Origin of the sequence: Neobacillus niacini (genome assembly GCF_000759675.1) — a bacterium.
Classification (GTDB): domain Bacteria; phylum Bacillota; class Bacilli; order Bacillales; family Cytobacillaceae; genus Neobacillus; species Neobacillus niacini_A.
The window spans coordinates 1-57,671 of sequence record NZ_BAWM01000035.1 but is presented as its reverse complement, the minus strand read 5'-3'; the positions used below and the strand labels follow the sequence as shown (position 1 = coordinate 57,671).

Genomic DNA, 57,671 nt, shown 5'->3' with positions numbered 1-57,671 from the left:
TGTTTTGCTCGTTATATACCATGTAGCTGTCTGTACAGCTTTTTATAATCTAGATACATCGCAACCCGCCATGGAACAATCATACTAAATGCCAGCAGGAAGAACATACCGCTTAACTCACCATAATCAATCGTAGCACTTAATATCGATTTTAATCCAAGCCTAACCACTAATAGACCTACTAAAATGTAGATAAAAGCTTTCGATCTTTTTAAGTAAATGTCGTTCTCACGAATCTCAAATTTTGAGGTTTTAATAAGCAAAATCGAAAAAAGCATCCCCACAATGACTACCTCTATTATTTCCATACTGGTTAAACGAAATTGAGGTACCACATACATTAAGGCTCCGCTTGACATAAAGACTGGCGGCAGGATAATTTTCAAGGCATTTGTAGGTTTCTTTGCAGCCTTCACGCGGACCAACAAAGCAAATATCCCCATAAATACCGCTCCTATTGAAGAAACAATAAAGAAGTTCATAGGTTCCATCCCCTATTTCAAAAATAAAGCTCAAAATTCATATTTTTACTATTTATAATCTGTGGTTCATGATTAGAAACCAGTAAATCCACCAAACAATCCTGAGAAAATCGCAATAATTTTTGTCATCCAGTCAAAAAAGAGCACGATACCCATTACAATCATGATGTAACCGCCAAATTTCATAATCTTTCCACTGTTTTTACGAATCCATTTCATCCGACCGACGAAGAATGACAAGATTAAAAATGGAATGGCAAACCCAAGAGAATACGCAGTCATATATAATACACCTGAACCTGGATTTGTTGCAGCTAAGGCAATTACAGCCGAAAGAATTGGACCTGTACATGGTGTCCAGCCGGCAGCAAAGGCCATTCCAATAAGTGCTGAACCAATAAAGCCGGAAGGTCGATTTTTGAATTCTAATTTACGATCCTTCATCAAAAACTCAGGTTTAAATACACCGACAATTATTAGTCCAAAAAGTACGATAAATATTCCGCCTAACTGGCGAATGAGATCTTTGTACTCGAGGAAAAAGCTCCCTACAAAGGATGTACCAAAACCAATTGCAATGAAAATAGCCGAAAATCCTAAAAGGAAAAAGATTGTATGTAGAAGACTCCGCTTTTGAAGCATGGCATTTTCAGTTTTTAACTCCCCTACAGACATCCCAGTGATATACGATAAAAATGCAGGGTAAAGCGGTAAACAGCATGGTGAGATAAAACTTAAAAAGCCGGCACCTAAAGCTAAAAATATATTTACATCAGTCATATTAACACTCCCACTATAGTCGATACTATTTCATTTTAGCAAAACTTACCCCTAAAAGATAATGGTTAACATGAATATTTTGTGTCGCCAGGAGTTAATTAAAATTTCATTCAAAAATCTATTTATGTTTCTACTATTTTCCTACATAATATGGATATTCTTTTACAAATATCTTTGAATTTATTCCCATCTTAGGTTATACTAGTAAAACATTGGTAGAGAATTTCCTATCAATGTTTTCTATTATTGGAGTTTCTCCGGAAAGGACCTCGGCTGTGATAGAACAAGACCTAACTTCACTCATTGAAAAAAAGCGCGCTGAATTAATTCAAGTCGCGGTCACCAACGGCTTGACTTCCTCCATTGCTATTCGCTATAGTCAGGAATTAGACCATCTTTTAAACGAATATAATCGAAAGTATATAAAGAAAACTCGCCAAGTAGCGAGTCTCTAAAAGCAAAAATCCTGGCCATTAACCAGGATTTTTCTTTATTTAATGGATAACATCCTCTAAACGTTCCACTGCTCCATTTTGCAGAAGGAACATTTTATGATAAAGCCCGCCTAGTGCCAATAGCTCTTGATGAGTTCCTCTTTCAACTATTTCGCCTTGATGCAGGACAAGAATTAAATTGGCGTCTTGTATCGTAGATAACCGGTGGGCAATAGCAATGGTGGTGCGCCCTTTCCTCATTTTCTCCAGCGCTGTTTGAATTGCTTCCTCTGTCTCCGTATCAATATTAGCAGTTGCTTCATCGAGGACGAGAATCTTTGGATTGGCTGCAATCGTCCTAGCAAAAGCAATTAATTGCCGCTGTCCACTTGAAAAAGTAGACCCTCTTTCCACTACTTTATGATTATAGGAATCTTCTAGCTTTTCAATAAACGTGTGAGCTTGAACAAATTTAGCCGCTTCCTCCACTTGTTCATCTGTTAAATGATGATTATGCAAAGTAATATTGTCCCTTACCGTTCCGTAAAATAAAAACGGATCTTGGAGTACCAGCCCCATTTTATCTCGTAATTCATCCTTGGAAAAATGACGAATCGATTTTCCATCAATTAAGATATCACCTTTCTCATATTCATAAAATCTCATCAAAAGATTGATAATCGAACTTTTTCCGCTTCCAGTATGACCGACAAGTGCTACGGTTTCACCTGGATGTGCAGTAAAGGATATATTTTTCAACACATCCCTTTGCCCATCGTAAGAAAAGGTTAAATTCTTGAATTCAATTCTTCCCTCTTCAATGGATAGATTACTTTCTTCACTTTGTCCTGGTGCCAATTCTTTCTTATCGAGAATTCTAAAAACACGTGCTCCAGCCACAATTGCTTGCTGGTACAAAGATAATCTCATCATCATATTATTCACCGGTTCAAAGAAACGCTCCAGGTAATTTACAAACGCATATAACACACCAATTTCAATTGGACTGTCCAATGAAGTGATACCAAAATAATTTAAGACAATGATCAATCCCAAAATGAATATCAAATCAACAGCAGGCCGCAGCAATAATCCATCAATCTTAATATTCTTCATACCCGAATTATAGTGCTTTTCATTGATGTCTTCGAACTCTTTGCGAAGTCTCTTTTCCTGGCGAAATACCTGAATAATACTCATACCTTGCAAGGATTCACTTAGTTTTGCATTTAATTGGCTGAGTCTTTCCCGCATATCCAAATAATAACGGGAACTAAATTTACGATATAAATTCATCACTAGTAGAATCAATGGAATAAAAATAAGACAGAACAGCGCCAATTTTACATCCAAAATAAACATCGTAATGAAAATACCAGTAAGTAAAAACCCGCTTTGGATAAAGGTCGAAATTACAGTAACAAACATATCTTTAATGGCCTCGGTATCGTTTGTAACCCTTGAAACAATACTTCCTGCTGGTGTTTGATCAAAATATTTTAGACCTAGTGACTGAACCTTTGAAAAAATATCAACCCGAAGCTGTTGAATAATTTTCAAAGCAATTTCCTGAAACTTCACTAATTGAAAAAACATTAAAACTGATTTTACAATCTGTATTCCGAGATAGCTTGCCCCTAGGATAACGAGTGGCTGAAAGGCTAAATTCCCAGGTGTTAAGTAATCATCAATAAAGATTTTAACGAGAATCGGACCTGCTAACTCTCCCAATGTTGTTAAAATCAATAGACTGAAAGCTAGTATTAATGCCCTTTTATGTGGTTTTGTATAAGACAGCAAGCGAAATAAAACCGTTTTTTGTTCTTTTTCAGTCAGCTGTGCTGTTTCTTCCATCTTAATGTCCTCCATGCTCAACCAACTCCTCTAGCTGCTGACGTAAATACATTTCCTTATACCAACCACCGCTTGCCATTAGTTCTTCATGTGTTCCTCTTTCAATGACTTCTCCATTATCTAGGACTAAGATTAGATTTGCGTGTTGGATGGCACTTAAACGATGAGAGGTAATAATCGTGGTTTTCCCCTCACGATTCTTCCTTAATGAGGAGAGAATCGCCTCCTCTGTCTTTGCATCGACAGCTGATAGTGAATCATCCAGCACTAGCACTTCTGGATTCATCAGCAGTGCACGGGCAATCGAAATTCTTTGTTTCTGACCGCCTGATAAGGAAACTCCCCTTTCACCAACTACAGTTTGATACCCTTCGGTAAACTGAAGAATATCGTCATGTATGCTGGCTAGCTTTGCTGCACCATAGATTTCTTCTTTTGGTGCTTGGGGATTCGTAAAGGCAATATTCTCAGCAACACTCGCCGAAAACAAGAAATGATCCTGTGGAACATAGCCAATGGCTTCACGTAGTTTTTCCAGCTTATATTCTTGAAGTTTATGACCACCGAAGTTAATGTCTCCTTCATAGTCTTCAAATTCACGAATAAGAAGCTTTAACAATGTTGTCTTACCGGCGCCTGTTTTCCCTACAATTCCGAGTGTCTCTCCTCTTTTAAGGGTGAAAGAGATTTCCTTTAACATTGCTTCTTTTTCACCAGGGAACGTGAACTTCTCAATATCATACTGAATACCGCCGCTAGGTACTAACTCTAAAGCTTCATTTCGGTCTGTAATGTCTGACTTTTCACGAAGCAGAGATGCCACACGGTCATAAGAAGCACGACCGCGTTCAACGATATTAAACAACCAGCCGAATGCCAACATCGGCCATATTAAAAGTCCTAAATAGGTCGTAAAGGAAATTAACTCACCAATGGATAATTCCCCTGCTAACACATATTTTGAACCAAAGGTAATGGCTAAGAAAAACGATATGCCCACTATAATCGAAATAGTTGGATCATATAAGGAATCTATTTTTGCAACCACGATGTTCTTTTGAACTACATCTTCAGATTGCTTACTGAAATCCTCAATATCTTCTTTTTCTTGACCAAATGTTTTAATAACTTTGATCCCTGAAATACTTTCCTGTGTTTTATCATTCAAGTTCGAAAAGGCTTCTTGTGCTTTGTGAAAGGTTCGATGCAGCATTGTACCAAACCAACTGGTAAGAATGGCCATAAAAGGCATAGGGATTAAACAAATCAACGTTAATTTCCAGCTGATCGTAAACGCCATGGCCAGGATAACAAATCCACCTGTAGAAAGAGAATCCACTAAGGTTAGAACCCCAGCACCAGCAGTTTGTTGTATTGCCTGTAAGTCATTTGTCGCATGTGCCATTAAATCGCCAGTCCTACGTTTCTGATAAAACGATGGTGACATGTTCGTAAAGTGATGATACAAGCGATTTCTTAACTGTTTGCTAAGCTTAACTGCAGAACCAAATATCATAATTCGCCAAAAGTATCTCAAAACATACATTCCAAGTCCTGCACCTACTAAAATAGCCATCCACTCAAAGAGCAAGCCTTTTGTTAATGTACCGTCATTAATATGGTCGGCAATAACACCAATAACTTTTGGCGGCACAAGTTGAAGCAGAGCAACAAACAGTAAAATAACAATTCCTGATATATACGCTTTTTTCTCTTGTTTAAAAAACCACCCTAAATCTAAAAATACTCTCATAACGTTCCCCCGAAAAATGATTCAACATTTCATTTTATTATTTTTAAAAATCTTTTCACCCCACCCGAAGGTCTATTTTATCAAATATTTGTAAAATAATAAAGATTTTGACACACATTCAATCCATGAAAAAAGCACCCATTTTGATGAGTGCTTGTCCCTTATTATTTGGCGTGCAATTTAATTCATTTTTCCATTATTGAGCAGATTGTTTTGCTGCTTCTTCCACTTTTTCTTCGGCAACTTTTCTTAATCCTTCAACTTCATCTTTGATTTCATCAGGTACAAACTTAACTCTTTTTAAATAATTTACGATTACCTGATAATCAGTCTTCATAGCATTGGTGTCAGCTGGATCATATGTCTTTGTTTGAATTTCATTATTTTTAATAAAAGCGGATGCAATGTAATAGAAATCTTTTTGCGATTCACTCTTTAAAGATACTGTCTCTTTTACTACTGCTTCATAATCTTTATCTACTATTAACTTACTGAACTTTTCATCCTCAGCCGTAAGCTCTCTTGTATTTTGATTTTTAGTTGCGTTTGTACCCTCTTCTGTTTTATTTTCTTTTGGAGATGCTGTTTCTTCTTTTTCTTGCGTTCCACATGCTGTTAAAACTAAAAGTAGAATTAAAATAAGTGATAAAACTTTTTTCATGAGAAAATGCTCCTTTATCAATGTAGTTAATATTAGCGTAACTAGTATGGACCTTATTACCCCTTTTTTCAATAGGAAAACAAAATATAAGATTTTTCGAAAAACTTCTCTTTTCATATAAAAAAACCACATTCTTTTGATTATTTTCCAAAAGGTACGTGGTTTTTGTTAGATTTATTTGCCTTGTTGCTTATTCATAGCAGACATCATTTGGTTGATCTTCTTTTGAGAAGGCTTCATACCCATTTGCATCATCATCATTTTTAACATTTGTTCATTAATTGGTGGATTTTTCTTTAAGTAGCTCATCATGTATCTACGAGCAATGAAAAATCCTAGAGCTACACCAGCTACTAATGCTAGTACAACAACTAGAATCCATAAACCTGTACCCATTAAACTTCCTCCTTCATGTTGTCTACCATACAGTGTACTAAATAAAATGGGATTATACAATATTCTCTTTCAAAAGATTAGACATATTTTCTTTCTTTAATAGGCTTTAACCATCCGAAACGCTGATGTTCAAGATCTAAGGCCATAAAGGAAGATTCACATTTTCTAAGCACTTCAAAGAAAATCGTTTCAGCTTCATAACTGCCAGCAGCCTCGATTGTAATTAAATCTTGAAAAACCCTCAATTTAGCTTGACTTAGTTTTCCACTTAATTCAATTGAGTATGTACCATGTTCAGCTCTAAAACCCTTCTTTTTTCCAAGCTGTTTTTGAATTAACTGATGGAACTTCAAAACCTCTAACTGCTTTGTTATATAGGAAATTTGTTTATTCGTAATAAATTTAAGTTCACCTTCTGCTTTGTCGTGTTCCTGAAAAAGCTGAAAAAACATACGCTCTCTTCCGAAGTAATGGGCGGCAAATTCATCTTCTATCAAATAAAGCTGATAATTTCTCACCACGATCTCTCCTTCGTTGAATACCCTTTCTATCATTATAATTAAGCACTATCAAAACATTTGTCTTATACCGGCAAAAAAAATCACTATTATTGTCGAATTCATAAGATTCTTACAAATTTTATTATACTTTACTTATAATTGGAATGTCACGAATGGTTCAAATTATTCATCTATTGTTCATATATATATAGTAGAAATCCATAAAAAAGAGAACGACATTAAGTCGTTCCCTTTAAAATAATCTAGTTATTATTGAAGAAGTGCTTTAACACGTGCAACAACATTGCTTACACTAAAGCCATATTCTTCCATAATTTTTTCTCCAGGCGCAGAAGCCCCGAATGTATCAATTGCTAGGACGTCTCCTTCATCACCTGTGTATTTGTGCCAGCCAAATGAAGAACCAACTTCAATACCAAGACGTTTTTTCACATTTTTAGGTAGAACTGAGTTTTTGTATTCTTGTGTTTGTTGCTCAAAGCGGTCCCATGATGGCATGCTTACAACAGACACATGAATACCTTCACCAGCTAATTCCTTTTGTGCTTCAACCGCTAGACTTACCTCTGAACCAGTTGCAAGTAATAGAGCGTCAGGAGTCTCTCTTTCAGAAGGAGAAACAACATAAGCACCTTTTGATACTCCATCATATGCATTTTGATCTGTACCTTTAAGTGTTGGTAAATCTTGACGAGTTAACACTAAAGCAGTAGGTTTATTCGTTGACTCAACTGCGAGTTTCCATGCAGCAGCTGTCTCATTACCATCAGCTGGACGAATAATAGAAAGACCTGGCATTGCACGTAATGCTGCAAGTTGTTCAACAGGCTCATGTGTTGGTCCATCTTCCCCAACAGCAATACTATCATGAGTAAATACATACGTAACAGGTAATCCCATTAACGAAGCAAGGCGGATTGCTGGACGTAAATAGTCAGAGAACACGAAGAATGTTCCTCCAAAAATCTTCACACCACCATGTAAGGCAATACCATTCATCGCTGCACCCATTGCAAATTCACGTACACCGAACCAGATATTACGTCCTTCGTAGTTGCCTGGCGCATAATCCCCTGTTCCTTTGATCATTGTTTTATTCGAACCAGCAAGGTCAGCAGATCCTCCAATGAAGATAGGTAAATTTTTCGCGATACCGTTTAGGGCTTCACCTGATGATGCACGGCTTGCTAAGCTTTTGCCTTCGCTATAAACCGGAATATCTTTATCCCAGCCTTCAGGTAATTCATTTTTCAGTGCTTTTTCTAATTGATTTGCTAATTCAGGATATTCATTTTTATATTGTGCAAAGAGGTCGTTCCATTCTTTTTCCTTTTTTGCTCCATTTTCAACGATTAGGTTTTGGAAGTTTTCGTAAACTTCATTTGGCACATGGAAGTCTTCTTCAAAGGTCCATTTATAAGCTTCTTTTGTAAGTTTTAACTCATCTGCTCCAAGAGGAGAGCCATGTACACCTGAAGTTCCAGCGCGGTTAGGAGAACCATAACCTATAACCGTTCTTACTTCAATCATTGTAGGTCTATCAAGATCATTTCTAGCTTCTTCTAGCGCTTTAGCGATCTCTTCAAGATTATTACCGTCTTCTACTCGAAGGTATTGCCAGCCGTATGATAAGAAACGGTCCTTAACACTTTCTGAGAAAGATTTATTTAGGTCACCATCAAGGGAAATATCATTAGAATCGTATAATACTACCAAACGACCAAGTTTTAAATGCCCAGCAAGTGATGCTGCCTCTGCTGAAACACCCTCCATTAAATCTCCATCACCACAAATACTATATGTATAATGGTTTACAAGTTCATAATTTTCTTTATTGTAAACACTAGCTGTATGACGTTCTGCCATTGCCATTCCGACCGCCATAGCAATACCTTGTCCAAGCGGACCTGTTGTTGCTTCTACTCCTTCTGTATGACCATACTCAGGATGCCCTGGAGTTTTACTTCCCCATTGGCGGAATTGTTTCAAATCATCCATAGTTAACTTATAACCTGACAGATGAAGCATGCTGTATAACAAAGCAGATCCATGTCCTGCAGATAATACAAAACGGTCACGGTTAAACCACTCTGGATTTTTTGGGTTATGGTTCATAAAACGAGTCCATAAAGTGTAAGTCATTGGTGCTGCACCCATTGGCATTCCAGGATGTCCTGAATTTGCTTTTTCAATCATATCAATGGAAAGCGTACGAATAGAGGTTACTGACAAAGCATCAATAGTATCAAACATTATTTACATCACTCCTGATTCACTAGGATAAAAAAATAATAACATCTTTTATATTATAGTTCTCTTGACATTAATTCAACAATTAATTTGACTACTAAACAAATTGATTTACTTTCATTTTCTTATTTTGACACAGTGTGGTGAGCAATATGTAAAAAGGAAAACAAAAAGTTTTCCCATTGGTTTAATGAAGATTATATTTTTTTCTTTGTTTTATTTTTTCTGGCGTTACGTCATTTCCCTCAGGATCAATGATTTTTGTATTTGTTAAAGTATCCAGCATTGAACTGCGGAAAGTGGTCAAATACTCGCTTCTTAATTTTGTTTGTTCCTTCGCTTCTGCTTCTGTTAAACCATTCGCTTTTGCTTTTCTAGCTAATTCATTGATTCTTGCCATTTTTTCTTTTGAGAGCATTTAGAACCCTCCCTTTCAATTACTTAAAAACTGATTTTACTACAAAAATAGACCATCTGACAAGGCAAATGGTCTACTCATTTTCTGTATCGAAAGATTGTTGAGATTCCTGATAGCGTCGGTGGACAGTTGCTTTGGAAATATTGTATCCAAATCCTCTCAAAATAGCAGCAATCTCTGAAAAAGTTAATTTGTTTTTTCTAAGACGGACTATCTCTTCAATCAGAACTTCTATTTTTTCCCGTCCAGATTCCACTCAAGGTTTTTTAGATTTTTCTCAGGCTTGTATCCCTGAGAAACAGCTCTCTTCATTCCACGCTTAATTTTAAGTTTAGCAACTTACAAAAAACAATAAAAAAAAATTAAACCCATAAAATATCTGATTTTTATTATTATAAATATTTAAAAATTTTAAATTTATGTTTAGTTATTTCCTCTACTTTTCTAAGATTTGTACTTCAAAACGGAACCTGTTACTAAAATAGGTACTTTTAAGTTAACTGCATAGTTGTAATGCAAGTTCCGTCATCCTCAAAAGTAGAAATTTCTGATTCCGATACTTTTCCATCATGCTCAATCTTTATTCGATATGTTTTATCACGTGGAAGCCATAAGTCGAAGAATCCGTTAGTTTGGGATTTCACTTTTTCATCTATAATTACATTGCCTTCCATATCTTCAATGAATACGTCGAACTCTTCTTCAACCAACTCACCTTGACAACCTGTCAAGCTATGATTCGTTCAGGGGTGAGTTTTATTAACGTACGGTGCAATAGAAACGAAAAAGTCTTCCTCAGACAAGTCATAAGCCAACTCGTTTCCATCACTTTTCTTGATAATTAACTCTTGAGAAGTAATGGATGCAGTATCGTTTGTTGTTTTATTTGAACTATAATCGCTTACTAATTCTCCAATGTTTTCAACTTCTTTTTCCTTTAAAGAAGCTTCATCATTGGAATCTGCTTGTCCGCAACCAACTAATACTGCTGACATAAATAAAATTGGTAGGAAAATTTTTGCCTTCATAAAACGTCTCACTTCCTTTTCCTTTCTGTCTACAAAACTAGTATACCATCTTTTCTTTTTGCAAAAATGTGCGGCTTACTTTTGTCACAAAATATTAAGTAATGATATTCTTGCCCTATATTTCAAGGAGCCGAATCGCCTCCTATTTTTACATATTCGATTATTTTATAGTAATCCCATTCGGTTCCGCACCTATATTTACAGTTGCAATAACTGTATTGTCTTCATTATTAATGACACTCACAGTATTATCATACATATTTGTCACATAAACAAATTGATTATCATTACTTGTAACAATTCCATGGGCACCTTTTCCAACCTTATTGGTTGAAACTACTTTTTTGGTTTCAAGATCCATTTTTGAGACACTATCTGATGGTTTTTCAGGTGTTCCCTGATTTGCAACAAAAGCATCTTTCCCTTCGGATTGTAAATAAACTTGGGCAGGACCTTCACCAACTTGAACCTTTTGAACCTTATCAGTGGCTAAATCAATAATTGCTAATGAATTTTCCGCATTTAAAGTTGCAACTAATGTTTTTCCGTCAGGTGTAACACTAGTTGTAACAGGTGTATTGCCCACTACAATTTTTTTACTTTCTTTTATACCATCTAAATCAATGACACTTACAGTGTCCTCACAATATTAGCAATGTAAGCGGTTTTGCTATCTGCTGCGATTCGGAATCCATGTGGGCCTTTTCCGGTTGTTATATTTTGGATTACCTTATAAGATGCTAAATCAATTATGGAAACGTTATTGTCTTCGTTGTTTGTTACTAATGCATATTTCATATTTTCCGTGAATACTATATGAGCTGGATGAGCCCCTACTTCAACTTTCTTACTTAATTGGTTTGTTTCAGCATCATAGAATAGAGCTAAGCCCTTTGTTTGACCATGTTCTCCTTCATAGCCGCTTTCATGCTCCCCATGTCCTTCCTCTTGTCCTTCATGGGTACATTCGATACATTCTTGCCCGCCATGTCCTCCTGTTCCAGGAACAACAGTAGCACCTAATGTTTTGCCATCTGGAGATATTTGAACATTATGAACGGAACCTTCAACTTCTATGGTTTAATTGTTTTATTGCTAGTTGCATCTACTTTGGTAATGGCATCAAGTTCAGCTGTATAAATGAAGGCAGCTTTTTCTTTTTCCGATTCATCTTTTTCTGATTGTGTGCTCTTTTCGGGTTATGTCGTGGTGCCTTTCGATTCATTATTCGATGCAGCCTCACAGGCTGCTAAAAGATGCTAACAAGGAAAAATAAGCTAACCAGAATAAATTTTTTCATTTAATACACTCCTTAACTTTAATAAGTTAACTATAGTAAATAATTGTGCAGAAACTTTGAAGAAACAGACTGGAAAATTGACAGTTTTGTGAAAAAGTTAGCATTATTACTTAAAATATAGTGAACAGTAAAATTTTAGAAATGATTAAATGGGGGTGTTCACCTTAGATTCTGCACATATTTTGTTGTACTATGTGGAGGTAATAAGTTAAAGGAGAAAAAGTTCCCATCACAAATGGGTAACTGAAATTGAACTTTCAGCTAAATAAAATCACAAAACACCAGTAAATACAAGAGTTTAAATCTTGTATTTACTGGTGTTTTCCTTTCATTATGAAAATCTAAGAAAGCATTTTGTATTTTAACACTTACAATAACAGGAATAAATGTCCTATGGGCATCTAGAAGCTTATTAGATATCGGCGTGTTTTTTTTCCGCTTTTATTTTAGGCAAAAACCTTCATTAAGAAATGCATCAATCCGCTAAAAAAAACAAGAATTCCAAAGAATGTAGCAATTCCATTCACTGTTTCCCTTTTTTGCAGTTTTTTGTAATCTTTATAAGTGATTTCGCCTTTTGCAAACCTTACCCCATTAGGATTAGGTTCAATTGTATATAGAGTTCCATCCTTATCTTCTAGGACTACTCTGGTAATTAATGCCAACCCATTCCTCGTGTTATCACCTTGTGAATGAGACCCTTGATTGCTACCTCCAGAATAATCTACCCTTATAAAATTGTATACAGAATTTTTCTTTATCTTTTCGTACATATCATAAGCTTGTTGTTCAATAAAATTATTAGGAACACACACACTATCACCTCATTAGATTAATTAAAGGCGAGTTATAAATATATTAATATACATAAATTCAATTTTCCTTTAACCTAATAAATTTACTCAGACCAACTTTTATTTTATTGTATGGTTATCATTATATTTTTACAACAAAAAACCCAGTTTGTCTTAATATTCTATCTAATAACTCATCAAGAACTAAAAGTAAATCTTCACAATATCTACACTAGATTTTCATTCTTTCTGCAAACTCTTATTATATGATGAAGGTAATAAAAGAAAGGAGTTGTAAGAAATGAAAAAATGGGCAATAGGAATATTAAGTTCAGCCTTGATCCTTGGAGCAGGAACAGCTGTATTTGCAGCGGGAACTAACAACCCTGGAGATGGTAATAGCTTTGAAAAAATGCTACCCTTTATGCAGGAAATGCATCCGGATTCATCAAAAGAAGATCTACAAGAAATGTACAATTCTTGCCATAAAGATGGGGGAATGATGGACAGAAACAATCAAGAAGGAATGAATAGTGAAAATATGATGAACAGATTTTAATATTTGAGGTGACTCTTCTAAAAGGTTTGGTAATCTAACCAAACCTTTTTTGCATTCGTTATGATATTTGTCATATCCTTCCATTACAAAAACACAATATAATGAAAAATGTTGATAAATATCTTTTAGAAGGAATGATTCATAATGAAGCCAATAATAGAGTTATATAAAAAAGACCCAGAATCTGTTTATCATACTTGGTTTCTACATAGTAATGGTCGGTTGAAGGCCTTTAGAACAATTCGTAAATGGTTAATAGAGCTAATAAAGGAAATAGAAGAGGATACATTCGGTAATGATTTCAAAGGCTCAAGTCTAGAAATGGTTGTTACAGCTATTTCTGAGCAAAAACAAGTGTTTGAAGGTGCAGCCCATGCTTTTTATTGGAAACCAAAATTACGTATCCCTGATATCTATGAAAATATTCAGAACAAAAAAGCATTTGGGCGGTTTTTAAAAGCTTGTCTAGAAACATCCAGTTCCGAGAAAGTTATAGAGGAGATTCGAACGCTAGACGGCATAAAAATCAAAGGTCTTGGGCCAGCTGTTGCGAATATATTATACTTTTTAAGGCTGATCCTTTTACTCTAAGAGTTGCTTATACAGGTTGTCCTGTTGGTTGTGGTGAGCCGATGTTAAGTGGTATCGGAGTTAAATATTTTGCGATTGTCATTAATTGTTTTGGGTTCAACTTTGCCCCAAAACCTATACCTCCATTTACCGAAATCTTAACTTTTTTACCCTCAGTAACCATGTTAATCTCCCCCTGTATTATTTTTTCCTAATACTTATCTATAATAAATATTTAGGATTATTACAATATATTAATTTTAACACTGCTTTTCACCTAAGTAAAAAGAGCTTATCTTTTTATATGATAAGCTCTTTGAATGTTACAAAATATACTTTCTAATAACTATTTAGTCGGTGATAATTCACTTTCTGTTACCCATTTATGATTTGTAACTTCTTCTCCGTCTGTAGTAGTAAAATCAACCATATACACCGTTGTTGCTTCTGCTGAATCAATTTCAGCTGTTACTCCATCCATACCTTCCATATGCTCAGCATTTATCGTTACTTCTGAGCCAGGTTTAAACGGTTCGTCACCAGCATTTTGAATTTCCTGGTGAATTACCCATTTATGGTTTTCCACTTTTTCCCCACCATTAGATGGAGTATAAGAAATAGTATAAACAGTAGTGTCATACGCACCTACAATCGTTGCTTCAGCACCCTTCATACCTTCCATGTGATCTGATTCAATAATTGCTTGAGTACCTACTTCATACTTTGGATTCTCAGCTGCCTTCAAACCTTCAGGTACCTCGCTTGAGCCTGAGTGGTTCATATTAGAGTGAGCACCGTGTGTGCTCTCGTTTGATTCAGTATCTTCTGTTTTTTCCCCTGATTCATTATTAGGATTTGAGCATGCTCCTAAAATCAAGAAAAGGGCCGCTAACAATAATATGAAAACAGGTTTTTTATTATTTTTTTTGAACATTTAAATAACTACTCCTTTATCATTTATTTAACCCTTTTATACATTAGCACAAAAATGTGCAGAAATTATGGAGTTAGCTTTGCGTTTTGCAACATTTGAATTTTTTGTGAACTTAACTAAATTTTCACCCATCTAAGTGATTTAAATCGTTGATATCCATATTTTCTGCAAAAATCTTCATTAGAATAGATTCCGAAATCAAAATAAATTAAATTTTGGAGGATAACTAATGAAGCTTAAACTAACTGCTATATTGACATTTATTGTAATCATTTTGGCAGCATGTTCATCAGATCTAACCGGTAAAATGGATAACAAAGATCATGAAAATATGGATCAAGCAACAGCAGAAGAAAATGGCAAGGACAATAAAAACAAAGGGTTACAAACTACTAGCTTCGAAATATTAACAGGAAATAAATTTACGATTGTAGCCAAAGAAGCAACACATCAATTGAACAATGAAGTAAAAGTAGATGCATGGACATTTAATGGTTCTGTTCCTGGCTCGCAAATACGTGTCAAGGAAGGAGAAAAGGTTACCATTAATTTAATAAATGAATTACCCGACCCTGTTTCTATTCACTGGCATGGTATTCCTTTGCAAAATGAGATGGATGGAATACCCGGTGTAACCCAAAATGCTGTTCAGCCAGGTGAAACCTTTACTTATGAATTTACTGCATCATTTCCTGGAACGTATATGTACCATACCCATCAAGAAGCGGTAAATCAATTAGATAAGGGACTTTACGGCTCTTTTATTGTCGAACCAAAAGTAAAAACATATGACCGAGATTATACTCTTATGTTAGATGAATGGGCAACCAATCCAGAAGAATCAGATTCATCCATGAGAGATATGAATGAAATGGAGCATAGTAATATGAGCGGAATGGATGATAGTGAAAGTCCAGAAGATCAACATAACTCTAAAAGTGGAAGTCAGAGCATGGGACATGACATGAATAATTACAATATATTCACTATAAATGGGAAGAGCGGAGGTGCAATTGAACCATTAAAAGTAAAAGAAGGAGAAACAATTAGAATACGTTTAGCTAATATCGGTTTCTTATCTCATAATTTCCACCTCCATGGTCATAACTTTAAAGTAGTTGCGATAGACGGACAAGAACTTAATGAACCACAAGAACTTAAAGATCAGTTAATATCTATTGCACCAGGTGAGCGATATGATATTGAGTTTACCGCTGACAACCCAGGCAAATGGTATCTAGAATGTCATGGTGAAATGGAAGGAACAGATGGAATGAAAACAGTGATTCAATATGAAGGTAATAATGAATCTAATGACCAGACTAACCAAGTTGAAAATTTACCTTTATTCAATTACACCAATTATGGTGATGCAAAGGTCGGAAATTTTATCCTTAGTCAGGAATATGACGTTGAGTACACCATGGACCTAAACGGGAATAATGCTGACAATGTTTGGATGATTAATGGGAAGTCCTTCCCAAATTCTGAAAATATTAATGTAAAAAAAGGTGACTTGGTAAAAGTTAAATTAATCAACAATTCGCCAACGGGAGTCAATCACCCGATGCATTTACATGGACACTTTTTCCAAGTATTAAGTAAAAATGGAAAACCAATAGAAGGATCTCCGATTGAAAAGGATACTATAAATTTAAAACCTGGAGATGAATTTGTTGTTGCTTTTGAAGCAGATAACCCTGGGAATTGGCTTTTCCACTGTCATGATTTGCACCATGCTTCGGCAGGGATGGTAAATATGGTTAAATATTATGGTTATCAACCTAAGTTTACACCTGATCCAAATGCTAATAACAAACCAGAGTAACTATTTATCACATTAATAAGATTAAATAAAATGGGGCGGCGTTTAGAATAGCTGCCCCATTATTTAATTTTGTTTTTTCCTATTTGTGAAAAAAAATTAACAATTTAAAGATAATATTATTTATATTTATAATCTGCAAACATTCTTCATATTTATCTTTTATTATTATTATTATATAAACAGTTTTTAAGGTGGTGGAATTGTGAAGACTATATTACTTGTGGATGATGAAATCCGAATGCTTAACCTTTTAGGACTATATTTAGAACCCCACGGCTTTAAATGTATAAAGGTTGAATCCGGCAAAGATGCTTTGATTTTTTTAGAAGAAGAAAAAATTGATATAGTGCTCCTAGATGTTATGATGCCCGAAATGGACGGCTGGACTACTTGCAAAAAAATAAGGGAGTTTTCCAATGTTCCAATTATTATGCTTACGGCAAGAAATGAAACCGTTGATGTCATTAAAGGGTTAAAATTCGGAGCAGATGATTATGTTACAAAACCTTTCAACGAAGATGAATTATTAGCAAGAATTGAAGCCCTATTAAGAAGGACAAGTGATTTAAAAGAAAAACAACTCGTATTTAAGGGGTTAGAATGGAAAGAAGAATCGGTTGAATTAAAATATCAAAACCAAACTATACAAGTTACACCTAAAGAATTTGCATTAATTGGTCTGTTTTTAAAAAATCCATACAAAGTATTTTCCCGAGACCATTTATTGTCAACCATATGGGGATTAAACTCACATATTGATGATCGAACTATCGATTCCCATATTAGAAACCTACGAGAGAAATTGCGAAATGCATGTTTTCCTGTAGATAACCATCTATTTACAGTTTGGGGTATTGGATATAAGTGGGTAACTGAAGACCCTGTAACATCTCTTTAATTAATTATTATCATCTCCCTAATAAAGAAGCAGTGGATTCTCTTACGAGGCTTTCACTGCTTTAAATTTTGAACACCCAACCCGACATTTTCTTTATATTGTTCTTTACTTTATTCTTTAGGAAATTACAACCTATTAACATATTAATAGTTAGAAGCTTTATATTATATAATAGATTGTTAATGAAAGATTACCCACTATAGATTAAAATGAATTGTGCTTAATATTGTAGACTTGGAATGATGATTGATGAAATATACAGGAAGAATTATCGGAGTATTATTTGTTTTAGCCAATTCATTAATGTGGATACAACATCAGGGTATCTTTCATCAGGGTAGAAAATTGGGGCCCTTTGAGATAATTTTTTCATCTTTTTATATAGTTCTTGGTTGGTGGTTGGGGAAAATTTATGATCGGTTCACCCTCCAAAAAAAGGAATTACAAAAAAGCAATGAAAGGCTTGAGTATCTATCTAAAGTAGATGGTTTGACTGGAATTGCTAATCGGCGTTCCTTTGACCATTATCTTCAGCAGAAATGGGATATTGCAGTTCAATCTAATTCACCAATTTCACTTATTCTTTTCGATATTGATTACTTTAAAGAATATAACGATACCTACGGACATTTACGTGGAGATGATTGTCTCAAAGAAGTCGCTGCAACAGTAGATGCGACAGTTGGTAGATTCCAAAATATAGTTGCAAGGTTCGGTGGAGAAGAATTCGCTGTTATATTACCATATACTAACTTGAGTGATGCTTATTATATAGCTGAAGAAATACGCTTGGTAGTGGAAACACTTAAGATTCCACATATCAAATCCAAATTAAATGGTGTAGTCACAATTAGTGCCGGTGTTGTTAGTATAACACCTGATACTAGCAAATCTCACGCTGATTTTATAAATTGTGCTGATCATGCACTTTATCAGTCTAAGCAAAATGGACGAAATCAAATATGCATTTATAATTTTGATGAAACCTTTTATAAATACTCCTAAATAAGTTGATGATTATCTATGGATACATCACTTTTTTTATTGATTTTCAAGATTGACTTCCCTTCCATTTTTAAAATGAACATAATAAGGAGAAACAAAAAAATCGTTTCCAATTGGAAGCGATTTTTTATATAGTACATTAATGGCACTGACATTTATCTCTACTGCATGAACAGTCAGATGAGTAGAGGACATTTCCCCTTTTTTGATTTTTGGATGTTATTAATTAATATTCAGCCAGCTATTAACAAAATAACAAATCCAATTTTGCAATTAATTGTTGTCTATCTTACCCTTTACAATAAGATTTGATCTTCTACCAACAACTATAGTTTTAAATAAGTTACTCATTAAGTTTTGTAGCGTATTTTTCTTATTTAAAGTTATTGTTTCCTGCTTCATTAGCTGCTTAAGATTCATATTGTTCCTCCTAAAACTTGCTTTAGTGTGTAGAATAAGTATTAATCTATTTTTGAGTTTATTAAAGAATTGTGCAGAAAGTAACAAGATTTTGTAGCAATTTTTCAAACAATATTTAGATCATCTGCATACTTTCTTCACATTATTTTAATAAAATAAGTTTATTAAGTCCAAGAGGTGTTTACCTATGAAAATCTCCATAAAATTAGGGTTATGGTTCTCTTTATGTATATTGTTAATAGAAATTGTTTCTATGACTTTTTTACATAGAAATTTAGTACACTCTCGAGTCCACCAAGAATATGATTCACTTCTAGAAAAAGGAAATAGTCAACGTGATATATTAGAAATTAATTCTGACCCCCACACACTAAGTCATATTAGTTTAATGGGTTCACATTCTGACACCCAGGTTGTGGTAACTAACACAAAGGGTGAGATAATCCTTACCTCTATAGAAATTAATAGCAATATTAAAGACATATTGAATATCCCTATTTCTAACTCTAATCTTTCTAGAAACGGAAAAATAATACAAGACGATTGGAAAAATGAACAGTATATTGCTACGGTTACAGCATTTAAAAAAGATGGAAAGAATTTCGGTTATGTATATATGTTCAAGAACACTTTTGATGTTCAAAAGCTCATCTCCCAATTAAATAAACATATCTTTATTGCATCACTGTTAATCCTTTTCACAATTCTGATTTTCATTTTCTTTTTATCAAAAGCATTAACGAAGCCTTTAATTACAATGAAGGAAGCAACAAAGAAATTAAGCAAAGGTGACTTTTCTGTTACTCTTCCAAAACCTTCTAATGATGAGTTAGGTGAGCTTTCACATTCCATTCAAACGCTTGCTAATGATTTAAATTATTTAAAACAGGAGCGAAATGAATTTTTAGCAAGTATATCTCATGAACTTCGTACCCCATTAACCTATATTAATGGGTATGCCGATATTGCTAGACGAAATAATCTGGACGAAACGGATAGAGTCCAATACCTAGATATAATTAAGGAAGAATCTCAACGAGTGAGTAGTTTAGTAAAAGAGTTATTTGATTTAGCGAAATTAGACCAGAATAGGTTTTCTATTAATAAAGAAAAAGTTAATTTTAGCAAATTTGCTCAGTCTATCTATGACAGGGTTTTGCCTGCATTTACCAATAAAGGAATAAAATTAATTTTAAACTGTCCAGAAAACTTATTTGTAGAGATAGATCCTATTCGATTTGAACAAGTTTTAATCAACCTAATAGATAATAGTCTTAAATATTCAAAAGAATCGAGTACAACTTCGATACGGGCAGTTGAAGAGAACGGAAAAGTACAAATATCTATTATAGACCAGGGAATAGGAATTCCGCAAAATGATCTTCCTCGAATTTTTGATCGTCTTTACAGAGTGGATAAATCTCGTTCAAGGGCAACTGGTGGATTCGGTTTGGGCCTAGCTATTGTAAGACAACTCATTGAAGCCCACGGAGGCGAAATTACCGTAAAAAGTTTAATTGGCGAAGGAACATCTTTTACTATCACTTTACCACGCTGATAGGGGCAATTATTATTTGTGGTTGTTTAATTACATCTATTGTATTACTCTTGAAGGCAGTTAAGAGTACTCACTAAATGTTATTAAATAATTTTGAGGAGGAGGCGGTGAATAATCCCCGTCCCCTCCCTTTTCTCTATGAATCTTCCCATGATTGTTTTAAAGGATATAAAGTAACATTGTATTTGCAAACCCGTTTATATTAGATTATTATGCACCTTTCACCCTTTGTTTAATCTTATAGGCACTAAATCTGTAAAAAAGATATATAGCTCGAACATATAAATCTAGAGCAATAGCTAACCACACTCCTGCAATTCCCATACTTAATTGAATTCCAAGAATATAAACACCTAAAATCCTTATTACCCACATTCCTAATGCTGTGCTATACATAGGGCTTTTCGTATCACCTGCTCCTTGCAGAGCCCCAGCTAATACTAGACCAATTGCTAATGCAGGTTGTGCAAAAGCATCTATTCTTAAGGCGGTTACAACCATATCCACTGCATTTTTTTCTGTAGTAAACCAAACAGCAAACCAAGGAGATAAGATAAATAATAGAACTCCTATAAAACTCATGAATGCAATGGCAATAACAGTTGTAATCATTCCATATGCATAAGCATCTTTGAAGCGTTTTGCCCCTATACTTTGACCCACTAAAGTAGTTGCAGCAACGGCTAATCCATACCCTGGCATATAGGAGAACGTTTCAATATTTCCAGCAATCATATGAGCTGCATAGGCATCCGCTCCAATTTTGACTATTAAACCAAAATAAAGCACCTGTCCTAATCTCATAATTAATCTCTCAATTGCAGCTGGAGTAGAGATCTTTAAAATAGAGTAGGAGTCCTCCTTTGATACCTTTCCAACAAAAGAAAACGATATTTTTGATTTTTTAATATAATAAAACAGGGCGATGGTGCCAATTATACGTACAACAACTGTAGCCCATGCTGCTCCCTCAACTCCAAAACCAGGAACACCAAATATCCCAAAGATTAATAGGTAATCTAAACCAATGTGGAGAATATTGATCCACCAGCTAACTTTCATCGGTGTCTTTGTGTCTCCAGCTGCTCGTAAGATACTTCCTAAGGTAAACATTAGAGAGATAAAAATGGAGGGAATGGCGACGATTTTAAAATACGCAGCCCCATCTGCCAACACTTCAGACTCTGCACCCATTAATTGGAGAAGGTGTTCACTGTAAAACAAAGAAATCAGCCCAAACAATATTCCAAATATACCTGAAAGTATGGTTGATTGATGAGCAATGGACTTTGCCTTTTCTATATCTCCAGCCCCAATACTTCTAGCAATAAGGGAGGAAGTCCCAACCCCTAAGGCCATGAATATTGCGATATAAACAGCTAATACTGCGTTCGCAATACCCACTGCTGTCACTTCATTTAACCCTAATCTTGAAACGAATAGCGTATCCACGAAACCCACGATGGTTTGTAAAATATTTTCAATCATTGCCGGTACCGCTAAAGAAATGATGGCTGCAATTTTTTGTTTGGTAGTTTGTTCTCTCTGATTTTGTATCTCCTCCATATTTCATCCACCTTAAAGATTAAAATTTTTTAGAGCCCTTTTAATATCCTCTAATACTTCCTGCTCATTTCCTTGGTGGACTGCATCTACGAGACAGGTTTCTAAGTGATCTTCTAAAATTAGTTTTGCCGTATTATCGAGTGCCTTTCTTACAGCTGCAATTTGAAGAAGAATATCGGAGCAATCACGGTCTTCGATTGCCATTTGTTTAACACCTCTTATATGTCCTTCAATTCTTGAAAGACGATTGATAACACTTTTTCTATGTTTATGTTCGTGACTGTGCTTGTGGTCATTATCGGTCATTGTGTATTCCTCCTTACTAACATATTATCCCCCCTGGGGGGATATGTCATTTAATACATTATGACTTTTTCTGATACATTTTTTTAAAAATCGACATTCATCCTATCTTGCTAGATAAGAAATTTAGTTTCAAATAACAAAAGAGTTCCTGACAAAGTGTACAGGAACCTTTTACTAATGCTATTTGATTTCAACAACGTAAGGGAATACAAATACCTCTCCGTTAAGCTTAAACTCTGCCCATATTTTGTAAATTCCTGACTCATGAAATTCTGTTGCAAATACAGGTTCATTTCCTTCTAGGGGGTGAACGTGAATGTATTTTTCTCCTTTTTCATCCAGGACTACCACATGGCCTAATGCTCCAAGATACTGTTCCGGTGTTTCTCCAGCTAAATCAAACTTAAGCTCAATATCCTCATTTGTTTGTAAAGAACTAGGTTCCAAAATTGCCTTATGTCCCCCAACTTCTCTTACCAAAGCAGTGTCTGCTTGTAAAACATCATCACTATGGTCATCGTGTTTTTCCCCAACTGCAAATGAAATAGGTTCAACTTGATAATTCTTTCCCTTGGGTTTAATATCCACAAACGCCTTGTATTCCCCTTCTTTTAATGAATGAGATACCTTAAAAACACCTGGCTCGTTTGTTTCAGGGTGTAAATGTTGATATTCTTTCAAGTCTGAGCTTACAACAATTAGATGCAATAATTTTTCGTGATTGACCTCTAAATCAGAAACAGGCTTCCCTTCCAAATCGGTTAAAGTAATAACTAATTCTTCATTTTCTAGTTGAATCGACGACTGGACTTCATTTACACTATTATGACTGTCATCATTTTCTTCATGTCCCTCTTCATGGCTTTCATCGCTTCCGTCTTCATGAACAACTGTTTTTTCATTATGTTCTGTTTTCTCCTCACCATGGGAATCTGGTTCTGCAACAGAAGCATATACATAATATCCGCCAACAACAACCAGCAGGTAAACAATTGCTGATATTGCCCATTTTTTCATAAAATCTAACCCCTTTATAGTTTTACTTTTTGTAACCGAAGGGCATTCAACACGACAGATACCGAACTAAATGCCATTGCCGCCCCTGCAAGCCAAGGTGCCAAAAATCCTAAAGCGGCGAAGGGTATTCCTAAAGTGTTATACGCAAATGCCCAAAACAAGTTTTGCTTGATATTTCTAATCGTTTTCTTACTCATATAAATAGCATCGGCAATGCTGTTTAAATCCCCGCGAATGAGGGTGATATCTGATGCTTCCATTGCCACATCTGTACCTGTACCAATAGCCATACCTATATCAGCAATTGCAAGAGCGGGTGCATCGTTAATTCCATCCCCTACCATCGCGACTTTCTTACCCTGCTGCTGTAATTTCTTAACTTCCTCAGCTTTTCCTTCCGGTAAAACTTCTGCAATGACTTGATCTATTCCAGCTTGTGTCGCAATTGCCATAGCAGTCTGCTTGTTGTCGCCCGTGATCATGATGACTTCAAGCCCAAGTTCTTTTAATCGCTTAATTGCCTGAGCGGATGTCTCTTTTATCGTATCTGCTACAGCAACCATTCCGGCATACTTTCCGTTAATCGCTGCAAGAATAGCAGTTTTCCCTTGTTTTTCAAGGTCTTCCATCTTATCTAAGGCATCTCCAATTTCAACATTGAATTTATACATTAATCGGCGTGTACCAATCAAAACTTCATTTCCATCAATAACGGCCTTAATTCCAAAACCTGGGATACTTTCAAAGTCAGTCGAGTCTTGAATGTCAATATTCTTCTCCTTAATCCCTTGCACAATCGCCTCTGCTAATGGATGCTCTGATTGCTTTTCAGCTGAGCCAACAATAGATAAAAAATCTGTTTCATCTAAATCTGTGATCACATCTGTTAAAATTGGTTCTCCCTTTGTAATTGTTCCCGTTTTATCTAAGATAATAGTATTGATGCGATGGGTCATTTCTAAGTGTTCTCCACCCTTAAAAAGAATTCCATACTCTGCTGATCTTCCGGACCCGGCCATGATTGAAGTTGGAGTAGCGAGACCCAGAGCACAAGGACAGGCAATCACTAGGACTGCAATCATTTTTTCTAATGCTTCAGCAAAATTCCCTGGTTCTACCCAAATAAACCAAACCAAAAAGGTCACAACAGCAATTCCTACAACAATCGGAACAAATACGCCTGATATGGAGTCTGCTAACCGTTGAATTGGGGCCTTAGAGCCCTGTGCTTCTTCTACCACTTTAATGATTTGGGCTAGAGCTGTATCTCTCCCAACCTTTGTTGCTTTTAGCTTAATAAAACCATTTTTATTGATTGTTGCACCGATCACTGTGTCACCAACGGTTTTATCCACAGGTACACTTTCGCCTGTAATCATCGACTCATCAAGTGCTGTCCGACCCTCAATAATCTCTCCGTCAACAGGGATTTTCTCACCTGGTTTCACAAGAACAATATCACCTGCTACAACATCTTCCAAAGGAATTTCTTTCTCTATTCCTTCACGAATCACGGTCGCTGTTTTTGCTTGTAATCCCATCAGTTTCTTGATAGCTTCTGATGAGCGTCCTTTTGCTTTTGCTTCAAACAGCTTTCCAAGGATAATTAATGTTATTAAGATCGCACTTGTTTCAAAATACAGCCCTTCAAGATGTTCATCACTTACGAGCGTTAATATCGCAAGATAGACACTGTAAAAATAAGCTGCTGACGTTCCTAGGGCTACTAAAACATCCATATTTGCACTCTTATTTCTTAATGCTTTATACGCACCGATATAAAATTGTTTACCGATATAAAATTGTACGGGAGTTGCTAAAAGCATTTGAAACCATGGATTCATGAGGGCATCTGGTACATATAAAAAGCTTGTGAAACTAAAGTGCCCAACCATCGCCCACAGAAGCGGTAATGAGAGGATGACAGAAAAGACAAATTTACCTTGCTGTTTCTCAATTTCCTTCAAACGATAGTCAACAGCTTCCTCCTTATTATCCTCTTTCTTTTCGATAGCACCGTAACCAAGCTTTTCGATTCTTTGAATCATATTTTTAGGTGAAAGAATGGATGGATTAAATTCAACAGTTGCTTTTTCAAGAGCCAGGTTTACTGTGGCGTGGACCACACCTTCCATTTTATTCAGCCCTTTTTCTATTCTTGTTGAACAAGCTGCACAGGTCATCCCCGTTACATCAAATTCAGCTTTGCTGGTAACAACATCATAACCTAGTGCCCTAACCTTTTTTTGAATGTCCGCGGGTCCCATGACAGATGCATCATATTTAACTGTTGCTTTTTCAAGGGCTAGATTAACATTTGCCTCTTTAACGCCATCCATTTTCTTTAAACCTTTTTCAATCCGAAGTGCACAAGCCGCACAGGTCATTCCTGAAACTTGAAATTGATTTTCTAACACCTTTTCACTCTTTGCTAACACTTTTTCACTCATCGCTAACACCTCATACCTGTATAGGGTATATTTTTTTGAAAAAGAGAGCGTGCTGAATTACAGCACGTTCGTATAAGTTACTTTTGAAAACTATGCAACATCATAGCCTTGATCATCAATTGTTTCTTTTATCGTATCAAGAGTTACTTGATTCGCTTCATATTCTACATCAACTTTACTTGTTTCTAAATGCACTTTCACAGTTGAAACACCTTTTAGTTCACCGACACTTCCTTCAATTGCCTTTACACAATGCCCACAGCTCATTCCTTGAACGTTTAATGTTATTTTTTCCATTTTATATTCCTCCCATTATTTCTTCATTAATCGTTGGACGGTAACAAGAACCTCATCTAAAACTTCCAGGTCACCTTCTTGAATTCTTTCAACAACACAGCTTTTTAAATGACCTTCTAAAAGGATCTTTGCAACGCTGTTTAATGCTGATTGACAAGCGGAAATTTGAGTAATAACATCATCACAATATGTGTCTTTTTCAATTAATCCTTTAATTCCGCGAATTTGACCTTCAATTCTATTTAACCGGCTTACTAAATTTTGTTTAGTTTTATCGGAATGATGACTTTTCCTGTTATTTGAATGACTACAGCAGTCATCTTTCATAGAATGATTTTCTAATTGAGATTCCATTGATTCGCCTCCTTGATAAGATTATATTATACCCCCGTATGGTATGTAAATGCTTATTTTTAATAATCACCATTTTTTTGTTAATATAGGTGTTCGTTAAGCGTCTCATATCCAATTCGATTGACAAACTTATGAAAGGGTTCACGTTTTTTTCCTTGCTCACTATAAAGTTGGATAATTTTATCAACAACTATATACAATTGTTCCGGAGTAAGGTTTTCTCGTATTAGTTTTCCGGCCACTGCATCCTGACCTTTGGTTTTGCCTCCTACGTATAAATTATAAGTATCTTTTACTTTCATTACACCAATATCATTTACCATAGGTTCTCCACACCCGATCGGACACCCTGTATAAGCCGGTTTCAACGTAAAGGGAACAGGTATACCGGCGATTCTGTTATTTAATTCAATTGCAACCGGCATTCCTTCTGCCTCTGCACCCTTGCAAAAATTACATGTCCGTAAACTCTTTACAAAATTGCCTACAGGATAACATTGTAGTCCAGCTTCCTCAAACTCTGCAATAATATCCTGCTTTTGGTCAGCTGGAATTTCAAGATAAAGCTGTTGGAATGTTGTTAATTCAATTTCTTCATCGCCTAGATATTTTGCTAAAACAAGAAGCTGTTTCGCTGAAAGCTTTGAGCCAAAATTAATGCCCCCATTTACTGCTATTTTTACTTTCTTAGTATTATCTTCCATAACAATCCTCTTTCCTAAGAAGTTCTTTCTAATAAGTCTTCATGACAATGGCAAGCTACTTCATGACTATTACCTAATGATTCAATTTTAGGTGATTTGCTGTGACAAACACTTTCCTGGTGAGGACACCTCGTTACAAATGGACATCCAACTGCTTCTCTAGTAGCATCCACTTCACCATCAAAAATCAGCCTCTCCCTATTTTTTATAAAATAGTTTAAATCTTTTACAACCGAAACTAGGGCCTTTGTATAAGGATGGGATGGAGCATGAATAATTTTTTGAGTGGGACCAATTTCTACGATTCGCCCCTGATACATTACAGCAATCCGGTCACACATATAACTTGCCGTCGATAAATCATGGGTAATGAACATCATCGTTAACCCCATTTTCTTTCTCAATTCAAGGAGAAGATTTAATATCCCCGCACGTACAGATACATCTAACATCGAGGTTGGTTCATCTGCTGCTATAAATGAAGGTTTCAAAATTACGGCTCTCGCTATAGCTATTCTTTGCCGCTGCCCTCCGCTTAACTGGTGCGGATAACGATACATATAATCTTCAGCAGGTTTTAATTCAATGGATTCTATTGCTTCTTTAACTAGTTTGACTTTTTCTTGGTATTCCAAGTTTTTTTCATGAGCGTTAAGTGGCTCCATTAATATATCGACAACCCTCATACCAGGATTTAGCGTATCATAAGGATCTTGAAAGATCATTTGCATTTTTTTTCTGATTTTGTTGGTTTCTGATTCCTTTAGATTACATAAGTCAACTCCATCAAACCAAACTTCACCACTCGTTTCTTTCATTAAACGCATGACCATTCTAGCTGTTGTTGTTTTTCCGCATCCACTTTCTCCAATAATCCCCAGAATTTCTCCTTTTCTAATTTCAAAATTCACATTGTTAACTGCAAATACATCTGTTTTCTTTCTTTTTAGTAAGGTTCCTGTCTTTTTAACAAACGTTTTCTTTAAAAGATTTACCTTGAGCAGAACTGAATTATCCATTTTGTTCCTCCTCTAAAAAACAGGCCACATAATGTCCCGGTTTGATTTCCTTAAACTCAGGTGTTTCCTGTCTACATCGATCAAATGCATAAGGACATCTAGTATGGAAACGGCAGCAAGTAGGAATATTAACCAGATTAGGAACGCTTCCCGGAATAGATGTGACTTCACGCTCTGGATTAGAAAGATCAGGGGTTGCATTTAACAAAGCTTTTGAATAAGGATGTTCTGCATTTTTTAGAATTTCTTCCGTTGAAGCCCACTCTACTAAATTACCTGCATACATGATCGCTATTCTATCACAAATGGAAGTTACCATTGGTAGATCGTGAGAAATAAGGATAACTGACAAATTCATCTTCTTTTGCAAATTTTTGATTAAGGAAATAACCTGAGCCTGTGTTAGTACATCGAGACCAGTTGTGGACTCATCAGAGATAACTAGCTTTGGATTACAAGCTAGTGCCATCGCAATAGCTACACGCTGCTTCATACCTCCGCTAAATTCATGAGGGTAGCTTTTCCACCGCTCTCCATCAATTCCTACCAGTTCGAGCAACTTCTTAGTTCGTTCAACGGCTTCTTTTTTATTTACATTATCGTGAAGCAAGATTGCCTCGATAATTTGGTCTCCTACAGTGTAAACTGGATTTAAGGCATTCATCGCACTTTGTGGAATAACCGAAATTTCTCTCCATCTTAAACCAGTAAGATCTGAATCCGTGGCTTTTAAAAGGTTTTTCCCATTTAAGTAAACACTGCCTGCCACCACTTTTCCTGGGTATTCTATTAACCTTAAAATTGATTGGGCCACAGTCGTTTTTCCGCAGCCAGACTCGCCAATCAATCCAAGCATTTCCCCTTCATCTACAGAAAAAGAAACGTTTTCAACTGCCTTTGCAATCCCTTTATCGGTTTTAAAAAATGTGGACAGGTTTTCTACTGATAGCACAGTACTCATACTTTATCGCTCCTTTCTCAGCCGTGGATTCAATATCTCTTCTAAGGAATAACCTGTAAAGGCAAAACCAATAACAAGTGTTGTTAATAATAATCCTGGCGGCAAAACCCACCAAATCCAAGCATCTGTTAAAAAGGCACCTCTGGCCTGTGCATAATACAAAATTGTTCCCCAGCTCTTAGTAAATGGATCACCGAGTCCGAGGAAGCTTAGTGAAGCCTCAATTAATATCGAATGACTTGCAGCTAAAACAAATTGTGAAAGGGCAATTGGAATCACACCAGGCAAAATGTGGCGGGTTAAAATGACTCCTATCCCTGTACCAATCGACCTAGCCGCTTCAACATAACCTTTAGTTTTTAAAGTTAAGACCTGGGATCGAATGACCCTCGCAGGAGAGGCCCATGAAATAAGACTGATAACTAAAACTATATTCCAGAAACTTGGACCGATAAAGGCCGCCAATAATATCATAAGTGGTAGAAATGGGATAACTAAAACTAAATCTACTAATCTCATTAGGAATGAATCAACTTTTCCCCCAAAATAACCTGCAATAACACCGATAAGACAGCCTAAAATAATTGAGATTAAAGCTGCAATAACGCCAATTAAAAGTGACACTCTTGTACCATACAGCAGTTCACTGAATATGTCCTGTCCTATATCGTTAGTACCGAGCAGGAATACACCATTCGGCTTCATAAATGGTGAGCCAACTCTTTCTGTAGGATCAAATGGGGCGATGAATGGAGCAAAAAGAGCAATACATAAGAATATGACTAGTAAGGCCACTCCGAACAATCCCAAATTATTTGAAGATAGCACCCTCCAATAATGCTTCCATTTTTGTTTATCCATTATGTTTTCCCACCTTCGGATCCAGAATTGGATAAATTAAATCAGCTAAAAAATTGGCGATAACTACACTGAAAGTAATTATTAAAAACGTTGCTTGAATTAGAGGATAATCACGGCTAAGTACTGATTCGAACATTAAACGCCCTACTCCCGGATAGGCAAAAACAGTTTCGATTACAGTAGCACCGCCGAGTGTGAATCCAAGGCTCAGCATAAATACTGTCGCCACTGGTAATAACGCATTTCTCATAGCATGCTTGTATTTTATTACCTTTTCTTTAACACCTTTTGCCTTAGCCATCATAATGTAATCTTCACCTAAAACATTTAACATGGAGTAACGCATAATCATAAACGTACTCGTTACAGAGATTAATACTAGCGTTGTCAAAGGAAGAATAAGATGCTTTACTATATCAATGAATCGATCCATTCCCTTTAAATTTGACCAGGCACTTTCTGCACCGAATACTGGCAGCCAGCCTAATTGGGCTGAAAAAACCGAGACTAATATCATACCAACCCAAAAGGATGGCATGGCACTTAGAAACATAAACATCGTAAGGAGATTGGCATCTGTTTTTGTTCCTCTTCGCCAAGCTGATATCGTGCCAAATAGGACCCCAATAATAGTAGATAACACTAATCCCAGTCCAGTCAAAAGCATGGTCCAAGGAAGCCTCTCCTTTAATAATTCTATAATAGGGCGTTTTTGCTGATAGGAAAAACCAAAATCCCCTGTAAAAATATTTTTCAAATAAGTCCCATATTGTTGTACAATTGAATCATTTAATCCATGCTTTTCTAATATTGCCTCTTTTTCTTTACTGGTCATAAAACCTACATCTTCCCCAGCCAAAAATACAAGCGGATTTCCTGGCATTAGCCTTGGTAATAAGAAGTTCAATGTCAGCATCAACATAATGACGATAACATATTGCAAAAGCTTACCAGTCACGAATTTCCACAAAGCCTTCACCTCCCAGATTGATGAAAAGGTTCCCGTAAAAAGCAGACTTTTTACGGGAAAAGCTGTCTTTTTAAAAATCAAAATCGTCTTTATCTGTTTTCTTATTCTTTTTTAGGAAGAAGACCAGAACTGAAAGAATTAGCACTCCTACGAAAATATAAAATCCTGTGTTGTTCTTTTCAGCATCATTATTACCCGCTTGATTATCTTCTGCTGACTTTGTAGAATCCTTTGATGGTTCATTTTCAGTAGGCAGTTCTGGTTTTTCCCCGGAGACGAACGACAATTTATTGATTATCCCTTTTCCTACTTGAAAAACAAATCCGTCATATACTTTCGGATTATATGCATTAACAATTTCCTGATAATAAAGTGTAATAATTGGTGAGTTCTCAGCTACAAACGTCTGCATTTCTTTAATCAGTTTCGTTCGTTCCGTTTCATCAAGAGTGCTTTTCAATTTTTCTCCCAGCACATCAAACTCAGGGTTTTTGTAGGCACCAATATTAACAGAACCAAGTGCAGGGTCTGAATGGAATAAATCCACCAGTCGGTCTGGGAATAACTGCATTGTATTGGACCAACTCCACACACCAAAGTCATAATCTCTCCCTTTGCTGACATCAAAATCCGGCCACATCAACGAATCTACAGTGGTAGAATCCATTGCTTTTACCGTATTTTTAATTCCTACGTTATTTAAGGATTCTGAAATTAATTCCGCTGTCCGAATTCTAATCGGGCTATTGGAATAAACAAGCGTTGTTAAATCTATTTTCTTTCCTTGCTGATCTTCTCTGAAACCATCTCCATCTGTATCTTTAAAACCCGCATCTTCTAAGATTTCTTTTGCTTTTTCCTGGTCAAAACCGGGACTCAAGTTATCGTTGTAAAATGGAGAGGAAGGATGAATAAATCCCGGACTTCCTACTTCCGCAAACCCTAACAGCACCGTCTTCACTAAATTTTCTTTGTCAATTGCAAAATCGATCGCCTGGCGGAAAGCTTTCTCCGACATCGGATATTTCTCCGCATTAATCTGGAAAAGAGATGTACTATAACCAGGTCCTCTAGCCACTTTAGTAGAAGGATTAGATTCAAATTGGTTTACTAGCTCTGGCGAAATACTTGCTGATATTGCATCAATTTCACCTGATTGAAGTGCATTAAACATAGCAGTTGTATCCTCAATAATTGGAAATATGATTTCTTCAATCGGCGGTGCACCTTTAAAATAATCTTTATTGGCCTTCATTTTATAGAACTGTCCAGATTGATGTTCTTCTAAAATGTATGGCCCGCTTCCTAATGCATTCATTTCGTCATCAGGTTTATCGATTGTAGACCAAATATGTTGTGGTAAAATCGGCAGGTCGGCTAGAGGCTGTATCATGAAGTTAGGATCTGCTTTAGATAAAACTAATGAAAATTTAGTTTCATCGGTAACATTAATCGTGGTGATAGATTTAAGTGGGTTTGTAAAACGGGATTTGGGATACTTGATGAAATAGTCCATCGTGAATTTAACATCTTCTGCTGTTAGTGGCTTCCCGTCATGCCATTTTACATTATCGTGGAGTGTAAATTCATAGGTTAAGCCATCAGCACTTACCTTGTATTCTTTAACAAGCCATGGTATTGGTTTATTATCTACATCTAATTGAAATAAGTTATCATAGAGTAAATTCATTAAATCCAAACCTGGGTATCCTGTCACATACGTATAAGGGTTTAAACCGTTTTCATCTTTCGTGATTCCAACTTTTAACGATGCTACCGTTGTATCTGCACTTACCGAAGAATAATTGGAAAATAATAATGCAAAAATTAACAGTCCACTAAGCAAATACTTTTTCAATTAACACACCCCCCCTTTTGTTTATTTCTTTATACAATAAGTTCTGAAAGGTGAAAATTCCCTTCTCTTCGATAGGCTTCGGCAAAAGCAAAATGTCCATGGGTCGCCAGGCCGTGATAGACATGTACCGCTTTATCAAGTACCTTATGGATGGCTCTACCCTTTTCGTGATAGTTTGTAAGCTGAGAATAACCGGGATATAAAGCCTCAACCGCCTTTGAATCTAGCATTTCATCAAAATGCATCCCACTGAATTCCATTTGACTTTCAAGCATATCCATTGCTTTCTCTTTTTTCTCCCATACTTCTGTAATATCAACTACTGTGTTAGGATGGTGTGGAGTCATATAATAGATGGTCGGAATCGGATGAGGTAATAAACCTGGCATATCTTCTAAAGCAAAATCCCTACTGGCAAGTGCGATGGATTCCAAAAGAAGAGTCATAGCGGGACGACGATCTGGGTCTAGGTCATGAAAAGAATGATCTGGATCTTGTGTAATAATAATATCAGGCTTTACTTCCCTGATTACTTTTATAAGCTTCTTTTTTGATTCAACACTTAAATCAACCGTTCCATATTGAAAGTTGAGAAAAGAAACCTCTTTTACTCCTAAAATTTCTGCTGCCTTTTTTACCTGTTGCTGACTCGTCTCACGACACAGCATAATACTTGCATAGGATTCACCGCCGCTTAGTACATTTTTTGCAAGTGCACCTCCGCATTCAACGACTTCCATCCCATAAACCCCTAAAAAGAGTACCTTTTGTCCTTTTGCCATTCAATATCTCCCCTTTCAAGTACATTACCCCACTACCCTATATAGGCAGTAATTAAGATTAATAGTATTATGGATTGGATTGTTTGTAAATACTAAATTTTTAGAATATTAAATTTAATTATTCAGATAACCTTCCAAGGAAAAAAGAAAAATTTTTGAGCATGGCCTGTCTCAATAAAACATATCATGTAGCAGAAAAGGAGGTCGGTAGTTCTTGATTGGATATGACACATATGTGCTAGCTACATTATTTTTTGTCATTATCGCATCGATGGTCTTAACTATGTATTACCGAAAAAGGCTTACTAACATGGCGGGTATGGTTATTGCCATGGTAGTCGGTATGAATGTCGGATTAACGGCAGGTGTATTTTTAGGGCTTTTATTCCAGGGAAATCTTTTTTATTCAACTATCATTTCAATTCTAGTCGGGGTTATAGCAGGGTCTGCCTGTGGTTTTGTGTTAGGAATACTGGCAACACTTGAAGGGTTAATGGCGGGATTGATGGGTGGGATGATGGGTGCCATGCTTGGTGAAATGATCACACAAAATCAAGCAGTCACTCTAGTAAATGTTTTTCTTACTCTATCAGTAAGTTCTATGTTATTATTTCAGATCTTACCGAACGGTCAAGATTCTAAATCTACAAAGAAATGGATACTGAAACCTATCATGACCTTTATTGTATTTGCAGGATATCTACTATTAGGCGTTCAACTTGATAAACAATTTGTTTTTTCAAAATCAACTCCTCCTGATAATAGTCATCAAAACCATGAGGGTCAAAGTATAGAAAGCTTGAAAGAATTATCGATTACGGTTCATCCATCACAATATTCCTACGACCCTGGGGAAATAATTGTGAAAAAGGATAAACCAACCTCTATTATTCTAAAAAACCATGATTCAATTGATCATGATATTGAAATTAAAGAAATTCCATTTGTAAAAAAAGATGATGGTGAAGGACATCAACATGGTCATACTGAAACAGAAGCAGATTTTCACTTACATGCACCTGCAAAAAAGCAGACAAAAGTTACCTTTACACCACTTAGAGAAGGTACTTATTCTTTTTATTGCACCATCCCGGGTCATAAAGAAAATGGTATGACAGGAATTTTAATTGTACAATGACTAGTTTTAGAATCCAAGTTGGAATGGTGAATAGTTTAAAATGGGCGGATTAATTCGCTATTTCAAAATAGTCTCTATTAATGCGTTTGTAACTAATTATAATTATATTTCTTTTCATTTCATTTATATACCTTGTCAATTCCATCGGTTAAAAAAACAATATACAATCTTCTATCAGCTTTGAAAAACTAATATACTAAACAATTTGTATATATAAGTATTTTTAAATTATCTGCAAGAATATTTTATCGATTTCCCGCCAGTTCTTGCAGTGCAAGTGTTACGGTTTCTTATTGAAACATGTAGTAAAATAGCAATTTATCGCAAGAAAAGTAGCAGAGGCAATGAGTCCACCAAAGCCACGGAGGAGAAATTACCATCAATAATCAAATTGGAGAACAATGTTTTTCTATTATTTTAAAACAATGATGAATAAGAAAAAACATAGATGGGGATGGATTATATCTATTTAAAAGATAATAATGCTCTGCTCTAAAAAACATAAAATATTTAAATAATCAAGCAAAAAACAACGAATTTCTTTAATGAAATTCGTTGTTTTTGCTTTTATTAATTAGTTCATAAGGACCAATATGTTAATGTATCAAAAAATCCTAATAATAAAATAAGAACACCAGCAATCCGTTGCATGATCAAACCAAATTTTCTCCCTTTTTTCATTATCACCCCACCACCACCGAGATACCCAATGATAAAAATGAAAATCAATAGTGGAATAGCTGTTCCAATTGCAAACATAGAGGGGAGAATAAAACCATATGAACTAGTCAAAACAACTGGCATTAGGGTGACAAAGAATAGGATAAACATAGTTGGGCAAAAGGCTAATGAAAAACTAAACCCTAACATAAATGAACCAAATGGATTCTCGTGCTTGTATTCTTTTGATCCCTTAAATAAATTAAACGTTTTTCTAAAATTTATTAAACCTAACATAAACAAACCAACTAATATCAATAAAGGTCCAATAATTTTCCGGAGCCATGGAAAAAATAACGTTAGATTCTGTTCTATCTCCCTTCCCATCAACCAAACCAAAACTCCTAATAAAGAAAAGGCAACTACCTTTCCTAGAGTAAAGAATATAACATCCTTCCAAGCGATTTTCTTTTGAATAGATCTATTTCCGTACAATGTTATAGCACTAATATTTCCTGTAAGCTGACAAGGTGCTAGAGCCCCTACTAACCCCAAAATAAAGGCAAAAACAATTGGTGTTGATTCTAAGGTATTTGCCAAAATGAAGAATGGTTTACTTAATACTGCACTGATTTGGCTTAATAAACTATACACATGATATCACCTAAATTATCCAGATTAATAGGATCAAGATAGCATAAAAAAGTGCAGAAATTGTGGAGATTCTAATTTATATTTAATAATTATTTCTAAAACTAATTACTTAACGGTTATGGTACCTTTATACATATTCATACCACAGGCATATTCATAAGTCCCTGGTTCAAGAGCTTTAATGTTAAGGTAATTATTAGAACCTTCTTTTAAAACTGAATTGATTCCGAGTTTATCTGAAAGTACCGTAGTTAAACAACCCGTTCCCTCTTCGGTCCTAAAGTTAATTGTAGATTGTTTTCCTGATTCTAAAACTATTTCTTTAGGTGAATAACCGGTAGGACTAACTACAATTTCTTGTATATCTGTACTAGCAGGAGTTAATTTTATTTCATTCGTTTGCTCAGATGCTTCACGTCCCTATTTTAACTGTGTAGAATATATTGAGAGATTTGCTCTATATAATATGTTGAAATTAACGAGTTATAGTAATCTACTAATAAATATTAACATAAGAAGAAAAAATTGCTATTTTGTCTTTATAAGTTTTTGTTTATAAAAATTTAACCTGGTTACGAAAACTAAAACAGTTTATTTAATATTCAAGGCTTATTAATTTATAGTAATATCTCAACAAGTTAAAGGAAGAAATCTTTTGTTAGTACATTTACTATTCTATTTTGACAACAAAAAAAGGCTGTCAAAATAAAGAACAGCCCAAAATTTAAATATTCTATTTTGGAAAATAGTATTAATTGGGGATATTCCTTTATTCCTCGTTGATGGTTCTAAATTTTAACAGAGAATATTTATTATGTAGATTTTTTAAAGACATAGTTATTTAAAAAGAAGTTTTTAATCTATTTATTGTTCTTCTAATTCATCACAATATTCTTTATACCTTCTATGTACAGTCGCTTTACTTACATCATACCCCAACCCTCTAAGAGTGGCTGCAATTTCATAAAAGGTAAGATTCTTTCTTCTAAGATTAATTATTTCCTCAACCGGTAACTCTTTTTTTTCCCTGCCACCTAAATGTTGATTCGATAAATTCTTAATGGGTTCAAAACCATTTTTTATTGCCCTTTCCATGCCTCTACTAATTTTATATTTTGTAATTTTACGCTGGAATTCTTCAACAGCACTTAGAATTTCCAATACCATTAAATCAGCATCAGATAGGAAAATTCCCCCTTGATCTTGTATAGTAAAAACTTTTATATTCATTTTTCGCAGTTCATGAATAAGTGCAATTTTTGAATGTCCCCTTCCTAAACGGGTATCATCTTGTATAAGTAAAACATCAGCTTGCTTTTCTTTAAATAATGATAATGCTTCAATAATACCATCTCGCTCAACATCAAAACCACTATGTCTTTCCTCAATTGTTTTTATTACATTGAATTGATTATCTTGGGCAAATTCTTGGAGTTCTTCCTTTTGTCTTTTTAATGATGTATCTTGTGAAACTTTTTCTGTACTAACTCTGCAATAAATAATAGCTCTCAAATTCTACCCTCCACAATTTAAAATTTATTTCCCTTATATCATTAGTAATCGCTAATAAAAATAAGTGCTTACGCACTTACAAAAGGGGTTGTATTTTTTTGTCTTGATAACGTGTTGTATAAATTTAAAATAAATCTATTAAAATATTATTGATTTATACTGTAATTAATAGATTTCTTCTAATATTTAATATATTTAATCTAGCGTCTCTCTTAGTGTTATGAAGTTTACGCTGATATTCCTCGCCCATACCAACTATTTGCAATACCATGGAATCACTTTCCGATAACTGCAGTTCACCATTATGTGAAATAGTATATAGCTTTACTCCTTCCTTCAATATGCAATGCAAGAGGGCAATCTTAGCATTCCCTCTACCCAATCTTGTTTCATCTTGAATCAATACAGCCTGTACCGTTTTTTTCTTCAATAAATCCAATAATTCAAGAATTCCATCTCTCTCAAGGTCAAAACCGCTCGCTTGCTCTCTAATAATGGAAACAACATTCAATTGATATTGACTCGCAAGCTGTGTCAGTTCCTCTTCCTGACGTTTTAATGATGTTTCCTGTGTTTCTTTATTGGTACTGACCCGGCAATATACGATTCCATTCACCATCTGTATATTACTCTCCTGCGGCGCTTGCAAGTTCAGTTATAGTTCCAACTTCATAGTTCACAGGAATAATGATTTCATCTCCCGGATAAATTTCATCTCCTTCAATTTGGTTATGCTGTTTAACCCAGCTGACAAATTCGTTATTGGAGTATGTATGCTGATCCGAATATTGATTAGAGATTTCCCAAAGTGAATCGCCTTCCGAAACAGTAATGGTTAAAAATTTTTCTTCCACATTAGAGTTAAATCGCAACGATAAAATAAAAGCTAAAGAACAGCTCAAAATAATTAGTAAAATAGCATAAGAGTACTTGTCCCATATTTTTTTCATAATAAACAACCCCTATCCAGAATATATGTTCGTTTCTATGTTTTTATTATAATCCGAACATTTGTTTGTTGTCAACAATAATTCGAACTTATGTTTGTATAAAAAATACGAACATGCTATAATTAATTTAAATAATCAAATAGGGCGAGGTGTATCTATTATGACAAAAATATCTAAGCGACAGCAGGATATCCTTGAATTTATTAAAGGGGAAGTAAAGAAAAAAGGCTATCCACCTTCCGTTAGGGAAATTGGAGAAGCTGTTGGTCTTGCCTCTAGTTCTACCGTGCATGGTCACTTGGCACGTTTGGAAAGCAAAGGACTGATTAGAAGAGACCCAACCAAACCAAGAGCAATTGAAATACTAGAAGCGGATGAAAGTGTAAATATTCCAAGAAACAATGTTGTCAATGTACCGATTGTTGGTAAAGTAACTGCAGGAGTTCCTATTACAGCCATTGAAAACGTTGAAGAGTATTTCCCACTTCCTGAAAGTCTAGCACCTGCAGATGAGCAAGTATTTATGCTAGAAATCATGGGTGAGAGTATGATAGAAGCTGGAATTCTCGATGGAGATTATGTAATCGTTAGACAGCAGCAAACTGCTAACAATGGAGATATCGTCGTCGCAATGACAGAAGAAGATGAAGCGACCTGTAAAAGATTTTTTAAAGAAAAAGATTTCATTCGCCTTCAGCCGGAAAACTCGACTATGGACCCAATTATCTTAAGAAACGTATCCATACTTGGAAAAGTTATCGGTGTTTATCGTCACATTCATTAATCCATAATGAGCTAGAAACAAGTACTTAGTAGTTCAAGAAAATGCGTCCAATTCGTATTTGAATTGGACTCTTTATTTTTATTAATATATCCAGGTTATATTAGATAATGGAAATATAATAGCATGAAAAACGTAACAGCTATCTGATAGTCAATAGCTGGTGATCATCTTTTAAAATCCATGAGCAACGAAATCAGACTATCAAAGTCATAGTTCTGTTTTTTTATATGTTTATTTTTGGAAAATATTCAAAATTGTGTATATATACTCATTCTATCTAGTTTCCACTATTAGTATAATGGTATTACACCAAGAGTTTACCTTAGGTCAAAAAATCCAGGCTTAAGGAGAGTGGAAAACAGTGTTGAAGGACATTATTTTCTCAATGGTTATTGGTGGATCAGTAGGAATTATCAGTCATGTTCGAAAGCACGGAAAAATCATCATGCCTCGTAAAACAAAGAAATTTATTTATCTAGGTTTTCTAGAAGAAATACTTATATGCTTAGTCGCTTGTCTCCTCGTGGTAATTTACACAACTCCAAGTTCTTTGGTTGAAAATATTTTAGTATCGGTACTTGTAGGGATTAGCAGTGATATTATTCTCACCAGATTTAAGTTACTAAATGAAAAAAATGAAAAATAATTGAAACAAATAACCCAGTATGGATTATATCCACACTGGGTCTCTTTATATTAATACATGCTCATATATTGGTCGCGTTCCCAAGGGTGAACAACAGTACGGAACATATCCCACTCGATCTCTTTTGCTTCGATAAAGTGTTCAAAGATGTGTTCTCCTAAACCAGAAACAATTACTTCATTAGACTTCAATTGATCTAAAGCTTGAGCTAGTGTTGCAGGAAGATCGATGATTCCTTCTTCGATTCTTTCCTCTTTGCTCATTACATAGATGTTACGGTCAACTGGAGCTGGAGGAGTCATTTTATTTTTAATACCATCTAAACCAGCTTTTAATAGAACAGCCATTGCTAGATATGGGTTTGCAGCTGGGTCAACGCTTCTTACTTCAACACGAGTACTTAATCCACGTGAAGCTGGAATACGGATTAATGGTGAACGGTTTCTAGCAGACCACGCAACGTAGCAAGGTGCTTCATAGCCAGGAACTAGACGCTTATAAGAGTTTACAGTTGGGTTTGTTACCGCTGTAAAGCTAGGAGCATGCTTTAAGATTCCAGCAATGAACTGACGAGCAGTATCACTCATTTCTAAATCACCAGTTGGCTCGTAGAAAGCATTTTTGCCATTTGTAAATAACGAAAGATTCATGTGCATTCCAGAACCGTTTACTCCGTATAATGGTTTTGGCATGAACGTTGCATGCAAACCGTGCTTACGAGCGATCGTTTTTACTACTAATTTGAATGTTTGAATTTGATCACATGCTGTTAAAGCATCCGCATATTTAAAGTCAATTTCATGTTGACCTGGAGCTACTTCGTGGTGAGAAGCTTCAATTTCAAAGCCCATTTCTTCTAGTTCTAGTACGATATCACGACGGCAGTTTTCTCCTAAATCAGTTGGCGCGAAGTCGAAATATCCGCCTTGATCGTTCAATTCTAGTGTTGGCTCACCTTTTTCGTCTAATTTAAATAAGAAGAATTCTGGCTCAGGTCCTAAGTTAAAGTCTGTAAATCCAAGTTCTTCCATTTCTCTCAATACTCTTCTTAAGTTATTACGTGGATCACCATCAAATGGTTTTCCTTCTGCAGTATAGATATCGCAAATTAAACGAGCAACTTTTCCTTTTTCAGCAGTCCAAGGGAATACCACCCATGTATTCAAATCTGGATATAAATACATATCAGATTCTTCAATACGTACAAAACCTTCGATAGAAGATCCGTCAAACATCATTTTATTATCCAAAGCCTTTTCTAATTGGCTTACCGGAATCTCAACATTTTTAATCGTTCCTAAAATATCAGTGAATTGTAAACGAATAAATTTTACATTTTCCTCTTGTGCCAACCTTTTAATATCTTCTCTTGTAAACTTAGCCATTCTTATTACCTCCAAATAATATTTAATGGAAAAATCGTGACATATCCCCTTGCCTTAATGACGAACGATTGAATCTTCCAGCTTGCTGCAATTCATGCCGGAGTAAATTTCGTAGCTGTTCGTCTGATAACTCTTGCTTGGCTTTTTCAGCCTGTTGCTGGACAACATTAGATTGTTGTTCTTTGACCAAGAAAAGCTGCTTAATCCCAGCCATATTTACACCTTGATCAATAAGATCCTTAATTTCTAATAAACTATCAATATCATTTAGACTAAAGAGTCTTCTATTCCCATCTGTTCTTGCTGGAGAAATCAATTGATGCTCTTCATAATATCGAATTTGTCTAGCAGTTAATTCAGTTAGCTGCATGACGGTCCCGATTGGGAATAGTGGCATTGAGCGGCGTATTTCTTTCCCACTCATTTAAATTTCTCCTCTCCTTTTGCTGATTTATAATGCTATTATATTTCGTGTCAGAAAAGATGTCAATCCTATGTTAGGTTTTCTAACATGTTTTTTTCAAATAAAAAGGACAACTACTTTAGTTATCCTTTGCATCATACATTAGTTTAATTCCATCAATTTTTTTTCAATTAACGAATCTACCGCAAGACAAACGGCCATTTTTACATGTGAATAAGTTAGCCCTCCCTGAACATAGGCAACGTAAGGAGGTCGTATCGGTCCATCAGCCGTCAGTTCAATACTTGCACCTTGGATAAATGTCCCCGCCGCCATAATCACATCATCCTCGTACCCTGGCATATAGGCTGGATAGGCGGTAACATGTGAATTAATCGGTGAAGCAAATTGAATGGCCTGGCAAAAAGCAATCATTTTTTCTTTATCATCAAATTGGACAGATTGAATTATATCCGTTCTTCGTGAATCCCATTTAGGTGAAGAATTCATCCCAAGTTTTTCGAGAAGTGCCGCTGTAAAAACGGCTCCTTTTAATGCTTGACCTACTACATGAGGAGCCAAAAAGAATCCCTGATACATTTCTTGAAGGCTGTATAGGGAAGCACCTGCCTCTGCACCGATTCCTGGGGATGTCATTCGATAGGAACAGGCTTCCACATATTGTTTTTTTCCAACGATATATCCACCCGTTTTAGCAATTCCTCCACCAGGATTTTTAATCAGCGACCCTGCCATTAAATCGGCTCCAACATGACAAGGCTCTAATTCCTCGACGAATTCTCCGTAGCAGTTATCTACAAAAACGACTACATCTTCCTTGATTTCTTTTACAAACGAAATCATCTCTTTGATTTCAGAAACAGTAAAAGACGGACGTGTTGCATATCCCTTAGAACGTTGTATTCCGATCATTTTAGTATTAGGTTTGATCTTAGATGCAACCACATCCCAGTTAATCGTTCCCTCTTCGGTTAATTCGACACTATCGTAGGAAATACCAAATTCCTTTAAAGAACCCACTCCATTGCCGCGGATCCCAACAATTTCTTCAAGGGTATCGTACGGTTTTCCGGTTATATAGAGTAGCTCATCTCCAGGACGAAGGATACCAAATAAAGATATTGAAATCGCATGTGTTCCTGAGATAATTTGAGGACGTACAAGACCTGCCTCAGCACCAAATACATCTGCATAAATAAGTTCTAATGTATCTCTGCCGATATCATCATATCCATACCCGGTTGAAGGTATAAAGTGAGAATCACTTACCCTATGCTTTTGGTAACTTTTTAAAACTCGAAATTGATTGGTTTCAATTCTTTCGTCTATTGCTTTATGTACGAATGCAATTTGTTGTTCTACATCACTTACTATTTCTTGAAGCTTTTCCCCATTTTTTAACTGTTGAAACATGCTGTTACTCCATTCTAGTTTTGTATTTCTGTATTTGTCCGGATATTTGTTGATCTGAAAGAGAAAATCCTCTACATTGATAAAGCTCTTTTTCTTCATCAAAAACCAGTTCTCTTACAATCGTCTCATTCTTTAATTGTGCAAGCAGTTTCCCCTCCGTTGAAGGTATACTTACTTGATATTGGTCCATCATTTCAATAATAGCTTTTTCAATTTTTCTTTTAAGTTCATTTCGGTCCTCTTTATCATAAGCACTTATGAAGATGAGAGGTGAATTCGTCGTTGGTACAAAATCAGGATGCTTAATATCCCTTTTATTATAGACGGTTATTTGTGGAATGTCTTTCACTTCCAAGTCTTCAAGCAGTTTATTAACTGTTTTCTCATGCTGGAAATAGTCCGCATTGGACATATCGACAACATGCAAAAGAAGGTCTGCTTCCTTAACCTCTTCAAGAGTCGAACGAAAGGCGGCAATCAGCGCTGTGGGCAGGTCTTGAATGAATCCAACCGTATCTGTAATTAAGGTTAGAAACCCACTTGGTAAAACCAACTTTCGTGTCATTGGATCCAATGTAGCAAATAATTGATTTTCCTCAAACGAATCCGCTTCAGAAAGACGGTTAAAGAGTGTTGATTTTCCTGCATTCGTATAGCCAACGATCGCAATTTGAAATGTTTTGTTTTTCTTTCTTCTTTCCCGGTAACGCTCTCGATGTTGAACAATAACTGCCAGCTGACTCTTGATATCATCAATCCTTCGACGAATATGTCGACGGTCTGATTCAAGCTTGGTTTCCCCAGGTCCTCTTGTTCCGATACCGGCACCTAATCTTGATAACGCAGTCCCCTGCCCAGCAAGACGCGGCAATAAATATTGGAGCTGTGCTAATTCAACCTGAAGCTTACCCTCTTTAGATCTTGCTCGTTGCGCAAATATATCTAGTATTAGTTGAGTCCGATCAATAATGCGGGCACTTAATTCCGAAGCCAGATTTCGTTTTTGGCTTGGGGAAAGTTCATCGTTAAAAATGACTAAGTCCGCTTCTACTTCATCAACAAGTGCTTTTAGTTCTTCGACTTTCCCCTTACCTATATATAGGGCTGAGTGGATACGCTCTCGTTTTTGAACAACTGTCATAAGAACTTCACCCTTAGCTGTTTCTGTTAAGGAAGCAAGCTCCTCCATAGAATATTGGAACCGACTATCTTCTAATGTTTGCGTTTGGCAGCCAACTAAGATTGCTTTTTCTAAGCTTACTTCTTGTTCCATACCAACACCTGCTTTCGTAAATTCTCTCATCTCATCATACCAAAAAAGATATTATTACCCTAATTTTTATTAATTATGTTGATTATTTTTACTTCCGTGTTAAAATTATACTGTTTCTGAAAATTTAAAGAATATAAGTATTTTTACATCGAGGAGAAACCGAACAAAATGACATGGGATGTTTTAAGTATCATTGGAACCATTGCTTTTGCTGTAAGTGGAGCGATAATAGCGATGGAAGAGGAGTATGATATTTTAGGGGTATATATTTTGGGAATTGTTACCGCCTTCGGTGGAGGAGCCATTCGAAATCTATTAATTGGTGTCCCCGTTTCTGCATTATGGGAACAAGGGTTGTTCTTCCAATTTGCTTTATTATCGATCACGGCTGTATTTTTATTTCCAAACAATTTGTTGCGGCATTGGCAAAAATGGGGGAACTTTTTCGATGCCATCGGGTTGTCCGCTTTCGCAATACAGGGTGCCATTTACGCAGCGAATATGGACCATCCGATTAGTGCGGTCATTGTGGCAGCTGTCTTAACTGGTATTGGCGGGGGAATAATCCGCGATTTACTAGCAGGCAGAAAACCCATTGTATTACGAGCGGAAATTTATGCAGTATGGGCGATTCTTGCTGGTCTCATCATAGGATTAAAGATTGCCTCAAGTCCTTTGGAGTTGTACACCTTATTTGTACTAATAACAGCACTAAGGGTCCTTTCATACACATTTGATTGGAAACTTCCTTCTAGGAGACTAAGAGCACATTAAAAATCGGCGGCCTAATTGTCCGCCGATTTTTTTATGAATCTTCTTCGAAAATTAAATCATTACTCCTAAGGGTCATTAATTCATGTTTGTCGAAGCTATTCTGCAATAAAAGCCGCATGGCTTGAGCCCTAATTGATTTTTCAATAATGTTACGAACATACCGGCCATTCGAAAAACTATTGGGATTAAGCACTGCTTTAACCCAAATTAAATGGTCCTTTAGCTTTTTTTCCGCCTCATGGCTTAAGGTATACTCTCTTTCATCAAGCATTCGGCTGGAAATTTCCATCAATTGTTCAATTGTGTAATTCGGAAAGTCGATGACTAATGGAAAGCGGGAATGCAGCCCAGGATTCAAAGTTAAGAAATAATCCATCTCCCGGGAATAACCAGCAAGAATGAGAATAAATTCATGCTGTTTATCCTCCATATGCTTAACTAGCGTATCAATCGCTTCTTTTCCAAAATCCTTCTCTCCACCACGCCCTAATGAATAGGCTTCATCGATGAACAAGATACCACCCTGTGCTTTTTTGATTAGGTCCCTTGTTTTCTGTGCGGTATGACCGATATATTCCCCAACAAGGTCAGCTCGTTCTGCCTCAATTAAGTGTCCCTTAGAAAGTACATTCATCTTTAAGAAGAGCTTGCCAATTAATCTAGCAACGGTTGTTTTTCCAGTCCCAGGATTACCCTTAAACATCATATGAAGTGCTTGTTTTCTTGCCTTCATACCCATTTCTTCACGTTTTTTATTCACAAAAATCCAAGCATAAATTTCTTTTATCATTCGTTTCATTTCTTCCATACCTACCAATGCCCCGAGCTCGTCTTCGATTTCCTTTAATGCCGAGTGCTCCGGGGGAATTACCTTTGGAACAACTTGGGGAACAGGTAGCTCTTTCGTTAATGACTTCCTCTTTTGCGAGTTGAGGGACACACTTATTTGTCCATTACTTTTCATGCGAATCGGTTGATCCAAAGCCTTCACCTCTCATTTTGCAAAGCAATACTCCTTCATTTATGTGTATTCATCCGGTTAACAAATCATTATAAAAATAAAAAAGAGCCCACAGATTTCATGGGCTCAATCATAAGTACAGGTTATTGCGCATCAAGGTCAAGCTGAACATTTCTTTGCGGTGCAAAGGTTGAGATCGCATGCTTGTAAACCAATTGCTGCTTTCCTTCTGATTCAAAAAGTACCGTAAAATTATCAAAGCCTTTAATTTGGCCTCTCAATTGGAATCCGTTTAATAAGAATACCGTTACATGGGTATTATCCTTACGACACTGGTTTAAAAATTGGTCCTGAATGTTGATGGTGGTTTTCATTTGTATATCCTCCTCTTTTATCTCTACTAATATGTATTCGATTTTACTTGTAGCTTTCCTTCAACATAACGAGAAATTTCGGTTATTTTTTTTGACAAATCTGGCACATTTGTTAATTCAAACCATTCAACGTCCATTTTGTTCCGAAACCAGGTTAGTTGTCTTTTTGCATATCGCCTAGAATTTTGTTTTAAACTTTCCACTGCGTCGTTAAAGCTAACTTTCCCATCAAGATAATCATAGATTTCCTTATAACCAATAGCCTGAATGGATTGACAATCTCTTAGCCCTTGCTTGTATAGCGATTTGACTTCTTCGAGAAGCCCTTCCGACATCATCATTTCAACACGCATATTAATTCGCTCGTATAGCTTCTCCCTATCCATTGTTAAACCGATAAGGGCCGTTTCGTATAGAAGATCTGGCTGCTGATTAATTTGATAGTCACTCATAATCTTACCAGTACAATGATAAATTTCAAGTGCCCTAATCACTCTTCTAACATTATTGGGATGAATTTGGCTTGCACTTTCAAAATCTATCTGTGTTAATTCACGATGCAGCGCCTCATTTCCAATTTCTTTTGCTCTCTCTTCAAGCTGTAATCGAAAAACATCATCCGCTGGTGCCTCGGAAAACTGGTAATCATATATAACTGCTTGAATATAAAGCCCAGTCCCGCCAACAATGATAGGAAGCTTACCCTTCGAGTTGATTTCTGATATTTTTGCTCGTACAAGCTGCTGGAATTCAGCTGCAGAAAAACTTTCATCCGGCTCTTTAATATCAATCAAATGGTGGGGGATTCCCTCCATTTCCTCGATTTTTATTTTTGCAGTTCCGATATCCATACCACGATAAATCTGCATGGAATCGCCGCTGATAATTTCGCCATTATACTGTTTAGCCAGTTCTATGCTTAACTTTGTTTTCCCAACTGCTGTTGGACCAATAATGACTAATAATTTCTGTTTTAAATCCAATATTTTCACACTGCCCTTTTATTCATTTTTCCGTGATGGCAGGAACCATGTCACACTTACATCCTAACACATTTTTTAAAAGCAGTTGAACATCAAATAAGTATAATCAAAAATTATCTTTTCTATGCATAAATGGACAAGGATTTTTATTATTACAGTTTTAGCCCAACTAATAAATTTAGTTTACAACTTTACATTCCTATAACGATTCATTTACAAATAGCCTTTTACCCCCAAGTTCGTGGTAGGCTAAATCGTAGCTTATTTTGTAGAAAGATAACGAGTCAACAAACAAGTTGTCGAAAAATAGGGAAATTAGGTGAAATAGATGTTATCAAACTTTGAAATTGGAATCGATCTAGGGACAGCAAATATATTAGTTTATAGTAAAAATAAAGGAATCGCAGTTAATGAGCCTTCTGTGGTGGCCATTGATACAGAAACAAAAAAGGTTGTAGCTTTTGGCATGGAAGCAAAAGAAATGATTGGAAAAACGCCTGAGAACATCATGGCAGTCCGACCATTGAAGGAGGGCGTAATTGCAGATTATGACCTTACTACTGAACTTCTAAAGCATATCATGCGCAAAGCTTCTAAAAATATGGGCTTTGCCGTACGGAAGCCAAATGTAGTAATCTGTACACCTTCAGGATCAACAAGTGTAGAAAGAAGGGCTATTCAAGACGCTGTGAGAAATGCCGGCGCAAAAAAAATCCAGTTAATTGAAGAACCGGTAGCGGCTGCTATTGGTGCTGGAATGCCAGTTGATGAGCCGGTAGCAAATGTGGTTGTTGATATTGGCGGGGGAAATACAGAGGTAGCGATTATATCATTCGGGGGTGTTGTATCCTGCCACTCAATTAAAATTGGCGGAGACCGTCTCGATGAAGAAATCATTCAATATGTCCGCAAGGAGTATAATGTGTTGATTGGCGACAGAACAGCTGAAAATGTTAAAATGGAAATCGGTTATGCGTTGGTCGATCACGAAGAGCTTCACATGGAAGTACGCGGTCGTGACCTTGTGACAGGATTACCAAAGACCGTTACACTATCATCCTATGAAATTAGAAATGCTTTAAAAGAATCATTATCTCATATATTAGAAGCAATTCGTGCAACACTCGAGGACTGCCCTGCCGAACTAAGCGGAGACATTGTCGACCGTGGAGTGATTCTAACAGGTGGTGGTGCATTGATGAAGGGAATGGAAGAATGGCTAAGCAAGGAAATAGTAGTGCCTGTACAATTAGCAGAAAATCCTCTTGAATCCGTCGCAATCGGAACCGGACAAGCCCTTAAATACATGCATAAGCTACCAGCTTTAGTGAGATAGATTGGATAAAAAAAGAGTGCCGAGGAAGGCACTCTTTTTGCTATTCTATCAACTCAGACTACCTGCAGTGACCCAATTTCTCTTCCTGAATGCTTTTCGGTCACTCCAGACTACTTGCATTGACCCAAATGTTTTTCCTGTATGCTTTTCGGTCACTCTAGACTACCAGCATTGACCCAAACCTTTTTATAAATGCTCTTCGGTCACTCCAGACTATCTGCATTGACCCAATTGCTTTACCTGTATTCCTTTCGGTCATTCCAGACTATCTGCATTGACCCAATTGCTTTTCCTGAATGCTTTTCGGTCACTCAAGACTATTTGCATTGACCCAAATACTTTTTACAAATGCTTGTCGGTCACTCCAGACCACCTGCAGTGACCCAAACGCTTTTCCTGAATGCCCTTCGGTCACTCCATACTACCTGCAGTGACCCAAATGCTTTTTCTGAATGCCTTTCGGTCACTCCAGACTACTTGCAATCGACCAATAATACTTTCATTTCGGTAACCCCCAACACATTTACCATAATACCTATACTATTTCTATATATCACTTTGGCGTTTTCTCATATTATTGAAGTAAAGGAAAATCGGAAGTGGAATGACGATAAAACCTAAGCTTTTAATAATTTGGTTTTTCGCATTTTCTCTAGCACGGTTCTTTTCATCTTTTACCATTTGATCATATCTTTCACGGATTTCATCATCAGATAACCTTTGACTTTCCTCAGTTGGAACTTTCCCGTCGTGGTAAACCTGCTTAAAATCTTCAAAGTTTTGATAATAGCCTGGCGGACTTACTAAATCTGCCGCGGCCATAAAAATCGAAATTCCTCCACCAATCACCATCATAAGAGTTGCAAACAAAACTAAATACGTATAAAGATGACGTATCACTGCCTCTCCCCCCATTTCTTTATTTTTCACAGCGTAAACGATTACAAAAATAATTATGACTATAGGTAAAAAAGTACTTAAGATGCCAAAAACAAACATTCGGCCACCCCCTTTTATCTCCCTTATAGTGTAATTTTACACTAAACATCAAACAAATATAAGTCCTATTCTGATTATTTTTTAAAAAAAGAGTGCTTTCTTATTAGAAAACACTCTTGCCATGATTACATTACCCTTTTAAACATTTTCTCCATTTCATAAGACGAATAATGAACAATAATAGGTCTTCCATGCGGACAGGTGAACGGATCCGAAGCTTTTCTCAAGTCATCGAGTAACGCCTGGATTTCATCATTGCGTAAATGACGATTGGCTTTAATCGAAGCCTTACAACTCATCATAATCGCTGCTTCCTCACGAAGCTTTTTGATATCGACTTTTTTCATAGAAAGAATCTGTTCAATCATTTCTTCAATGAGTTGCTTTTCTTCGCCTTTTGGAAACCATTGCGGATGGGAGCGAACAATGTAGCTGTTCAATCCAAATTCCTCAAGGAATACCCCGACCTTTTCTAATTCCATACGGTTTTCATTTATTTTCAAATATTCATCTGTTGAATAATCAAGAGTTATCGGAACAAGTAATTCCTGGAGCTCAGCATGAACTTGCCCTACCTTTTCACGGAAATACTCATACTTGAGTCGCTCCTGGGCAGCATGCTGGTCAATAATATATAAACCATTTTCATTTTGAGCAAAGATATACGTACCATGCATTTGACCAATAGGATATAATCGTGGAATCCGGCTATCTATTTGGTCGACTTCGGCATATAATTCCGTCTCTTGCTCTGGTTCATTTGCATTCATTTCTGGTTGTTCATAATCCCAGTTATTAGTGTACGTTTCAACTTTTTCAGCTTCTACTACATCTGGAATCCTCGGTTCCACTTTAACCTCTAACGCTGTCCCTTTTTCCTGAATGGTACTGGAAACAATAGGTCGGTCCCATTCTATCTCTTTTTTTACAGGAGTAGGATGGGTTCTCTCGTCTAGTATCAACGATGTCTGCTCAGACTTAGGAATCTCTTTTTTCTCTTGAGTATAGGCAGTTGGAATCAATATCTTCGATTTAAAAGCATTTTTGATGATTTCAGTGACCAGTTCATTTAGTTCTGCTTCCTTACTGATACGGACTTCCATTTTCGATGGATGAACATTCACATCCACTAGCAATGGATCCATTTCAATATTTAGTAGAACTATTGGAAACCTGCCAATCGGAAGTAATGTATGATATCCTTCCTGAATCGCTTTTGCTAATGGATAATTTTTTATAAACCGATCATTTATCATTGTTGAAATATAGTTTCTTGAGGCTCTGGTTACCTCAGGCATCGAGGCATAGCCACTAATCTTGTAATCAAGTGATTTTCCGGAAATCGGTACAAGCTGTTTGGCGATAGCCATTCCATAGATTGATGCCAACACTTGGCGAACATCACCATTTCCGTTTGTATGCAGCAATTTACGTTCGTTATGAATTAAGCGAAAGGCGACCTCTGGATGGGAGAGTGCAAGTCTGTTCACTACATCGGTAATATTCCCCAGCTCAGTATGAATGGTTTTCATATACTTTAAGCGTGCTGGCGTGTTAAAAAATAAATCGGTAATCGTAATATCCGTCCCGCGCCTGCTCGAAGCTTTCTCAAAAACTTCAACCTTGCCACCTTCAATCAACACTCTATTTCCTGCGCCCTCACCTGTTGAGGTCTTCATCTCCAGCCTTGAAACAGAAGCGATACTCGGCAGAGCCTCCCCCCGAAATCCCAGAGTGCGGATACGGAATAAGTCATTTTCATTCTTGATTTTACTAGTGGCATGACGATGGAAGGCGAGTAAGACGTCTTCTTCTTCAATTCCATTTCCATTATCTGTGATGCGAATTTTTGCAAGCCCTGCCTCTTCGACTTCAATTTCAATGACCGTACTGCCAGCGTCAATCGCATTTTCTACTAATTCTTTTACAACAGAAGCAGGACGCTCTACTACTTCTCCTGCTGCAATTTTATTGGATAGTGCATCATCTAGCTGAATAATCTTGCCCATGACAGTCACCTCCTAGCTTTTTAACTTTTTCTGTAGCTCGTACAATAGATTAATCGCTTGAAGCGGAGTTATATCGAGTAAATCAAGTTCTTTCATTTTATCTAATACTTTCTTTTCTTTCGTAGATAATTCTTGTTTCTTTGGTTCATTAGGTTCATCGAAGAATGACAGCTGTGAGGGCTGCTCCTTTATTTCCTTCTCCACTGATTTAACAGCGACAGGTTGTACATCAGGTTTTTCAAGCGCTGATAGAATTTCATTTGCTCGATTAATTAATTCCTTCGGAAGTTCAGCTAGTTGGGCTACATGAATTCCATAACTCTTATCCGTTGGGCCTTCTTTTATTTTATGAAGAAAGACAAGCTTCCCATTATGCTCAATCGCACTAACATGAATGTTCTTTAATTTCTCTAACTCGTTATCCAAGACCGTTAATTCATGGTAATGAGTTGAAAACAGTGTTTTGGCACCAATATGTTTATGAATGTATTCAATGATTGCCTGTGCTAGTGCCATTCCGTCATAGGTTGAGGTTCCACGACCGATTTCGTCAAATAGAATCAGGCTGTTTTGCGTTGCGTTTGTTAGAGCATTTTTAGCTTCAAGCATCTCGACCATGAACGTACTTTGTCCAGATATCAAATCGTCTGCTGCCCCAATTCTTGTAAATACTTGGTCAAAAATGGGCAGCTCCGCTTTATCTGCCGGTACATAACATCCAATTTGAGCTAAGATTGCGGTTAATGCAACCTGGCGCATATACGTACTTTTACCGCTCATGTTTGGACCCGTGATCAGAAGAACTTCACGCTCATTGTCCATAAAGCAGTCGTTAGCTACATACTCCTGTGCATTCAGTACTTTTTCAACTACAGGATGTCTGCCTTCTTTTAGAACAACTTTTCGTTCAGTTGAAAACTTCGGTTTTACATATCTACGCTCTTCACTTACCTGTGCATAGCATTGTAGAACGTCTAGCTCACTAACCGCCTTTGCGGCTGCTTGAAGGCGTGGGATATGTTCTTTTACTATTTCGCGAATTTCAGTAAAAAGCTCATACTCAAGATCGCCACCATTTTCTTCCGCTTGTAAAATTAACGCTTCTTTTTCCTTCAATTCTGGTGTAATAAACCGTTCTGCATTCGATAAGGTCTGCTTCCGCTCATACTGCCCTTCTGATAAAAGATGAAGGTTTGCCCTTGTAACTTCAATATAGTAGCCAAATACCCGGTTATAGCCAACTTTTAATGATTTAATACCAGTCTTTTCTCGCTCTTCACGCTCAAGCTGTGCAATCCATGTTTTCCCATTTCGGCTGGCATAGCGGTATTGATCCAACTGAGCATTATACCCATCGCGAATAATATTTCCTTCCTTTAAAGAAAGCGGAGGATTCTCAACAATCGCTTGCTCTAAAAGGTCTGTGACTTCCTCACAAGGATCAAGTGATTCTGCAATTTTATTTACTGCTTCATGCTCCATGCCATTGAGAATTTGTTTTAAGAAAGGAATCTGCATTAATGACCGCTTTAATTGTACTAAATCGCGGGCATTTACATTACCAAAAGCCACACGCCCTGCAAGCCTCTCCAAATCATATACTTCTGTCAACTTTTCGCGAAGCTCCTGACGTTCAAAATACTTGTTCATCAATACTTCTACGATTGTTTGACGGTGTTCAATTTCCTCGAGCGCTATTAACGGGCGATCAATCCACGTTTTCAGCATCCTGCCGCCCATCGCTGTCATTGTTTCATCTAACAGCCACAGTAAGGAGCCTTTCTTCCCTTTTGAACGAATGGTCTCCGTCAATTCAAGATTCCGTTTGGAATAGTAGTCAATTTTCATATATTGATGAATTTGATAAGTAGTCACTGGCTGCAGGTGCTCAAGGCTTCTCTTTTGTGAACGATATAAATAGTTAAAAAGCCTTGCAGCCGTTTGTTTTAATTTATCTTGATTTAGATTTTCCAACAAATGTGTAAACTGCATTTCTATTGAACTATTATCTTCAATTGAAATGGCAAGCACATCACGCTCACGCATTTTCTTTTGCAATTCAGCCTCGAAGTTAGCTGCGACAACAATTTCCTTTGAGCTTAATACAGCTATTTCATTTAATACGTCATCAAAATTAGACGAGAGCTGCGTTACCTTGCTTTCCCCTGTTGAAAGATCCGTATAGGCAAATCCGTAGGTGTGGTCTTCAAAACATGAAATAGAGGCGATGTAGTTATTTTCTTTATCTGATAACGACTTACCCTCCATCACCGTTCCAGGTGTGATAAGCTGGACAACTTCCCGTCTTACCATGCCTTTTGTTTGTTTCGCGTCTTCCATTTGCTCACAAATGGCTACTTTATAGCCTTTTGAAATAAGCTGTTCTATATAGTTAGGGGCAGAATGATACGGAACCCCACACATTGGAATTCGATCCTCACTGCCGCCTTCGCGGCTCGTTAAGGTAATCTCTAATTCTTGTGATGCTTTAATCGCATCATCAAAAAACATTTCATAAAAATCGCCTAAGCGAAAAAATAAAAAGGCATCTTGATAATCTGCCTTAACGGTTAAGTATTGCTGTATCATCGGCGTATAACCAGCCATAATGACCTCCACATTTTTAATCATTTCGAGTATCTTCGACAAACTATTATACCATATATCAGTTAGACTTAGATTAGGTAGAAATTTCTTTTATTCAATAATGGTCGGGGATGCAAAATACCTGCATATAATTTATAGTAATAAAGTGAAAAGGGTGGTCATGATGGGATGGTTTGGAGGAAGTTCTAAGGAATATGATTTTGAGATGTTTTCTGTCAGCCATTTTGTTATTATTGCCATTCTTTTTCTGGTTTCGGCAGCTATTTTTATCAATAGACATAAGCTTAAGCAGGCAATACGGAGAAAAACTGAGGTAGGAATTGCGATTTCCTTAATCGTAATAGAAACTTGTTACCATATTTGGATGTATGTAAATGACATGTGGGATACCAGTCATGCGATACCATTAGAATTGTGCAGTATCAGCCTTGTTCTATCCGTAATTTTATTGTTAACAAGGAAAATTATCATTTATGAAATTTTATTATTTACTGCATTATTGGGTGCTACCCAAGCAATATTTACGCCTTTATTAAAATTTGAATTCCCTCATTTTCGTTTTTTTCACTTTTTTTATACTCATTTAATGGAGATTTGGGTTGTCTTCTATTTTACTTGGGTTAAAGGATATAGACCAACCATTTGGTCAGTCGTAAAACTCTTTATCTTTTTGAACGTGTTAATGCCAATTATTATGCTCATTAATAAGGCAGTGGACGGAAATTATTTGTTTTTAAGTCATAAACCTAGTGGTGCCAGCTTATTGGATCTTTTAGGTCCCTATCCATGGTATATCTTATCAATGGAGTTTTTATTAATAACCCTTAGTTTGATCGTTTGGTTAATTTTCCGAAAAAAGAGAGTTCAATAACACCAAGGTGAATTATTTATTGACCTTTATCGATTAACTATTTATAATAAGTAAGGTTCCCAATAAATGTGTCCCGATAGCTCAGCAGGATAGAGCAACAGTTTCCTAAACTGTAGGTCGGAGGTTCGAATCCTCTTCGGGACGTAATAAAAACCTTGCCAAATCAACCTTTTCAAGGGACGAGGCAAGGTTTTTTATTTTATCAAATCCTTCTTTGCCGCAAATGTGCCGTAAATGAAAACGCAGTTAAAATCAGTTTGCTTCTTATTGGGGAAACATTTTGTATTATGGAATTGCAATCATTTCTGCTAGTTGAGTACTACTCTCGTTAATTAATACGAGTTGTAAACTGCACGTATGAAAACCCTAGAAACGTTGAAATTACTCAACTTCTAGGGTTTTTTATTTTTGTCTGCATTGTAGAATAATGTATTATCCCCCAATTTGTTGGGGGAGGTTTTGGGGGAAGTTTCAAGGAAAAATATTATGTGGACAGGCGCATTTAATTTGCACAGTCAGACTGCGAGTAAGGATACATATTTAAAAATAGGACACATGTGTTTTACTTATTTTTGAGGTCACCTAGGTCATAATGACCTCAAATTTTTCTATATATGATTTACACTAATGTAATTGATGGAAAATGATTGTATTGCCACCAAGTGACACTGGTTCAAACCCTTGTCAGATATGGGTTATAATGTATCCTCCTTTTAACACTAAATCAGTAACAACCATGGCATGGTCACTACATCGCTATTCTTAAAATTGTTCGAACGCACAGTAAACATGAGACGCTATTGTGGATAGAGATTGCCCCCAGTATCTACAAAGAAGCTTCCGTTGGTGAGGCCGACGACTGATCCGCGCTTCAGCCACTGCTTAGAAATGTAGTGCAGAACCTTGGCTTGGCGTTCCCAGACCATGGAGTGTCCCGCGCAAGCGACTTTGAATATCAGCTTACGAGCACCCGGGATGGCGTCGTAGAGAGCTGTAACTGAAAACGTAGTAAATGGCGATGACGTAGTCTGTGTCACTTGTGAGTCATGCTCACCATAGATGATGAGTACTGGTACCGACTGGCCAAGGGTTCCGTCCAGCTTCACGGTGGTGGAGTTCCAGCCCCACCAGAAGGCGTTCCTGTACCTCAGGACGCCTTCTGGGCGTCCGTACGGAAGGGCCGGTCCCCAAGTGCGGCCAATCTTGTCGTTTTTCATGATCGATCTCCACACAAACTCTTGAATCCCGTATTCCCGCTGGTAGTAGCACTTAAGCTCTTTAACCCACATGCTCTCGAAATCGGCTTTCGTGGTCAGGTTCATCGGGAATTCAAATCCACCAGTTGGTGCGCCGAAGCGCGTTCCGACCATACTCGGTCTACCGTTTGGGGGGAAGATCGGCGCATTGAAAAGTACGCTCTTCACCTTGTCAGGGTGCTGTATCGCATACGGTCCGATCGCGAACGCAGCAGCCGACCAGCCAATAAGAGCGACCTTTTCCACATTGCGATAGGCCCTGATGTAATCGACCACCGTGTCCAACTCGTCCCAGTCGCTCTTTGAGGTGGTGAGATGGAACGGGTACTTCACAGTGCACAGGGCCGACAGCGGGGTGGGGATCAGGATGCTTTGCTGTGCTGGGTTAACGTTACATGGGTCGTCCATCTTTGGGCGCGGAGATCGGCCGGATCCTTGGAAATCTAGCATAAACACGTCAAAACCTGCTTGCGCCAGCGAGAGAGCCCAGTTATAAAAGCCATTACCTAGATCGAATCCCGTGAGAACCGGAATACTCCTTCCATGAATCATGAGAACCGCTTTACGGGACTTCTGATGACGGGTGCCGTCACGCTCTCGGACAAATAGATGAACCAATTGACCCGCGTTCGCCGGCACAGTAGAGACGTGCGGGACTTGAAGGTCAGTAGTGACGATGTCCATAATATTCATCTCCTAATTAAATAAATTTGTCATGGAAGGGGTAACCTTATCATTTCATCAATTCTGTACACTAATAAGAAGAGCCTCGTCACCTTCCTGGGAAGAGTATGACAAGTAATCACAACCCTCACTCCCCTATTAATAGATTATCAATCAAAACCCCATTCCCTTTTTATACCTATTCATCCAGACTTTACTTATTCTATATTAGAAACAAATATTACGAAAAAATTTAATATTGAGAACAAAAAGTGTAAGAATGATAAAAAAACGCCTCCCAGAAAATGAGGGCACTGAAAAAGTCCACTTTTAACAATCAGGGGGTCAATTGCTCGATATTAGTCGAGCGATTGACCCCCTTTTGCTTTATACTAAAGATATCAATGTGTG

At 36.6% G+C, this 57,671-nt stretch carries 57 protein-coding genes, 1 tRNA gene and 3 pseudogenes; 15 read left to right on the top strand and 46 right to left on the bottom strand.

Annotated features, from left to right (window positions below; all coding sequences use genetic code 11):
- Positions 1 to 11: 11 nt before the first annotated feature.
- Both TR08_RS15095 and TR08_RS15090 read right to left on the bottom strand, forming a co-directional pair.
- Positions 12 to 482 carry a CcdC family protein gene (locus TR08_RS15095; protein WP_045519425.1) on the bottom strand — a complete coding sequence of 157 codons (471 nt, stop codon included), beginning with the start codon at positions 480 to 482 and terminating at the stop codon, positions 12 to 14.
- A 72-nt stretch (positions 483 to 554) separates the two neighbouring features.
- Positions 555 to 1,262, bottom strand: a complete 708-nt coding sequence (locus TR08_RS15090; protein ID WP_045519424.1) for a cytochrome c biogenesis CcdA family protein — start codon at positions 1,260 to 1,262, stop codon at positions 555 to 557.
- Positions 1,263 to 1,537: 275 nt separating this feature from the next.
- Here TR08_RS15090 and TR08_RS15085 point away from each other — a divergent pair, with 275 nt between their 5' ends.
- Positions 1,538 to 1,717 carry an aspartyl-phosphate phosphatase Spo0E family protein gene (locus TR08_RS15085; RefSeq protein ID WP_045519468.1) on the top strand — a complete coding sequence of 60 codons (180 nt, stop codon included), beginning with the start codon at positions 1,538 to 1,540 and terminating at the stop codon, positions 1,715 to 1,717.
- Positions 1,718 to 1,756: 39 nt separating this feature from the next.
- On the opposite strand, the gene TR08_RS15080 is transcribed toward TR08_RS15085, so the two are convergent.
- The 12 genes and pseudogenes from TR08_RS15080 to TR08_RS15025 form a co-directional block, all read right to left on the bottom strand.
- Positions 1,757 to 3,565: an ABC transporter ATP-binding protein gene (locus tag TR08_RS15080; protein ID WP_370576320.1), complete on the bottom strand. Its 1,809-nt coding sequence runs from the start codon at positions 3,563 to 3,565 to the stop codon at positions 1,757 to 1,759.
- Positions 3,552 to 5,303, bottom strand: a complete 1,752-nt coding sequence (locus tag TR08_RS15075) for an ABC transporter transmembrane domain-containing protein (RefSeq protein ID WP_045519422.1) — start codon at positions 5,301 to 5,303, stop codon at positions 3,552 to 3,554. Before TR08_RS15075 ends, TR08_RS15080 begins: the two co-directional genes overlap by 14 nt.
- Positions 5,304 to 5,499: 196 nt before the next feature.
- Positions 5,500 to 5,964 (bottom strand): hypothetical protein, encoded by a 465-nt coding sequence (locus tag TR08_RS15070; RefSeq protein WP_045519421.1) that lies wholly within the window; start codon positions 5,962 to 5,964, stop codon positions 5,500 to 5,502.
- Positions 5,965 to 6,138: 174 nt separating this feature from the next.
- Positions 6,139 to 6,360, bottom strand: coding sequence for a YneF family protein (locus TR08_RS15065; RefSeq protein WP_045519419.1), 222 nt, complete (start codon positions 6,358 to 6,360; stop codon positions 6,139 to 6,141).
- A 77-nt stretch (positions 6,361 to 6,437) separates the two neighbouring features.
- Positions 6,438 to 6,878, bottom strand: coding sequence for a sporulation inhibitor of replication protein SirA (gene sirA / locus TR08_RS15060; RefSeq protein ID WP_045519417.1), 441 nt, complete (start codon positions 6,876 to 6,878; stop codon positions 6,438 to 6,440).
- Positions 6,879 to 7,130: 252 nt separating this feature from the next.
- Positions 7,131 to 9,134 (bottom strand): transketolase, encoded by a 2,004-nt coding sequence (gene tkt, locus TR08_RS15055; RefSeq protein WP_045519415.1) that lies wholly within the window; start codon positions 9,132 to 9,134, stop codon positions 7,131 to 7,133.
- A gap of 184 nt (positions 9,135 to 9,318) precedes the next feature.
- Complete coding sequence (locus tag TR08_RS15050; protein ID WP_045519413.1) at positions 9,319 to 9,549, bottom strand: DUF896 domain-containing protein; 231 nt, start codon at positions 9,547 to 9,549, stop codon at positions 9,319 to 9,321.
- 73 nt (positions 9,550 to 9,622) lie between these two features.
- Positions 9,623 to 9,879, bottom strand: a pseudogene (locus TR08_RS33215) (YneB family resolvase-like protein); the annotation flags it as partial.
- Positions 9,880 to 10,040: 161 nt separating this feature from the next.
- Positions 10,041 to 10,577 carry a CueP family metal-binding protein gene (locus TR08_RS32575; protein ID WP_193747753.1) on the bottom strand — a complete coding sequence of 179 codons (537 nt, stop codon included), beginning with the start codon at positions 10,575 to 10,577 and terminating at the stop codon, positions 10,041 to 10,043.
- A 160-nt stretch (positions 10,578 to 10,737) separates the two neighbouring features.
- Complete coding sequence (locus tag TR08_RS33210; RefSeq protein ID WP_052427472.1) at positions 10,738 to 11,163, bottom strand: YncE family protein; 426 nt, start codon at positions 11,161 to 11,163, stop codon at positions 10,738 to 10,740.
- Between the two features lie 44 nt (positions 11,164 to 11,207).
- Positions 11,208 to 11,375, bottom strand: coding sequence for a YncE family protein (locus TR08_RS33205; RefSeq protein WP_238579150.1), 168 nt, complete (start codon positions 11,373 to 11,375; stop codon positions 11,208 to 11,210).
- A gap of 948 nt (positions 11,376 to 12,323) precedes the next feature.
- Positions 12,324 to 12,692 carry a hypothetical protein gene (locus TR08_RS15025; RefSeq protein ID WP_045519408.1) on the bottom strand — a complete coding sequence of 123 codons (369 nt, stop codon included), beginning with the start codon at positions 12,690 to 12,692 and terminating at the stop codon, positions 12,324 to 12,326.
- Positions 12,693 to 12,972: 280 nt separating this feature from the next.
- On the opposite strand from TR08_RS15025, the gene TR08_RS15020 reads away from it, so the two are divergent.
- The 3 genes and pseudogenes from TR08_RS15020 to TR08_RS33200 all read left to right on the top strand — a co-directional run.
- Positions 12,973 to 13,230: a hypothetical protein gene (locus TR08_RS15020; protein WP_045519407.1), complete on the top strand. Its 258-nt coding sequence runs from the start codon at positions 12,973 to 12,975 to the stop codon at positions 13,228 to 13,230.
- 144 nt (positions 13,231 to 13,374) lie between these two features.
- A complete protein-coding gene (locus TR08_RS15015; protein ID WP_052427471.1) occupies positions 13,375 to 13,821 on the top strand; it encodes a hypothetical protein in 447 nt (148 codons plus the stop codon).
- A pseudogene (locus TR08_RS33200) lies at positions 13,800 to 13,883 on the top strand (nitrite reductase); the annotation flags it as partial. The gene TR08_RS15015 and the pseudogene TR08_RS33200, both read left to right, overlap by 22 nt.
- Before the next feature lie 263 nt (positions 13,884 to 14,146).
- On the opposite strand, the gene TR08_RS15010 reads toward TR08_RS33200, so the two are convergent.
- Positions 14,147 to 14,734: a YdhK family protein gene (locus TR08_RS15010; RefSeq protein WP_045519406.1), complete on the bottom strand. Its 588-nt coding sequence runs from the start codon at positions 14,732 to 14,734 to the stop codon at positions 14,147 to 14,149.
- A 229-nt stretch (positions 14,735 to 14,963) separates the two neighbouring features.
- On the opposite strand from TR08_RS15010, the gene TR08_RS15005 reads away from it, so the two are divergent.
- From TR08_RS15005 to TR08_RS14995, 3 genes are all read left to right on the top strand, one after another.
- Positions 14,964 to 16,562: a multicopper oxidase family protein gene (locus TR08_RS15005; protein ID WP_045519405.1), complete on the top strand. Its 1,599-nt coding sequence runs from the start codon at positions 14,964 to 14,966 to the stop codon at positions 16,560 to 16,562.
- A 202-nt stretch (positions 16,563 to 16,764) separates the two neighbouring features.
- Complete coding sequence (locus tag TR08_RS15000) at positions 16,765 to 17,460, top strand: response regulator transcription factor (RefSeq protein ID WP_045519403.1); 696 nt, start codon at positions 16,765 to 16,767, stop codon at positions 17,458 to 17,460.
- 249 nt (positions 17,461 to 17,709) lie between these two features.
- Positions 17,710 to 18,465, top strand: a complete 756-nt coding sequence (locus tag TR08_RS14995) for a GGDEF domain-containing protein (protein ID WP_052427470.1) — start codon at positions 17,710 to 17,712, stop codon at positions 18,463 to 18,465.
- Between the two features lie 36 nt (positions 18,466 to 18,501).
- Here TR08_RS14995 and TR08_RS32570 read toward each other — a convergent pair whose 3' ends face one another.
- Together TR08_RS32570 and TR08_RS32565 are read right to left on the bottom strand one after the other, a co-directional pair.
- On the bottom strand, positions 18,502 to 18,660 hold the full coding sequence (locus TR08_RS32570; protein ID WP_193747752.1) for a hypothetical protein: 159 nt from the start codon (positions 18,658 to 18,660) through the stop codon (positions 18,502 to 18,504).
- Positions 18,661 to 18,738: 78 nt separating this feature from the next.
- Positions 18,739 to 18,885 (bottom strand): hypothetical protein, encoded by a 147-nt coding sequence (locus TR08_RS32565; RefSeq protein ID WP_193747751.1) that lies wholly within the window; start codon positions 18,883 to 18,885, stop codon positions 18,739 to 18,741.
- Positions 18,886 to 19,072: 187 nt separating this feature from the next.
- On the opposite strand from TR08_RS32565, the gene TR08_RS14990 reads away from it, so the two are divergent.
- Positions 19,073 to 20,443: a sensor histidine kinase gene (locus TR08_RS14990; protein WP_045519401.1), complete on the top strand. Its 1,371-nt coding sequence runs from the start codon at positions 19,073 to 19,075 to the stop codon at positions 20,441 to 20,443.
- 210 nt (positions 20,444 to 20,653) lie between these two features.
- Here the strand turns inward: TR08_RS14990 and TR08_RS14985 are convergent, their stop codons facing one another.
- From TR08_RS14985 to TR08_RS14925, 13 genes are all read right to left on the bottom strand, one after another.
- Positions 20,654 to 22,009, bottom strand: a complete 1,356-nt coding sequence (locus tag TR08_RS14985; RefSeq protein WP_045519399.1) for an MATE family efflux transporter — start codon at positions 22,007 to 22,009, stop codon at positions 20,654 to 20,656.
- A gap of 12 nt (positions 22,010 to 22,021) precedes the next feature.
- On the bottom strand, positions 22,022 to 22,315 hold the full coding sequence (locus TR08_RS14980; RefSeq protein ID WP_045519397.1) for a metal-sensing transcriptional repressor: 294 nt from the start codon (positions 22,313 to 22,315) through the stop codon (positions 22,022 to 22,024).
- A gap of 180 nt (positions 22,316 to 22,495) precedes the next feature.
- The gene (locus tag TR08_RS14975) at positions 22,496 to 23,332 is read right to left on the bottom strand and encodes a hypothetical protein (protein ID WP_045519395.1); all 837 of its coding nucleotides are present in this window, start codon (positions 23,330 to 23,332) and stop codon (positions 22,496 to 22,498) included.
- Positions 23,333 to 23,346: 14 nt separating this feature from the next.
- Entirely contained in the window at positions 23,347 to 25,782 is a 2,436-nt protein-coding gene (locus TR08_RS14970) for a heavy metal translocating P-type ATPase (RefSeq protein WP_045519393.1), read from the bottom strand.
- 90 nt (positions 25,783 to 25,872) lie between these two features.
- A complete protein-coding gene (copZ, locus tag TR08_RS14965) occupies positions 25,873 to 26,079 on the bottom strand; it encodes a copper chaperone CopZ (RefSeq protein WP_045519391.1) in 207 nt (68 codons plus the stop codon).
- Positions 26,080 to 26,094: 15 nt separating this feature from the next.
- The gene (locus TR08_RS14960; RefSeq protein WP_045519389.1) at positions 26,095 to 26,433 is read right to left on the bottom strand and encodes a metal-sensitive transcriptional regulator; all 339 of its coding nucleotides are present in this window, start codon (positions 26,431 to 26,433) and stop codon (positions 26,095 to 26,097) included.
- 80 nt (positions 26,434 to 26,513) lie between these two features.
- Positions 26,514 to 27,137 carry a nitrite reductase gene (locus TR08_RS14955; protein WP_045519387.1) on the bottom strand — a complete coding sequence of 208 codons (624 nt, stop codon included), beginning with the start codon at positions 27,135 to 27,137 and terminating at the stop codon, positions 26,514 to 26,516.
- A 14-nt stretch (positions 27,138 to 27,151) separates the two neighbouring features.
- Positions 27,152 to 28,156, bottom strand: a complete 1,005-nt coding sequence (locus tag TR08_RS14950) for an ABC transporter ATP-binding protein (RefSeq protein ID WP_045519385.1) — start codon at positions 28,154 to 28,156, stop codon at positions 27,152 to 27,154.
- Positions 28,149 to 29,117 carry an ABC transporter ATP-binding protein gene (locus TR08_RS14945; protein WP_045519383.1) on the bottom strand — a complete coding sequence of 323 codons (969 nt, stop codon included), beginning with the start codon at positions 29,115 to 29,117 and terminating at the stop codon, positions 28,149 to 28,151. The genes TR08_RS14950 and TR08_RS14945 overlap by 8 nt, the downstream gene beginning before the upstream one ends.
- Before the next feature lie 3 nt (positions 29,118 to 29,120).
- The gene (locus tag TR08_RS14940) at positions 29,121 to 29,978 is read right to left on the bottom strand and encodes an ABC transporter permease (RefSeq protein WP_045519381.1); all 858 of its coding nucleotides are present in this window, start codon (positions 29,976 to 29,978) and stop codon (positions 29,121 to 29,123) included.
- The gene (locus TR08_RS14935; protein WP_238579149.1) at positions 29,971 to 30,957 is read right to left on the bottom strand and encodes an ABC transporter permease; all 987 of its coding nucleotides are present in this window, start codon (positions 30,955 to 30,957) and stop codon (positions 29,971 to 29,973) included. Before TR08_RS14935 ends, TR08_RS14940 begins: the two co-directional genes overlap by 8 nt.
- Before the next feature lie 61 nt (positions 30,958 to 31,018).
- Positions 31,019 to 32,806 (bottom strand): ABC transporter substrate-binding protein, encoded by a 1,788-nt coding sequence (locus tag TR08_RS14930; protein ID WP_045519376.1) that lies wholly within the window; start codon positions 32,804 to 32,806, stop codon positions 31,019 to 31,021.
- Positions 32,807 to 32,835: 29 nt separating this feature from the next.
- Positions 32,836 to 33,588 (bottom strand): PIG-L deacetylase family protein, encoded by a 753-nt coding sequence (locus tag TR08_RS14925; protein WP_045519375.1) that lies wholly within the window; start codon positions 33,586 to 33,588, stop codon positions 32,836 to 32,838.
- A gap of 214 nt (positions 33,589 to 33,802) precedes the next feature.
- Between TR08_RS14925 and TR08_RS14920 the strand changes: the two genes are divergently transcribed.
- Complete coding sequence (locus TR08_RS14920) at positions 33,803 to 34,726, top strand: cupredoxin domain-containing protein (protein ID WP_238579148.1); 924 nt, start codon at positions 33,803 to 33,805, stop codon at positions 34,724 to 34,726.
- A gap of 579 nt (positions 34,727 to 35,305) precedes the next feature.
- Here TR08_RS14920 and TR08_RS14915 read toward each other — a convergent pair.
- The 5 genes and pseudogenes from TR08_RS14915 to yneA form a co-directional block, all read right to left on the bottom strand.
- Positions 35,306 to 36,040, bottom strand: a complete 735-nt coding sequence (locus TR08_RS14915; RefSeq protein WP_045519374.1) for an urease accessory protein UreH domain-containing protein — start codon at positions 36,038 to 36,040, stop codon at positions 35,306 to 35,308.
- A gap of 105 nt (positions 36,041 to 36,145) precedes the next feature.
- Positions 36,146 to 36,403 carry a cupredoxin domain-containing protein gene (locus tag TR08_RS33950; protein ID WP_370576321.1) on the bottom strand — a complete coding sequence of 86 codons (258 nt, stop codon included), beginning with the start codon at positions 36,401 to 36,403 and terminating at the stop codon, positions 36,146 to 36,148.
- A gap of 501 nt (positions 36,404 to 36,904) precedes the next feature.
- Positions 36,905 to 37,552, bottom strand: coding sequence for a YneB family resolvase-like protein (locus TR08_RS14910; RefSeq protein ID WP_045519373.1), 648 nt, complete (start codon positions 37,550 to 37,552; stop codon positions 36,905 to 36,907).
- 211 nt (positions 37,553 to 37,763) lie between these two features.
- A pseudogene (locus TR08_RS14905) lies at positions 37,764 to 38,171 on the bottom strand (YneB family resolvase-like protein); the annotation flags it as partial.
- Positions 38,172 to 38,178: 7 nt separating this feature from the next.
- Positions 38,179 to 38,502 carry a cell division suppressor protein YneA gene (gene yneA, locus TR08_RS14900; RefSeq protein ID WP_081954491.1) on the bottom strand — a complete coding sequence of 108 codons (324 nt, stop codon included), beginning with the start codon at positions 38,500 to 38,502 and terminating at the stop codon, positions 38,179 to 38,181.
- A 160-nt stretch (positions 38,503 to 38,662) separates the two neighbouring features.
- Between yneA and lexA the strand changes: the two genes are divergently transcribed.
- The gene (gene lexA / locus TR08_RS14895) at positions 38,663 to 39,286 is read left to right on the top strand and encodes a transcriptional repressor LexA (RefSeq protein ID WP_045519371.1); all 624 of its coding nucleotides are present in this window, start codon (positions 38,663 to 38,665) and stop codon (positions 39,284 to 39,286) included.
- 361 nt (positions 39,287 to 39,647) lie between these two features.
- Positions 39,648 to 39,932 (top strand): DUF4257 domain-containing protein, encoded by a 285-nt coding sequence (locus tag TR08_RS14890; protein WP_045519369.1) that lies wholly within the window; start codon positions 39,648 to 39,650, stop codon positions 39,930 to 39,932.
- A 50-nt stretch (positions 39,933 to 39,982) separates the two neighbouring features.
- Here the strand turns inward: TR08_RS14890 and glnA are convergent, their stop codons facing one another.
- The 4 genes from glnA to hflX form a co-directional block, all read right to left on the bottom strand.
- Positions 39,983 to 41,317 (bottom strand): type I glutamate--ammonia ligase, encoded by a 1,335-nt coding sequence (gene glnA, locus TR08_RS14885; RefSeq protein ID WP_045519367.1) that lies wholly within the window; start codon positions 41,315 to 41,317, stop codon positions 39,983 to 39,985.
- 22 nt (positions 41,318 to 41,339) lie between these two features.
- The gene (locus tag TR08_RS14880) at positions 41,340 to 41,741 is read right to left on the bottom strand and encodes a MerR family transcriptional regulator (protein WP_045519364.1); all 402 of its coding nucleotides are present in this window, start codon (positions 41,739 to 41,741) and stop codon (positions 41,340 to 41,342) included.
- Positions 41,742 to 41,882: 141 nt separating this feature from the next.
- The gene (locus tag TR08_RS14875; RefSeq protein WP_045519362.1) at positions 41,883 to 43,154 is read right to left on the bottom strand and encodes a methionine gamma-lyase family protein; all 1,272 of its coding nucleotides are present in this window, start codon (positions 43,152 to 43,154) and stop codon (positions 41,883 to 41,885) included.
- 4 nt (positions 43,155 to 43,158) lie between these two features.
- Complete coding sequence (hflX, locus tag TR08_RS14870; protein WP_045519457.1) at positions 43,159 to 44,427, bottom strand: GTPase HflX; 1,269 nt, start codon at positions 44,425 to 44,427, stop codon at positions 43,159 to 43,161.
- A gap of 168 nt (positions 44,428 to 44,595) precedes the next feature.
- Here hflX and TR08_RS14865 point away from each other — a divergent pair, with 168 nt between their 5' ends.
- Complete coding sequence (locus TR08_RS14865; protein ID WP_045519360.1) at positions 44,596 to 45,201, top strand: trimeric intracellular cation channel family protein; 606 nt, start codon at positions 44,596 to 44,598, stop codon at positions 45,199 to 45,201.
- Positions 45,202 to 45,232: 31 nt separating this feature from the next.
- Here TR08_RS14865 and spoVK read toward each other — a convergent pair whose 3' ends face one another.
- The 3 genes from spoVK to miaA form a co-directional block, all read right to left on the bottom strand.
- Complete coding sequence (gene spoVK / locus TR08_RS14860) at positions 45,233 to 46,183, bottom strand: stage V sporulation protein K (protein ID WP_045519358.1); 951 nt, start codon at positions 46,181 to 46,183, stop codon at positions 45,233 to 45,235.
- Between the two features lie 122 nt (positions 46,184 to 46,305).
- Positions 46,306 to 46,536 (bottom strand): RNA chaperone Hfq, encoded by a 231-nt coding sequence (gene hfq / locus TR08_RS14855; RefSeq protein ID WP_034672853.1) that lies wholly within the window; start codon positions 46,534 to 46,536, stop codon positions 46,306 to 46,308.
- A gap of 26 nt (positions 46,537 to 46,562) precedes the next feature.
- The gene (gene miaA / locus TR08_RS14850) at positions 46,563 to 47,519 is read right to left on the bottom strand and encodes a tRNA (adenosine(37)-N6)-dimethylallyltransferase MiaA (RefSeq protein ID WP_045519456.1); all 957 of its coding nucleotides are present in this window, start codon (positions 47,517 to 47,519) and stop codon (positions 46,563 to 46,565) included.
- A 328-nt stretch (positions 47,520 to 47,847) separates the two neighbouring features.
- Between miaA and mreBH the strand changes: the two genes are divergently transcribed.
- Positions 47,848 to 48,855, top strand: a complete 1,008-nt coding sequence (mreBH, locus tag TR08_RS14845; RefSeq protein WP_045519355.1) for a rod-share determining protein MreBH — start codon at positions 47,848 to 47,850, stop codon at positions 48,853 to 48,855.
- Between the two features lie 546 nt (positions 48,856 to 49,401).
- Here the strand turns inward: mreBH and TR08_RS14840 are convergent.
- From TR08_RS14840 to mutS, 3 genes are all read right to left on the bottom strand, one after another.
- Positions 49,402 to 49,854, bottom strand: a complete 453-nt coding sequence (locus TR08_RS14840; protein ID WP_045519353.1) for a hypothetical protein — start codon at positions 49,852 to 49,854, stop codon at positions 49,402 to 49,404.
- 125 nt (positions 49,855 to 49,979) lie between these two features.
- Complete coding sequence (gene mutL / locus TR08_RS14835; protein WP_045519352.1) at positions 49,980 to 51,863, bottom strand: DNA mismatch repair endonuclease MutL; 1,884 nt, start codon at positions 51,861 to 51,863, stop codon at positions 49,980 to 49,982.
- A gap of 12 nt (positions 51,864 to 51,875) precedes the next feature.
- Entirely contained in the window at positions 51,876 to 54,470 is a 2,595-nt protein-coding gene (gene mutS, locus TR08_RS14830) for a DNA mismatch repair protein MutS (RefSeq protein WP_193747750.1), read from the bottom strand.
- A gap of 163 nt (positions 54,471 to 54,633) precedes the next feature.
- Here mutS and TR08_RS14825 point away from each other — a divergent pair, with 163 nt between their 5' ends.
- Positions 54,634 to 55,341, top strand: a complete 708-nt coding sequence (locus TR08_RS14825; RefSeq protein ID WP_045519350.1) for a YwaF family protein — start codon at positions 54,634 to 54,636, stop codon at positions 55,339 to 55,341.
- A gap of 70 nt (positions 55,342 to 55,411) precedes the next feature.
- Positions 55,412 to 55,485 (top strand) — tRNA-Arg (locus TR08_RS14820).
- 653 nt (positions 55,486 to 56,138) lie between these two features.
- Here TR08_RS14820 and TR08_RS14810 read toward each other — a convergent pair.
- Positions 56,139 to 57,281: an alpha/beta fold hydrolase gene (locus TR08_RS14810; RefSeq protein ID WP_081954490.1), complete on the bottom strand. Its 1,143-nt coding sequence runs from the start codon at positions 57,279 to 57,281 to the stop codon at positions 56,139 to 56,141.
- Between the last annotated feature and the right edge of the window lie 390 nt (positions 57,282 to 57,671).

What these genes read in the sequence shown, in the direction of transcription:
- hflX (WP_045519457.1), bottom strand. Translation starts at nt 44,427, where the DNA reads ATGGAACAAGAAGTAAGCTTAGAAAAAGCAATCTTAGTTGGCTGCCAA.
- TR08_RS14825 (WP_045519350.1), top strand. Translation starts at nt 54,634, where the DNA reads ATGGGATGGTTTGGAGGAAGTTCTAAGGAATATGATTTTGAGATGTTT.
- TR08_RS14970 (WP_045519393.1), bottom strand. Translation starts at nt 25,782, where the DNA reads ATGAGTGAAAAAGTGTTAGCAAAGAGTGAAAAGGTGTTAGAAAATCAA.
- mreBH (WP_045519355.1), top strand. Translation starts at nt 47,848, where the DNA reads ATGTTATCAAACTTTGAAATTGGAATCGATCTAGGGACAGCAAATATA.
- TR08_RS14945 (WP_045519383.1), bottom strand. Translation starts at nt 29,117, where the DNA reads ATGAGTACTGTGCTATCAGTAGAAAACCTGTCCACATTTTTTAAAACC.
- mutL (WP_045519352.1), bottom strand. Translation starts at nt 51,863, where the DNA reads ATGGGCAAGATTATTCAGCTAGATGATGCACTATCCAATAAAATTGCA.
- TR08_RS14955 (WP_045519387.1), bottom strand. Translation starts at nt 27,137, where the DNA reads ATGGAAGATAATACTAAGAAAGTAAAAATAGCAGTAAATGGGGGCATT.
- TR08_RS33205 (WP_238579150.1), bottom strand. Translation starts at nt 11,375, where the DNA reads ATGAAATATGCATTAGTAACAAACAACGAAGACAATAACGTTTCCATA.
- yneA (WP_081954491.1), bottom strand. Translation starts at nt 38,502, where the DNA reads ATGAAAAAAATATGGGACAAGTACTCTTATGCTATTTTACTAATTATT.
- copZ (WP_045519391.1), bottom strand. Translation starts at nt 26,079, where the DNA reads ATGGAAAAAATAACATTAAACGTTCAAGGAATGAGCTGTGGGCATTGT.
- TR08_RS15095 (WP_045519425.1), bottom strand. Translation starts at nt 482, where the DNA reads ATGAACTTCTTTATTGTTTCTTCAATAGGAGCGGTATTTATGGGGATA.
- lexA (WP_045519371.1), top strand. Translation starts at nt 38,663, where the DNA reads ATGACAAAAATATCTAAGCGACAGCAGGATATCCTTGAATTTATTAAA.
- TR08_RS15005 (WP_045519405.1), top strand. Translation starts at nt 14,964, where the DNA reads ATGAAGCTTAAACTAACTGCTATATTGACATTTATTGTAATCATTTTG.
- tkt (WP_045519415.1), bottom strand. Translation starts at nt 9,134, where the DNA reads ATGTTTGATACTATTGATGCTTTGTCAGTAACCTCTATTCGTACGCTT.
- TR08_RS14950 (WP_045519385.1), bottom strand. Translation starts at nt 28,156, where the DNA reads ATGGATAATTCAGTTCTGCTCAAGGTAAATCTTTTAAAGAAAACGTTT.
- TR08_RS15015 (WP_052427471.1), top strand. Translation starts at nt 13,375, where the DNA reads ATGAAGCCAATAATAGAGTTATATAAAAAAGACCCAGAATCTGTTTAT.
- TR08_RS14960 (WP_045519389.1), bottom strand. Translation starts at nt 26,433, where the DNA reads ATGGAATCTCAATTAGAAAATCATTCTATGAAAGATGACTGCTGTAGT.
- TR08_RS14990 (WP_045519401.1), top strand. Translation starts at nt 19,073, where the DNA reads ATGAAAATCTCCATAAAATTAGGGTTATGGTTCTCTTTATGTATATTG.
- TR08_RS15065 (WP_045519419.1), bottom strand. Translation starts at nt 6,360, where the DNA reads ATGGGTACAGGTTTATGGATTCTAGTTGTTGTACTAGCATTAGTAGCT.
- TR08_RS14925 (WP_045519375.1), bottom strand. Translation starts at nt 33,588, where the DNA reads ATGGCAAAAGGACAAAAGGTACTCTTTTTAGGGGTTTATGGGATGGAA.
- TR08_RS15080 (WP_370576320.1), bottom strand. Translation starts at nt 3,565, where the DNA reads ATGGAGGACATTAAGATGGAAGAAACAGCACAGCTGACTGAAAAAGAA.
- TR08_RS14865 (WP_045519360.1), top strand. Translation starts at nt 44,596, where the DNA reads ATGACATGGGATGTTTTAAGTATCATTGGAACCATTGCTTTTGCTGTA.
- TR08_RS14880 (WP_045519364.1), bottom strand. Translation starts at nt 41,741, where the DNA reads ATGAGTGGGAAAGAAATACGCCGCTCAATGCCACTATTCCCAATCGGG.
- mutS (WP_193747750.1), bottom strand. Translation starts at nt 54,470, where the DNA reads ATGGCTGGTTATACGCCGATGATACAGCAATACTTAACCGTTAAGGCA.
- TR08_RS14975 (WP_045519395.1), bottom strand. Translation starts at nt 23,332, where the DNA reads ATGAAAAAATGGGCAATATCAGCAATTGTTTACCTGCTGGTTGTTGTT.
- TR08_RS15075 (WP_045519422.1), bottom strand. Translation starts at nt 5,303, where the DNA reads ATGAGAGTATTTTTAGATTTAGGGTGGTTTTTTAAACAAGAGAAAAAA.
- TR08_RS14810 (WP_081954490.1), bottom strand. Translation starts at nt 57,281, where the DNA reads ATGGACATCGTCACTACTGACCTTCAAGTCCCGCACGTCTCTACTGTG.
- TR08_RS14875 (WP_045519362.1), bottom strand. Translation starts at nt 43,154, where the DNA reads ATGTTTCAACAGTTAAAAAATGGGGAAAAGCTTCAAGAAATAGTAAGT.
- TR08_RS15090 (WP_045519424.1), bottom strand. Translation starts at nt 1,262, where the DNA reads ATGACTGATGTAAATATATTTTTAGCTTTAGGTGCCGGCTTTTTAAGT.
- TR08_RS15070 (WP_045519421.1), bottom strand. Translation starts at nt 5,964, where the DNA reads ATGAAAAAAGTTTTATCACTTATTTTAATTCTACTTTTAGTTTTAACA.
- hfq (WP_034672853.1), bottom strand. Translation starts at nt 46,536, where the DNA reads ATGAAAACCACCATCAACATTCAGGACCAATTTTTAAACCAGTGTCGT.
- TR08_RS14980 (WP_045519397.1), bottom strand. Translation starts at nt 22,315, where the DNA reads ATGACCGATAATGACCACAAGCACAGTCACGAACATAAACATAGAAAA.
- TR08_RS14995 (WP_052427470.1), top strand. Translation starts at nt 17,710, where the DNA reads ATGAAATATACAGGAAGAATTATCGGAGTATTATTTGTTTTAGCCAAT.
- TR08_RS14985 (WP_045519399.1), bottom strand. Translation starts at nt 22,009, where the DNA reads ATGGAGGAGATACAAAATCAGAGAGAACAAACTACCAAACAAAAAATT.
- glnA (WP_045519367.1), bottom strand. Translation starts at nt 41,317, where the DNA reads ATGGCTAAGTTTACAAGAGAAGATATTAAAAGGTTGGCACAAGAGGAA.
- TR08_RS32565 (WP_193747751.1), bottom strand. Translation starts at nt 18,885, where the DNA reads ATGAATCTTAAGCAGCTAATGAAGCAGGAAACAATAACTTTAAATAAG.
- TR08_RS32570 (WP_193747752.1), bottom strand. Translation starts at nt 18,660, where the DNA reads ATGTCCTCTACTCATCTGACTGTTCATGCAGTAGAGATAAATGTCAGT.
- TR08_RS15020 (WP_045519407.1), top strand. Translation starts at nt 12,973, where the DNA reads ATGAAAAAATGGGCAATAGGAATATTAAGTTCAGCCTTGATCCTTGGA.
- TR08_RS14940 (WP_045519381.1), bottom strand. Translation starts at nt 29,978, where the DNA reads ATGGATAAACAAAAATGGAAGCATTATTGGAGGGTGCTATCTTCAAAT.
- TR08_RS14840 (WP_045519353.1), bottom strand. Translation starts at nt 49,854, where the DNA reads ATGTTTGTTTTTGGCATCTTAAGTACTTTTTTACCTATAGTCATAATT.
- TR08_RS15010 (WP_045519406.1), bottom strand. Translation starts at nt 14,734, where the DNA reads ATGTTCAAAAAAAATAATAAAAAACCTGTTTTCATATTATTGTTAGCG.
- TR08_RS15050 (WP_045519413.1), bottom strand. Translation starts at nt 9,549, where the DNA reads ATGCTCTCAAAAGAAAAAATGGCAAGAATCAATGAATTAGCTAGAAAA.